Source organism: Thiobacillus sp. SCUT-2 (assembly GCF_035621355.1).
GTDB classification, from domain to species: Bacteria; Pseudomonadota; Gammaproteobacteria; order Burkholderiales; family Thiobacillaceae; genus Thiobacillus; species Thiobacillus sedimenti.
In genome coordinates, this window is record NZ_CP141769.1 from 732,924 (window position 1) to 788,357 (window position 55,434).

Sequence of the window (55,434 nt, forward strand, 5' to 3'; positions counted from 1 at the left end):
GCGGATGTAGATGTCGCGCCCCATCAGCTGCAGTGCCGAGTAGTGCTTGAGGCCCTCCACCGGCGTGGTGGTCGAGGTCTGGAAGAACAGCGGCACGATCTGCACCAGGCCGCCGACGCTGACGATGAGGATGGTCAGGACGATCAGGAGACCGAGGTTCTTTTCGATGCTTTCATGCGTAATCATAGAGGGCTCCTTAACGTGAGCTCGCGCAGCGAGGCTGCGTCCCCCTCTCCCGCGTGCGGGGGAGGGCAGGGGTGGGGGAAACGGTCATGGCGAATTTCATGACCGTCAGGCGTGGACGGCTTGCGGGATGGGGGCGTCGTTGACGACGCGGCCTGCTCCGACGGTCTTCAGGACGTTGTAGGCCATCATCAGCATGCCGGTCAGGAACAGCAGCCCGCCTCCGAGACGGATCATGTAGAAGGGGTGCATCGTGGTGAGCACTTGGGCGAAGCTGTAGGTCAGCGTGCCGTCCGGGTTGGCCGCCCGCCACATCAGGCCCTGCGCGACCCCGGCGATCCACATCGAGGCGATGTACAGCACGACGCCGATGGTGGAGAGCCAGAAGTGCCATTCGATCAGCTTGGTGCTGTACATCGACTCGCGGCCGAACAGGCGCGGAATCAGGTAGTACATCGAGCCGATGGTGATCATCGCGACCCAGCCGAGCGCGCCGGAGTGCACGTGGCCGATGGTCCATTCGGTGTAGTGCGAGAGCGCGTTGACCGTCTTGATCGACATCATCGGGCCCTCGAAGGTCGACATGCCGTAGAACGACAGCGCCGTCACCATGAACTTGAGGATGGGGTCGGTGCGCAGTTTGTGCCAGGCGCCCGACAGGGTCATGATGCCGTTCATCATGCCGCCCCAGGACGGCGCCAGCAGCATCAGCGAGAACACCATGCCGAGGGACTGCGCCCAGTCGGGCAGCGCGGTGTATTGCAGGTGGTGCGGGCCGGCCCACATGTAGATGAAGTTGAGCGACCAGAAGTGCACCACCGAGAGGCGGTAGGAGTAGATCGGGCGGCCGGCCTGCTTGGGAATGAAGTAGTACATCATGCCGAGGAAGGCGGTGGTGAGGAAGAAGCCCACCGCGTTATGGCCGTACCACCACTGCACCATCGCGTCCTGCACGCCGGCGTAGGCGGAGTAGGACTTGTACCAGGCGCTGGCGTGGCCGCCGAGGATCCACGGCAGCTCGGCGCTGTTGACGATGTGCAGCAGCGCGATCACCAGGATGTAGGCACCGAAGAACCAGTTGGAAACGTAGATGTGCTTGGTCTTGCGCTTGACGATGGTGCCGAAGAACACCAGCGCGTAGGACACCCACACCACCGCGATCAGCAGGTCGATCGGCCATTCCAGTTCGGCGTATTCCTTGGAACTGGTGATGCCCATCGGCAGCGTGATCGCCGCCAGCACGATGACCGCGGTCCAGCCCCAGAAGGTGAACGCGGCGAGCTTCTCGGCCCACAGCCGCACCTGGCAGGTGCGCTGCACGATGTAGTAGGACACCGCGAACATCGCCGACCCGCCGAACGCGAAGATCACCGCATTGGTGTGCAGCGGTCGCAATCGCCCGTATGACAGCCACTCGATGCCGAAGGTCAGGTCCGGCCAGATCAGTTGCGAGGCCAGGATCACCCCGACCAGCATCCCGACGATCCCCCACACCACCGTCATGATGGCGAACTGGCGGACGACCTTGTAGTTATAGGTTGTCGCTTCCATGCACGTCTCCCAGGTTTGATAAGTCGATTAGTACATGCGAATCTGGTGATGCGTTTCGCATATGAAGATAAATATATCCGGTTAGTCGGGTGTGTCAAGTTGCCGCACGACGCAAGGCCGATGTCGCGCCGCCGGGTGTTGTTTGCACGCGAACGCTGACGGCTCCCCTTTTTTATGCCAGATTCAGACTTGGTATAGCTCAGGTCGTATGCAATTGAAATGCATCATGTTTCCAGCCTCGTCCGCACCCGCGTCTGCCTCATCCGCCACGGCGAGACGGATTGGAACGTCGAGAAGCGCATTCAGGGCCACACGGACGTGCCGCTGAACGAGACGGGGCGCGCGCAGGCGCTGGCGATGGCGTTCAACGCCGCGCACCAGCGGTTCGACGCGATCTACAGCAGCGATCTCGCGCGTGCGGTCGAAACCGCGCAGGCCCTCGCGCAGCGCGAGGGCCAGGCGGTCCGGCTGCTGCCCACGTTGCGCGAACGACATTTCGGCCTCTTCCAGGGGTTGACCGCGGCGGAGGCCGCCTCGCGCCATCCGGCGGCGCATGCGCACTATGTCGCGCGCGACCTCGACTACGACTTCGGGACGGGCGAGTCGCTGCGCCGTTTTGCCGCCCGCGTTGGCGAGGCGATCGACTGGCTGCTGCGGCATCACGCCGGACAGACCGTTGCCGCGGTGAGCCACAGCGGCGTGCTCGACATCGTGTATCGCCGCGCGACCGGACGGCCGCTCTCCGCGCCGCGCGATTTCAAGATTCCCAACTGCGCGCTCAACTGGTTCCATTTCGACAGCCAGGGCTGGCATCTCGAGGCGTGGGGCGACCGCCACCATTTGCACGAGGTGCTGATGGAGCCGCCGGAATGAGCGAAGCGGGCCGCTGGATCGTGCTGCTGCGTCATGGCCACAGCGAATGGAACCTGTCCGACCGATTCACCGGCTGGACCGACATTTCCTTGACGGAGATCGGGGTTGCCGAGGCGGTCGCGGCGGGGCGCCGGCTGGCGCAGGCCGGCTACGCGTTCGACGAGGTGCATGGCTCGGTGCTGCGGCGCGTCCGCCAGACCGCCGACGCGCTGCTCGCCGCGATGGGGACACCGGACGTTCCCTTGTTCACGACCTGGCGCCTCAACGAGCGTCACTACGGCGCGCTGCAGGGCCTGAACAAGCGCGAGATCTTCGCCACGTGGGGCGAGCAAGCCTCGCGCCGCTGGTGGCGCGGCTACTATGCGCCGCCGCCGCCGCTCGCCGACGACGATCCGCGCCATCCGCGCTTCGATCCGCTGTTCGCCGGGATCGACCGGGCCGACCTGCCGGCAAGCGAGAGCCTGCGCGACTGCCAGCAGCGCATGCTGCCCTACTGGAACGAGGTGCTGCGGCCGCGGCTGATGGCCGGGCGGCGGCTGCTGGTCATCAGCCACGGCAACACCTTGCGCGGCCTCGTGATGCATCTCGACGGGCTGTCGGCCGAGGCGATGGAGAAGGTGGAGATCGCCTCCGGGGTGCCGCTGGTCTACCGCTTCGACGCGGCGGGTCGCGTGATCGGCCACGCGTGGCTCGAAGGCGACGCCGCGCGCGTCTCCTGATCAGCCGAAGCCGAGGTCCTGCGCCAGTCCGGCGTGGAGGATGCGGCCGCCCTGGACGTGCAGCCCGGCCTTGAGCCCGGGGTCGGCATCGAGCGCGCCGAGCCCCTGCGCGGCCAGCGCCTGCACGTAGGGCAGCGTGGCGTGGGTGAGCGCCTTGGTCGACGTGCGCGCGACGGCGCCGGGCATGTTGGTGACGCAGTAGTGCACGATGCCGTCGGCGACGAAGAAGGGATCGCTGTGGGTGGTGGGGCGCGAGGTCTCGGCGACGCCGCCCTGGTCGATGGCGACGTCGACCAGCACGGCGCCCTGCGGCATGCGCGCGAGCGCGGCGCGGCTGATCAGGCGCGGTGCGTGGCGGCCGGGAATCTGGGCGGCGCCGATCACGATGTCGGCGTGTTCGAGGCTGTCGCCGATCGCGTCGGGCGAGGAGAAGCGGGTTTCCACCCGCGCCCCGAACAGCGCCTCGGCGCGGGCGAGCGTGTCGGGCTGGCGATCGATCAGCGTCACGCGGGCGCCCAGCCCGACCGCGGTGCGCGCGGCGCTCATCCCGACCGTGCCCGCACCGATGATGAGCACGCGCCCCGGCGGCACGCCGGGCAGGCCGGTGATCAACTTGCCGCTGCCGCCGTGCGAGGTGTGCAGGCCGAGCGCGCCCATCTGCGGCGCCAGCCGGCCGGCGATGTCCGACATCGGCTGCAGCAGCGGCAGGCCGCCGCCCGCCCGGGTGACGGTTTCGTAGGCGATCGCGGTGACGCCGCGCGCCATCAGCTCGCGCGCGAGATCCGGCGCGGCGGCAAGGTGCAGGTAGCAGAACAGCAGCTGGCCTTCGCGCAGCCAGCCGAGTTCGACCGGTTGCGGTTCCTTGACCTTGACCACGAGGTCCGCGGCCCATGCCTCGGCCGACGTGGCGACGACGGTGGCGCCCGCTGCACGGTAGGCGTCGTCGCTGAATCCGGATGCGGCGCCGGCCCCGCTTTCGACGCTGACGCGCTGCCCGGCTGCGGTGAGGATGTGCGCGCCCTCGGGCGTGAGTGCGACGCGGTATTCGTGGTTCTTGATTTCCCGGGGGATGCCGATGTGCATGGAGGCCTCGCGGAGGTGGGGACGCGTGCAGCATACCCCAGGCCCGCGGCCCGCTTGAAGGGGCGCGCTATCGCGGCGGCGCGGTGCGGCGCTCGAAGCGGTAGTAGGCGGGCAGGACGTGTTCGAGGCGGACCTCGCGCATGCCCCAGCGGATCGCGAGGCGGCCGACGGTGCGGTAGGGACCGATCATGGTCGGCGCCGCCTGCACGTCGTAGAGGCCGGGCGCGAGCAGGCGGGCCGCGACCGTCAGGCCGCCGTCGCGGGCCTGCGTGGCGACGCCGGCGAACGGGCGCGCCAGCGGCTCGCCGATGAAGAGGCCCTGCCCGGGCATCTGGACGCTCTTCCAGTAGGCCTCGATCAGGGTTTCGCCCTGCAGGTAGTGCGCCATGACGACGGCGGGAACCGGAAACTTGGCGGGGAAGTTGCACGGCTCGACCACCGCGCCGTAGCTGCCGGTGGCGCCGGCCTCCAGCCAGGCGAGGCTGCTCATCTGACTACCGCCGAAGAGTTCGCCGCCGGCCGAGGTGAGGTGGTCGCCAATGGCGCCCGGCAGGAAGCCGTCGCTGTCGAGCGCGGGCACCCGGGCCAGCCCGGTGAAATAGAACATCACGTCGTGGCGGTCGCGCAGTGCCTCGCCTTCGACGATTTCGACGGGGATCGCGCGCTGCAGCTGCGTGCGCGCCGCAGCGTAGCCGGCGGCGCGCACGTTGCGATTCTTGTCGGGGGTGCTGACGAGGTAGGCGGTGCCGGTGGGGTTGCTGCCGTCGGACGCGACGCCGCGGTCGATGAGCTGCTTCGCCTCTGCCACGCTCGCCGCGGCGAGGCTCATGGTCGGCCGCATCCCGTATCTGGCGTAGGGCCGCGCGGCGCTGCTGTCGAAGTAGGGGCTCGCCTGCGTCGGCTGGCAGGTGCTGGCGCAATAGGCGGGGCTGAAGCCGAACGCGAAGGCGGAGGTGATCGACATGCAGTCGACGCGCCAGGGGCGCGCCCAGGTCAGGGCATAGGCCTGGACGGCCTTGGGCGTGACGCGGTCCACGCGCCGCTTGAGCGCGGCGAATTCCTCGCGCGCGAGCGCGCTCTGGCCGGGCTTGAAGCGGACGTGGATCAGGTTCTCCGCCGGGATGCCGCGCTTCTGCATGTAGTAGGCGGCAATCGCCACGCTGTCGGGATCGTCGTCGTTGACGATGACGCCGAGCTGCGTCGCGTCGAGAGCGGGCTGCGGAAAACCGGTGACGACCGGCGCGGTCGGCGCGGCCAGCGCCGCCGCCTGCAGCAGCAGGCACGCCAGCGCGGCCGCGATGCGGCGCACGGTCAGCGCGCGAGGCGGCGCACGCATTCGCGCACCAGCGCCGGCCCGCGGTATATGAGCCCGGAATACAGCTGCACCAGGGAGGCGCCCGCGTCGATCTTTTCCTGCGCGTCGTCTGCGGACAGGATGCCGCCGACGCCGATGATCGGCACCTCGCCCTTGAGGTGGCGCGCCAGTTCGCGGATCACCCGCGTGGAGGCCGCGCGCACCGGTGCGCCGGACAGGCCGCCGGTCTCTTCCGCGTGCGGCAGGCCGGCGACGGCGTCGCGCGCGATCGTGGTGTTGGTCGCGATCACCGCGTCGATGCGGTGCATCATCAAGAGCGCCGCGATCGCCGCGATCTGCGCGTCGTCGAGGTCGGGCGCGATCTTCAGCGCGACCGGCACGTAGCGGCCATGCCGCTGCGCGAGTTCGGATTGCCGCAGCTTGATCGCGGACAGCAGCGCGTCGAGCGCCTCGTCGCGCTGCAGTTCGCGCAGGTTCTGCGTGTTGGGCGAGGAGATGTTCACCGTGACGTAGCTCGCGTGCGCGTAGACCTTGTCCAGGCAGGCGAGGTAGTCGTCGACCGCGTGCTCGTTGGGCGTGTCCTTGTTCTTGCCGATGTTGATGCCGAGCACGCCCTTGAATGCGCTCGCCTCGACGTTGCGCACGAGATTGTCGACGCCGCGGTTGTTGAAGCCCATGCGGTTGATGATGGCCTCGGCCCGCGGCAGGCGGAACAGGCGCGGGCGCGGATTGCCGGGCTGCGCGCGCGGCGTCACGGTGCCGATCTCGAGGAAACCGAAGCCGAGCGCCGCCAGGGCGTCGATGTGGGCGCCGTCCTTGTCGAGGCCGGCCGCCAGCCCGACGGCGTTGGGGAAGTCGATGCCCATCACGCGTGCCGGCCGGCCTTGCGTTCGCGGCAGCAGCGCAAGCAGGCCCAGGCGCCGCGCGAGATCGAGCCCCGAAAGCGTGAGGCCATGCGCTGTCTCGGGGTCGAGGCTGAAGAGGGCGGGGCGGAGCAGCGGATAAAGCATGGCGCGAGACGGGGCGGAAACTGCCCGGGAGTTTAACAGGGGATGGACGCAGGACTGCCGTCCGGCGGCCGCTCGATGTTATCCTGAACCTCTGCGCAGGATAGCTGTCTCTTCGCTTCGATCGACCCGTGTTCTTTCAATCGCCAACTTGCCCATGACTACACCGCACTTCCTGCAACGCCTCGCCCTGTCCTTCACCGTGCTGATCGCGTCGGTCGCCTGGAGTGCGCCGCTCGTCCCGCCGCCCCCGGAAATCGCGGCCAAGTCCTACGTCCTGATGGACGCGGCGAGCGGCGACGTCCTGGCCCAGCATGACGGCGACACGCGCCTGCCGCCGGCCAGCCTGACCAAGATGATGACCGCCTACATCGCGACGCTGGAGATGCAGCGTGGACGGATCCATCCGGGCGACATGGTCACGATCAGCGAAAAGGCCTGGCGTACCGGCGGCTCGAAGATGTTCGTCGAGGTCGGCAAGCAGGTCTCGGTCGACGACCTGTTCCACGGCATCATCATCCAGTCGGGCAACGACGCCAGCATCGCGATGGCCGAACACATCGCCGGCAGCGAGGACGCCTTCGTTTCGCTGATGAACGCCGAGGCGCAGCGCCTCGGAATGCGCAATACCCATTTCACCGACGCGACCGGCCTGCCCCATCCGGATCATTACTCCAGCGCCCACGACATGGCGATCCTGGCGCGCGCGATCATCAACGCGGACCCGGCGCACTACGCGATCTACAAACAGAAGTACTTCCTGTGGAACGGCATCAACCAGCCCAACCGCAACCTGCTGCTGTGGCGTGACGATGCCGTCGACGGGCTGAAGACCGGCCACACCGAAGAGGCCGGTTACTGCCTCGTCGCCTCCGCGAAGCGCGGGAACGAGCGCCTGATCGCCGCCGTGTTCGGCACCGACAGCGAAGCGGCGCGCGCCGCCGAAACGGCCAAGCTGCTGACCTACGGCTTTCGTTTCTTCGACAGCCGGACGTTCTACAACAAGGGTGCCGTGGTGACCGACGTGCCCGTATGGAAGGGCGCAGCGCGCAGCGTCAAGGCCGGCGTCAACGATGTCGTGGCCGTCAGCGTGGCCGCGGGCGAGGCCGACAAGCTCGTCGCCCTGGCGATTCCCAAGCCCACGTTGATCGCGCCGGTGAAGCAGGGCGACGTGATCGGCAAGGTGGAGATCCGCGCGGGCGACAAGGTGATCAAGCAGGTCGATCTCGTCGCGACGGAAAGCGTCGAGCAGGGCGGCTTCTTCCGCCGCATATGGGACAGCATCCGGCTGTTCTTCAGGGGGCTGTTCGGCTGACCGACGCGTGCATGTACGAAGGGCGACCGCCCGGATGAGGGGTCGCCTTTCGTGTGGCCCGTGCATGGCCCCTTGGCCTGCAATCGACCGGTGAAACCAGTCGTCGGGCCGGTCATCACAGGGGAGCCTTCAGCTTGCGGCCGCCCGTGATGGAAAACCCTTCGCGCTCATAAAACAGCAGCGTCCGGTCGAATTGCGGCAGCGGCGGAGTCGTGACCTCCAGACGGCTCCAGCCGCGGGTCGAGCCAAAATCCCTGGCTTGACGGACCAGGCGTCGGCCCAGTTCCTGCGAGCGGAATCCAGGACGAACATAGAGTTCGGGGATCGTGCCGAATGCCCCTTCAGCGTATAGCGCATAGCTCTCGATCAGGGTGATGAACCCGACGGGCCCGTCGTTTTCCCCACAGGCGACGAAGACGAAGTACTTCTCCCGACTGATGAAATCAGCGAGTCTCTCCGTCGTCGCGGCCAGATCAAAGTTGAACGCCTGAATGCCGGTGCTCGCCATGATCTCGGACAGCAATTCGCCGACCATTGCAGCGACCTGCGAAGCATCGCGGGTGCAGGCCCGTCTGATCGTGAATTCGGTGTGCATCTTCATGTGGCCCAAGGTTGCCGGTAACCGGCGCGCGAAAGGAAGCGAGGCCGACCGAATCATGTTCGGCGGGGCCACGCGCAGGCGCGACCGCGCGGGATGGCAGGCCTGAGCCTACGCTTGCCTGACGATGTCGACCGAGATCTCCACAGCCGGGATCGATCCGCGGTTCTCGAGCCAGTGCAGGGTGTTCCTGTCCTCGGGCCAGCCCACGCCCGGGCCATAGTCGGTCGCGACGCCATCTCGATGGTCGGTGATCGTACCTTGCAGGATGTAGACCACACCGGGTCTGTCCTTATGGTCGTGAATCGGGCCGAAGACGCCTCCAGGCTCGATGGTCACCATACGCATCCGAAGCTGGCGCCCGGCCATGCCCTCGATCTCCGAACCGAGATCAACCGTCGCAAGCAGGTTCACCGTCACCCCCCTCGTCTCCGGTGCCGCCTGTTCGTTGCTCATCATGCCCTCCTCTCCATGGTCCAGCGTCTGACGTCATTCATGTAGCCCCTGAGGGCCGGACGTTCTTCAATATAGAGGCAGGCCATCCCCGCCACCAGCCGATCGATTGATAAAAGGCGATTATCGCGCCAGGCTTCGATCGTGCGCCATGAAGAAGGAGACCGCGCCGGGTCGGCGCTGTCCCCGCCACGATGGGCCGCTCAGGCCGGGAAGCTTGGTCTCATGCGTAGCAGGCGGGCTGTGCGAGGCCGGGCGCAGGCCTCGCGAGCCGTCACGGAAACGACAAGGGCCGCAATTGCGGCCCTTGTCGTGGCGATGCCCTGATGCTTACTTCTTCGCCGTCCGCCGCAGGCGGTTCAGCAAGCGCCGCGCCAGTTCGCCGAACAGCTCGGTCTGCGTCGGATGCGGGAAGATGGCCTTGGCGACCTGCGTGAGCGTCATTTCGCCCGCGACCATCATGACGCCGATGCCGATCAGGGTGTCGGTGTGGTCGGCGAGGAAGTGCACGCCGATGATGCGGCCGGTCGCCTTGTCGGCGACGAGCTTGATCATGCCCTCGGTCTCGCCGGTGATCATCGCCTTGGCGTCGATGCTCATCGGCATCTTGGCTTCCACCGCGTCGATGCCCTTGGCCTTGGCCTGCGCGACCGAGAGGCCGACGAAGCCGGCCTGCGGACGCGAGAAGGTGACGCCGCAGTCCTTGTCCTGGTCGTAGATGCTGCCATGGCCGAGCAGGTTGTCGGCGGCGACGCGGCCCTGCGTCGCGGCGGTGTGGGCGAGCATGTAGCCGCCGATGACGTCGCCGACCGCGTAGACGTGCGGGGCGCTCGTCTGGCAGCGCGCATTGACCTTGATTGCCGCACCGTCGAGCTCGACGCCGACCTTGTCGAGGTTGAGGCGGCTGGTGTCGGGGCGCTTGCCGGTGGCCATCAGGACGACGTCGCAGTCGAACACCGACTCGACGCCTTCCTTGTTCGCATAGCGCAGCTTCATCGCGCCCGGCGTGCCGGAGACTTCGTTGATCGCGGCATGGGTGACGACGGTGATTTCCTTCTCAAGCGAGGCGATCAGCGTCTTGGCGATTTCCTCTTCGACCTCGGCAAGGATGCGCTCGTTGCGCTCGAGCATCAGCACCTCGGCGCCGAAGTCGCGGAAGATCTGCGCCATCTCGACGCCGATCACGCCGCCGCCGACGATGCCGAGCTTCTTCGGCGGGGAGGCGAGGTTCCAGATCGTGTCGGAGGTGACCACGCCGCCCGTCGCCAGGTTCTCGCGCGCGCCGGGGATCGGCGGCACGAAGGCGGGTGCACCCGTGGCGATGACGGCCGCGCCGAAGCTCAGCTGACTGACGACGCCGTCGGGGGCGGTGATCTTCAGCGTGTGGGCGTCGATGAACTCGCCGAAGCCTTCGATCACGTTGATCTTCATGCCCTTGTCGGCCTTGAGCGCCATTTCGCCGCGCGCCTGCTGCACCCAGCGGCGGTGCTTCTCGACCTGTCCCCAATTGAGCTTGGGCGCGTTCGTGCCGTCCACGCCCATCTCGGCGTCGTGCGCGCGGTTGCGGATGTTGTCCGCCGCCGCACGCCAGGCCTTCGAGGGGATGCAGCCGCGCCACAGGCATTCGCCGCCGGGGAAGGGCTCGTTGTGCACCATCGCGACCTTGATGCCATGGTCGGCCAGGTCGCGCGCGCAGTCCTCGCCGCCGGGGCCGCCGCCGACCACCACGACCGGGTAATCCCAGTTGCCTTCGGGGATGGGCGAAACGGGCGCGCTCGTGGTTGCAGCGGTGCCGACGGATTCAGCCGCCGCCGCGCCGCCCGCCATCCAGGCGTCGGGCGCCTCGATGGTCTGCTTCAGCGTGGTGAGATATAACGCCACGTCGGCGCCATTGAGCACGCGGTGGTCGCCGGTGATCGTGAAGGGCGTGCCCTGCGGGCCGTTCGCGGCGATCGCCAGGATCGCGGCGATGCCGGGTGTGGGGATCGCGGTGAAGTGCGCCACGCCCAGCATGCCCATGTTGGAGATCGTGAAGGTCGGGTTGGCGTACTCGGCCGGCGCGAGCTTGCGCACGCGTGCACGCTCGACGAGGCCGGTCCAGTCGCCCTGCAGCGCTTCCAGCGAGCGCTTTTCGATGCCATGCAGGATAGGCACCACCAGCCCGCCATCGTTCGACATCACGGCGACGCCGAAGTCGTGGTTCGTGCGCTCGACCAGCTTGTCGACCGGCTGGTAGGCCCAGTTCATGCGCGGGAATTTCGCCATCGCGACCGAACAGGCCTTGGCGATCGCCACCGTCACCGAGACCTTCTTGGCCTTGGCGGCGGCAGTGAGCTTGGCGGTGTCGATGTTCACCGTGACGTTGAAGGTCGGCAGCGTGAGCGAGGCGGTCATCGCGTGGCTGACGGCCTTTTCCATCGAGGTCATGGCGCGGCCCTGACCGGGCACGTCGACCTGCGGCAGCGAGTGCGCGACTTCGGCCATCGACGGGCGCGCGCGCGCCACGTCGGCGGCGACGATCACACCCGACGGCCCGCTGCCGGCGAGACCGGCGAGGTTGACGCCAAGCTGCGCGGCGACCTTGCGGGCGTAGGGCGAAGCCGGGCGGCCCGGCACGCGCGCCACCGGCGGCTGGCTGCCGCCGATGGCGACCGGCGCCGGCGCGGCCTTGGGCACGGGAATGGTGGGCTGTTTGTCGGCGGGGTGCGGCGCGACCTTGTGGGTGTCCTTGACCTTGTGCTCGGCGGAGATCGTCACGCCGGTGTCGTTCGCTTTCGACGCGTCGTCGACGATGAAGGCCATCGGGTGGCCGACCTCGACCACGCTGCCGACGTCGGCGATCGGGCCGGAGAGGAAGCCTTCCTGGAACACCTCGACGTCCATGATGGCCTTGTCGGTCTCGACCGTGGCGACGATGTCGCCGCGGCGGATGCTGTCGCCGGGCTGCTTCTCCCAGGTCACGACGACGCCTTCGGTCATGGTGTCCGACAGTTGCGGCATCACGATCGGCGTGCCGGCGTGATGCGGGATCATCTCGGTCTGCGCCTTCTCGGCGACCACCTCGCCGGCTGCGATCGCGACGTCGCCCGGGGTATCGGAGATGTAGCCGAGCGCACCGCCGACCGGGATCGTCGCGCCGACGTCGGCGATCGGGCCCGCCAGATAGCCGGCCTTGAACACCTCGACGTCCATGATGGCCTTGTCGGTCTCGACCGTGGCGACGATGTCGCCGCGCTCGACCTTGTCGCCCGGCTGCTTCTCCCAGGTGACGACGACGCCCTCGGTCATGGTGTCCGAGAGCTGGGGCATCGTGATGGCGTAATGTTGGGACATGCTTGGATCCTAAATTCTTTGCTTATCCGCGAAGGACGCGAAGGAACGCGAAGTCATTCTCTTCGGGTTTCCTTCGCGCCTCTTCGCGTCCTTCGCGGACCAAAAAAGGTTTTTACGCCTTGCCGAACATCTTCAGCACGGCCTTCACCACGTCCTCGTGATCGGGGATCGTCGCCTTTTCCAGCGTGTGGTTGTAGGGCTGCGGCACCAGGGCGGAGTGCACGCGCACCGGCGCGGCATCGAGCTCGAAGAAGCATTCCTCGTTGATGATCGCGATCACCTCGGAGCCGACGCCGACCGGGGCTTCGTCTTCCTCGGCGATGACGGCGCGGTGGGTCTTGCTGACCGACGCCTTGATGCCGGCGCGGTCGAGCGGGGCCAGCGAGTAGAGGTCGACGACCTCGGCCGAGATGCCGTACTGCTTGTCGAGGATCTCGGCGGCCTTGAGACACCAGTGCACCGAGATGTTGTAGCCGAACAGCGTGACGTCGGTGCCGGCGCGCGCGACTTCCGAGCCTTCCAGCGGATGGAAGTATTCGCCGTCCGGGACCTCGCCCTTCATGTTGTACATCAGCTCGTGCTCGTTGATGAACACGGGGTCGTCGCAGCGGATCGCCGACTTCAAGAGGCCGTAGGCCTGCTTCGGGTTCGACGGGGTGACCACGCGCAGGCCGGCGATGCCCATGAACACCTTCTCCATGCGCGCCGAGTGCTGGGCGCCGAGCTGGTGAGCGGCGCCGCCGGCGGAGCGGAACACGCACGGCGCGGCGAGCTGGCCACCCGACATGTAGCGCACCTTGGCGGCCGAGTTGAACATCTGGTCCATCGCCAGCCAGGCGAAGTTGACCGACATGATCTCGACGATCGGGCGCACGCCGAGGAAGGAGGCGCCGACCGCCAAGCCGGTGAAGCCGTTCTCGGAGATCGGGGTGTCCATCACGCGCAGCGGGCCGTATTTCTCGTACAGGCCCTTGGTCGCCTTGTAGGTGCCACCGGCGACGCCGATGTCCTCGCCCATGCAGATGACGAGCGGATCGCGTGCCATTTCTTCGTCGTGGGCGCGCTGGATCGCTTCCCAGTACATGATGTTTGCCATGCTGTATTCCTTAGATTGCAGCGTCGCGGAGCGACGGCGTCGTCCCCCTCGCCCGCGGGCGGGAGAGGGATGGGGAGAGGGTGATGGTCATGGCGATGACCATCAGGCAGCCTTGCCCGTGAGCCACGGGAGCTGGGATTCGCGGTCGGCGAAAACGTACTTTTCGAGATCCTCGACGCGGGGTTCGGGCGATTCCTCGGCGAACTTGATCACTTCGTTCTCGATGTAGGCGTCGGTTTCCTTTTCCAGCGCTTCGAAGTCCGCCATCGTCATCGCGCCCTCCTTGATCAGGCGGTCGCGCACGATGAAAATGGGGTCGCGCTGCTTCCACAGTTCCTCTTCCTCGCGGGTGCGGTAGCCGCGCGAGTCGGACATCGAATGGCCCCGATAGCGATAGGTCATCAGCTCGAGGAAGAAGGGGCCGTTGCCGGCGCGCACGTGGTCGACCGCCTTGCGGGCGTGCTCGTAGACCACCTCGATGTCCTGGCCGTCGCATTCGTCGGCCGGGATGTTGTAGGCGGCGACGCGCTTGTGCTGGTGGATCACGGCGGTCGAACGCTCGATCGAGGTGCCGATGCCGTAGAGGTTGTTTTCGCAGACGAACAGCACCGGCAGCTTCCACAGCGCGGCCATGTTCATGGTCTCGTGGAAGGTGCCCTGGTTGTTGGCGGCGTCGCCGAGGAAGCAGATCGCGATCTCGTCGCCGCCCTTCATCTGGATCGCCTTGGCGATGCCGGCGGCGAGCGGGAAGGGGCCGCCGACCAGCGCGTAGCCGCCCATGAAGCGCTTGGCCGCGTCGAAGATGTGCATCGAGCCGCCGCGGCCCTTGGAGGAACCGGTCTCCTTGCCGTAGAGCTCGGCCATCACTTCCTTCGGGTCCGCGCCGCACTTGATCGCGTGCACGTGGTCGCGGTAGCCGGTGATCACGTAGTCGTGGCCGGGACGCGCGGCTTCCATCACGCCGTTGCAGCAGGCTTCCTGGCCGGGATAGAGGTGGAGGAAGCCGCCGATCTTGCGCTCGATGTAGGCCTGGTAGCAGCGCTCCTCAAAACGGCGGTGCAGCACCATTTCGCGCAGCACACGTTTCTTGTCTTCAATCTTCATTCGGTTACCCTTGTTGGATGGGGCGGAAAACGCGCTGGAAAAAAATCAAACGCGCGATTATCCGGCAAACCCTGCCGCCCATCAAGAAAACGCCTCGTTGAAAGACTCGACATGTTGCCAAAACTGACTGAAAACAAACAGGAAATCACTGCAAGAACGCTGGAAGCCGCAGGCCATGCGCTGGTCCTGCTGCCGCATTCGAAAACCCTGCCCGACGTGCCGGGCGGCGAGATGCTGAAGGCCGTCATGAAGCGGCGCGAACTCAAGGTCGACGCGCTCGCCAAGGCGCCCGTCGCGGTGCAGCTTGCCGGCGGCACGCTGGCGGTGTTCGCGATGCTGAAGGCCGGCGCCCCCACGTTCGAGATACACGAGCAGGTGCGCAAGGCCATCGCACTGCTGATGGCCGAGCATCCGAAATCTCTGGTGCTGGCGGTGCTCGGCGAGTCGGACTTCCGAGCACGCGCCGCCGAAGCGGCGGTGTATGTCGCGCTGGTCAACGCGGTGCCGCTGCCCTCGCGCAAGTCCAAGCCCGATCCGGTACTGAAAGGCATCCAGCTTCATGGCCACAAATCGGCCGACGGCTTCGCGCGCATGCAGGCGCTCGCCGAAGGCAACCTGCTGACGCGCAGCCTCACCGTGCAGGGCCCGGACGAACTCACGCCCGGCGTCTACCGCAAGCGCATCAAGGCGCTCGCCAGGCAATACGGCTGGAGCGTCGAGGAGTATCCCTTCGACAAGCTGAAGAAGATGGGAGCGGGCGCCTTCTGCGCGGTGGCGCAGGGCTCGCCGGCGAAGGATGCGGCGGTCGTGCGCGTCAGCTACAAGGGCCCCAAGGCCAAGTCGAAGCCGGTGGCCTTCGTCGGCAAGGGCATCTGCTTCGACACGGGCGGCCACAACCTCAAGCCCGCCAAGTACATGCAGGGCATGCACGAGGACATGAACGGCTCGGCGGTGGTGCTCGGCATCCTCGCCGCGGCGTCGCGGATGAAGCTGCCGGTCGCGCTCGACGGCTGGGTCGCGCTCGCCGAGAACCACATCAGCCCCGCGGCCTACCGGCAGAACGAGGTGGTGACGGCGCTCAACGGGACGACGATCGAGATCGTCCACACCGATGCCGAGGGCCGCATGGTGCTGGCCGACACGCTGACGCTGGCCGCGAAGGCCAAGCCCGGCCTCATCGCCGACTTCGCCACGCTGACCGGCTCGATGCACTACGCGCTCGGCAGCCGGATGTCCGGGCTGTTCGCCTCCTCCAGCGCGCTGGCGCACCAGGCCTCGCGCGCCGCCACCGCGAGCGGCGAGCGCATCGTCGTCTTCCCCTATCCCGACGACTACGACGCGAGCCTCGATTCGACCGTGGCCGACGTCAAGCAGTGCAGCATGGAAGGCGAGGCCGACCACATCCTCGCGACGCGCTTCCTCTCGCGCTTCGTCGGCGACACGCCCTGGCTGCACATGGACCTGTCGGGCCACAGCTGCAAGGGCGGGCTCGGCGCGGTGATGAGCGATGCGAACGGCTTCGGCGTGGCGTGGGGGATCGCGCTGCTGGATCAACTGAAGCCGGCCTGATGCGTCGCGCCGTCGGGATCGCCCGCAGTCTGGAAAGACGCCGGAGGTGAGAGGAGGACCCGGCGCCCCCTGAGGATGCCGGGCCCGACCGGCAGCCGTCGCGCGGCCGGGCCGCGCAGGCGCCTGGAAGCGGGCGTATCAGTCGTCGTCGCGACCGTGGCGCCCCTTGTGATGGCCGCGGTGCAGACCGTTGTCGTGATGGCCGCGACCCTCCTCGTAGACGACTTCCCGTTCGACGACGGAGCGCTTGGAATCCTTGGATCCAACCGCGGCTCCCGTGGCGCCGCCGATCGCGCCGCCGATGATCGCACCGTCGCGGCCGCCGATCGCCGAACCGACCGCCGCGCCGGCACCACCGCCGATCGCGCCGCCCAGAACGGCTCCCCCGTCGATGCCGCCCGCGAAAGCGGGGGTCGCGCAGGTTGCCAGGGCCAGAATGACGAGAGTGTGCTTGCGTACCATGTTGATCCTTTCCCGTGAAAAAAAGCGAGCGACCCATGCGGGGCAGGCAGCGTGCCGGCGGGGCAAGCGCTTGAGCTGCGACATAAGCGTGCGGGGCGCCCGGAACAAATGTGCTGTATCCCGGCGGAAACCGACGAGAGACGACATATTACCGCGACGCAATGCACGTGCGGGGCGCTACGCCGGTGTGCGCGCATGAAGGCGGAACGTCTGTCGTCGGGCACGCTTTGGCGGAACCCTGGTTGCGAAGGAAAATGGCGGCCATGACGGCCGCCCCCACCGATACCCTCGCGCCTCACGCGATCGACGTTCGCTACCTCGACGAGGCGCTGCTCGTGCTCGACAAGCCCGCCGGCCTGCTCTCCGTGCCGGGACGCGGGGCCGACAAGCAGGACTGTCTTGCCGCGCGCGTCCAGGCACGCTACCCCGACGCGCTCGTCGTGCATCGGCTCGACATGGATACCTCCGGCCTGATGCTGATGGCGCGCGGCACGGCGGCGCAGCGCGCGCTGTCGAAGGCCTTTGCCGCGCGGGCGGTGAGCAAGCGCTACATCGCCGTCGTGGCGGGCACGCTCTCCCCGCCGCAGGATGAATGGGGCACGATCGACCTGCCGCTCATCTGCGACTGGTCCAACCGGCCGCGCCAGGTCGTCGATTTCGCCAACGGGAAGCCCAGCCTCACCCGCTGGCGCGTGCTGGCGCATGACGAAGCCGGCGTTTCCACGCGCGTCGAACTGGAGCCGGTGACCGGGCGTTCGCATCAACTGCGCGTGCATCTCGCGGCCCTTGGCCATCCGATACTCGGTGATCCCCTCTACGCGCCGCCTCAGGCATGCGCCCAGGCGGGCCGTCTGCTGCTGCATGCGTGGCATCTGCGCATCCCCCATCCGCTCGGCGGGCGTGAGCTCGCATTCGAGCGGCCCGCACCGTTCTGATTCGTAGCGGCCGCCTCGCCCGGCCGGCCCATCCGGTGCCGCGTGCCACACCAGCGGCGCCGGCCATCGCGCGGTCACGCGCATGTCATATTGCGCTGCGACACTGCCGTCGTTGGAAGGTCGGAGCGTCGGACGCGCGCCGCTGCGCGAGGCGTCCGCTTCGGCCCGCCGTCGTGGCACGGCGTCCGCTCCTCGCTGCACCGGGGTCTCGGGCCGGCGCAGCCATCCGAATGATCAGGCCGAAGAGGGAGACGAACGTGGCAATCGCAGAAATGAAAATTGGCACCCGGATGGGACTGGCGGGTGGCCTGATCCTGGGTTTGATGCTGCTGGTGGCGATCATGGGGCTCACGCGCATGGCGCAGACCCATGGCTACCTGGAAACGTTCGCGCACGAGCGCATGGTCAAGCTGCGGCTGATCGGCGACATGCGCAACGCCCTTCAGACCGAGGCCGTCGCGATGCGCAACCTGGTGCTTCTGACCGACGACGCGGCGATGGAGGCCGAGGTGAAGCGGATCCGCCAGCAGCGGCAGGCTTACGTCGAGACGAGCCGGAAGCTTGCCGGCATGCTGAGGAATCCGTCTGAAAAGGCGCTCCTTGCCAGGCTGACCGAGGCGCGTGCGCGGACGGAACCGCTGCTCGACAAGGCGATGCAATTCGCGCTCGGCAATCCGATCGAGGCGACCAGGGTTCTGGTGCAGGAAGTACAGCCGGCGCAGCAGCAGGGGCTGCAGGCGCTCGAAGGCCTGACGGCCTTCCAGGAAAGCGAAACCGCAAAGGCTGTCGAGGCGGCGGGCGCGGCCTATGCCGACGCACGCATGCTGATGCTTGCGATGACGGCGATCGCCCTGCTTCTCGGGGCCCTCGTCGCCTGGCGCATCGCCCATTCCGTCACGAACGGGATCAGGCGGGCCGTGAGCGTTGCGCAAGCCGTCGCGGCCGGCGACCTGACGGGAGACATCGAAATCGCTTCCCGCGACGAATTCGGCCAGCTGATGACGGCCTTGCGCGAGATGAACACCGCCCTCGTCGGCATCGTCGGCCAGGTGCGGACCGGCACCGACACCATTGCCGTGGCCTCGCGCGAGATCGCCTCCGGCAACGCCGACCTGTCGAGCCGCACCGAATCGCAGGCCTCCAGCCTCGAGGAGACCGCCTCCTCGATGGAGGAGCTGACCAGCACCGTCAAGCAGAACGCCGAGAACGCGCGGCAGGCGAACCAGCTGGTGGTCTCCACCGCCGACGTCGCGGCCAAGGGCGGCGCCGTCGTCGGCCAGGTCGTCGACACCATGGCCTCGATCAAGGACAGCTCGCGCAAGATCGCCGACATCATCGGCGTCATCGACGGCATCGCCTTCCAGACCAACATCCTCGCGCTCAACGCCGCGGTCGAGGCCGCGCGCGCCGGCGAGCAGGGGCGCGGCTTCGCCGTCGTCGCCAGCGAGGTGCGCAGCCTCGCGCAGCGCAGCGCGAGTGCGGCCAAGGAGATCAAGACCCTGATCGAGGACTCCGTCGGCAAGGTCGACGCCGGCAGCGAACTCGTCGACGAAGCCGGCAAGACCATGGACGAGATCGTCACCTCGGTGAAGCGGGTGACCGACATCATGAGCGAGATTGCGGCGGCGAGCCAGGAGCAGAGCGCCGGGATCGAGCAGGTCAACCAGGCGGTGGGCCAGATGGACGAGATGACGCAGCAGAACGCTGCGCTGGTCGAGGAGGCGGCGGCTGCGGCCGAGAGCCTGCAGGACCAGGCGGCCAAGCTGGCCGAGGCGGTCAGCGTGTTCAGGCTCGGGCCGCCAGCCATCCCGGTTCCGGCCGCTGGGCCAGTGGCGACGCCGGCACCGCCGGCGGGGGCACGCCGGCGGCCGGCGCTGATCGTCATGCCGGCGCCGAAACCGATTGCTGCCGCGAGCTAGGGGGCTGGCACCTTGAAAGCCCTCTAACGCGCCGACAGGTAGCGCGGGAAGGCCTGCTTGTCGAGCAGGATCTCGATCAGGTTGATCGCGCCGGTGAGGTCCGCGTTCGCGAACAGCGCATCGAGGTCCTCCTCGGTTTCGACGCGGTAGTGCGTGACGCCGAACGACTGCGCGAGCAGGCCGAAGTCGGGGTTGACGAAATCGCAGTCGATGTAGCGGCCGTCGTAGAGCTGGAACTGGTTCTTGCGGATCAGCGACAGCGTGCCGTTGTTGATCACCACGACGTTGAGCGGGATGCGGTGGTTCACCGCGGTCATCATCTCGAAGCCGCACATCTGGAAGCCGCCGTCGCCGAGGATGGCGAAGGTCGGGCTGTCCTTGGCGAAGCAGCGTGCGCCGATCGCCGCGGGAATCGCGTAGCCGAGCGAGGAGATGCCGGTGTTCGGGAAGTAGTGGTTGCGCTCGGAGACGTCGAAGTAGCTCTGCGCGAACACGATGTTGTCGTCGAACACCAGCGCGTCCTGCGGGAAGCGCGCGGCGAGGCGCTCGAAGAAGCCGCGTGCCAGCTGGAACGCCGATTCGTCGGCGGGCTCGGGTTCCGGCGCGCGCATCGCGCGATGCCGCGCCAGCGCGGCGGTGTCCTTGGGCGGCATGCCGGCGGCGTCGAGCGCGGCGAGCAGGTCCTCGGTCACGGCGCGGAGGTCGCCGCACAGCGCGAGGTCGGGGTTGAACACGCGGCCGAGCTGGGTGGCGTCGCGATCGACCTGGGCGAGCTTCTTGCCGTGCGTGAGCTTGGAATCCCACAGGTAGCTGGTGCGCTCGTTGAATCCGGCACCGAGAAAAATCAGCAGGTCGGCGTGGTCGACGAGGTAGCGGCGGGCGTTGCCGTTCGAGGTGACCCCGAGGCAGCCGAGCGAAAGCGGCGTGCCCTCGGCGATCACGCCCTTCGCCTTGAGGCTGGTGGTGACCGGAATGTTGTAGCGGGCGGCCAGCGCAGCGACGGCGTCGCGCGCGCCGGCGCGGATGCAGCCATAGCCGGCGACGATCACCGGCGCGCGGGCGTCGCGGATCAGCGCGGCGAGCGCGTCCACCGGCGTGGTGTGGCGGACCACCGTCGGGCGCGGAATGTGCACCTGGTCGAGCACGGCGTCGTCCACCCTCTCCTTCTGCACGTTGTACGGAATCGACAGCAGCACCGGTCCCCGCTCCCGCCCGAGCAGCGCCTGGGTGGCCTGGTTCAGCACCTGCCCGAGGTAGTCGGTGCGCTCGATCAGGCGGTGGTAGCGCGTGATGCTGGCGAACAGCGCGCCCTGATTGATGGCGCCGCCTTCGCCCGCGCTTTCCTGCAGGCCGCCGCGGCCGAAGATGTAGGTCGACGTCTCGCCGGTGATCGCCAGCACCGGCAGGCGTTCGGCCCAGGCGTTGGCGATGCCGGTGATGAGGTTCGTCGCGCCGGGGCCGGCGGTGGCGATGCAGGCCGACGGCCGGTTCGACGCGCGCGCGTAGCCGCCAGCCATGAAGGCCGCGCCCTGCTCGTGCTTGACGAGGATGCTCTTCACCTGCGAATCGTTCAGGCGGTCGTAGATCGGCAGCACGTGCGCGCCGGGCATGCCGAACAGGGTGTCGATCCCGAGGCGCTCCAGATACCGGACGATCAGTTCGCTGACGGAGATGTTCATGCGCTTGTTATGGTGTTCTGCAGTCTCGCTCCCGTCCGGCGCGTTCCAGCGGCGCGCGGGGCAGGGGAGATTTGAGCACAAGACGCCGTGGCGGAAAACCGCGCCGATGGCGTGGGATCGCGGCGAGGGAGGAGGGGAGGGCGGCAGCGGGCACGCCACAGCGCGTGCCCGCTGCCCCGGTGAGGGCGAGGCTCAGGCGTGCGCCAGCTGCTGCTCGATTTCGATGAAGGTGTTGGCCAGTTCGGTGGTCTCGACCGTGACACCGAGCTGCTTGCACAGCTGCGACAGCGAGAGCAGGCCGCGCACCATCTGCCGGCCTTCGGTGTGCTCGACCACCAGCGCGTGCTGGCGGCCGCGTGCCTTCAGCGTTTCGAGCACATGCCCGACGCGCGCGTGGGCGATGTCGTCGTAGTCGACCGCCTCGAGCCGCTCGACCGGCGTCATGATGTCGGCGACGACGACCTCTTCACGCCGGATGCCGCGGCTCTGCACGATCTGCATGGGCTTTTCGCCATGGATGTCGGTGCTGGTGATCAGGCCGGCGACGCGGTCGAGGCTGTCCATCACGAACAGCAGGCGCACCTTGCGGCGGAACATGCGCTCCTCGGCCTGCTTGATGGTGTCGCCGGGGGTGGCGATGAAGGCGGTCAGACGGCGGAAGTCCGTCATGACGTCGAGGGCCGGGTTATCGAGGGCGACGCGCTCGGGCAGGATGCAGGCAGGGCGCAGCAGGCCGGCATCTTTCTCCACGTTGCGGGCAGGCAGGCGGGTGTAGGTCATTGTCATGGCGTGTCTCCTTCATCGGTTGCTGGATCCCGTCCGCCATGTGGCACGGGCGGTGCGGGAAGCGGTCATCCTGTTCCTCGGCGTCCGGCCTGTCCATTCAAGATTTTTTACCCCTACATAAAGAGATGTTTTTCGGACCGGGCAGGCTTATCCCGCCTGCAGCAGCTTCTGGTAGGCCTCCTCGAACAGCCTGACGCCGTCCGCCTGCAGGCGCTGGCCGACCTGATCCATGTCGATGCCGAGGCGCGCCAGTGTGTCGAGCTGCGTGGCCGCCTCCGCCGCGCCTTCCTCCAGCCGCGCCGCCGGCTGGCCGTGGTCGCGCAAGGCGGCGAGCGTCTTGTCGGGCAGGGTGTTGATCGTTTCGGCGCCGATGAGCGGCTCGACGTAGAGGAGGTCGGGGTAGGCGGGGTTCTTCACGCCCGTGCTCGCCCACAGGAGGAACTGCGGCGAGGCCCCCTGCCGGGCCAGCTCGGCGAAGGGGGCGCCGTGGAACGTGTCGCGATAGCGCCGGTAGGCGATCCTGGCCATGGCAACCGCCGCCTTGCCGCGCAGCGCCAGCGCCTCCTCGGTGCCGATCGCGGTGAGGTGCGTATCGACCAGCGTGTCGACGCGGGAGAGGAACAGGCTCGCCACCGCCTTGCTGCGGCGCACGTCGGCGCCCGCGCGCGTGCGCGCCGCGAGGCCGCGGAGATAGGCGTCGAAAACGGCCTGCGTCTGCGCGACCGAGAACAGCAGGGTCACGTTGACGTTGACGCCGAGCGTGGTCAGGGCCTCGAAGGCGCTCAGCCCCTCCGGCGTGCCCGGCACCTTGATCAGCAGGTTGCGCCGGTCGACCGCCGCCGCCAGTCGCTGGGCCTCCGCCACCGTGCGCGGTGCGTCGTAGGCCCAGCGCGGCGCGACCTCGAGGCTGACGTAGCCGTCGCGTCCGCCGCTCGCTTCATGAACGGGATGCAGCAGATCGCACGCCGCCTGCACGTCGGCGACGATCAGCGCCTCGTAGCGCCGCTCGGCGTCCGGCTCGGCGGCCTTGAGCCGCGCCAGGTCGTCGGCGTAGTAGGGGCTGGTCTGCAGGGCCTGGTGGAAGATGGTCGGGTTCGACGTCACGCCCGATACGCCGTCCTCGGCGATGTAGCGGGCCAGCGTGCCGTCGCGGATCAGGCTGCGCGACAGGTTGTCCAGCCAGAGGCTCTGGCCGAGGGTGGTAACGTGCTGCGTGGCAAGCATGGGCGCTCCTCTCTCGCGTTGTCTTCAGGATAGGACAAGCTGCCGGCGGCAAGTTCAGCGGACGCCGCGTTCCCGGGGCAAAGCCGCGCCTGTGCTAGACTTCGGCGCAATTTCCGCGTTCCGTTTCCGGTATTCCCATGTCAGGCAGCACCCTCGGCAAACTGTTCTGTGTCACCGTGTTCGGCGAATCGCACGGCCCGGCGATCGGCTGCGTGGTCGACGGCTGCCCGCCCGGCATGGCGCTTGCCGAGTCCGACATCCAGCACGACCTCGACCGCCGCAAGCCGGGCACCTCGCGCCACGTCACGCAGCGGCGCGAGTCCGACACCGTCGAGATTCTCTCCGGCCTGTATGAAGGGAAGACGACCGGCACGCCGATCGCGCTGCTGATCCGCAACGAGGACCAGCGCAGCAAGGACTACGGCAACATCGCCGAGACCTTCCGCCCCGGCCACGCCGACTACACTTACACGCAGAAATACGGCTTCCGCGATCCGCGCGGCGGCGGCCGCTCGTCGGCCCGGCTGACCGCGCCCATCGTCGGCGCCGGCGCCATCGCGAAGAAGTGGCTCAAGGAAAAGTACGGCATCACGGTGCGCGGCTGCATGAGCGCGCTGGGGCCGATCGACATTCCCTTCGAGTCGTGGGACGAAGTGGAGGCCAACGCCTTCTTCGCGCCGAGCGCCGCGATCGTGCCGCAGCTCGAGGCCTACATGGACGCGCTGCGGAAATCGGGCGACTCGGTCGGGGCCAAGGTCACGGTGGTGGCCGAGAACGTGCCGCCCGGCTGGGGCGAGCCGCTCTACGACAAGCTCGACGCCGACCTCGCGCACGCGCTGATGGGATTGAATGCGGTCAAGGGCGTCGAGATCGGCGACGGCATGCAGGCGGCGCGGCAGAAGGGCACCGAGCATCGCGACGAGATCACGCCCGAAGGTTTCCTCTCCAATCACGCCGGCGGCGTGCTGGGCGGCATTTCGTCGGGACAGGCCATCGTGGCCCATGTCGCCATCAAGCCGACCTCGTCGATGCGCCTGCCCGGGCGCTCGGTCGACCTGCACGGGCAGCCGATCGAAGTGGTGACCCACGGCCGCCACGACCCCTGCGTCGGCATCCGCGCCACCCCGATCGTCGAGGCGCTCACCGCGATCGTGCTGATGGACCACGCGCTGCGCCACCGCGCGCAGTGCGGCGACGTCGCGAGCGGCACGCCGGTGGTCCCGGGCAACGCGGCGTAACGCCTGGCCAGCGTCAGTTCAACGCCAGACTGAAGCCTACGGACATGGCGTAGGCGTGCGTCAGCTGCAGGCCGTTCACGCGCTGATACAGCGGCAGCTCGACCTGTCCGTAGACGCTCAGATTGCGCGACCAGGCGTAGGCCAGTCCCGGCACGAACGCCACCTCGGTGTGCCCGCTGTCGGCGGGCTCGGCGTTGACGCCGCGATCGTGGTTCACGTACAGCGCATTCCCCTGCAGGATCAGGTCGAGCCTGCCGTGCACCGGCAGCAGCCAGCCCGCCTGCACGCTGGTGCGCCAGCCCGGCTGGTAGCCGTCGCGGGCATCGAGCGGCGCCTGCAGCGACAGGTTGGCGAACAGGCTGCCCGGCATCGTCAGCGGCGAGTAGGCGAGGCCGCCGCCCAGCAGCAGGTCGGTCGTGCCGCTGCCCGGCTGCACGCTGCGTTCCGCGACCTCGCCCGCCGCATTGCGCACGTCGGTGCGGCCGGTGGGCAGCTTCAGCCCGCCCTGCAGGCTGCCGGTGAGGCCGCCCGCCGTGCGGACCGGCGGCTGGTAGCGCAGCGTCATGCGCATGTCGCCGATGTTGTCGAACTGCCAGGCCTCCAGGTCCGGCGCCCCGGCGGCCTGGTGAACGTGCTCGCGGTTGGAGTAGGGCAGCATCAGCCCGGCGCTCCAGCCGGGCGCGAAGCCGTAGTCGAGCCCGAGCAGCGCGTTGCGGTTGAGCGTCTTGATTTCCTCGTGGTCGGCGGCGACGGTGCCGGGGGAGACCTTGTCCGAGCCGTGCCGCAGCTGGTCCATCTTCAGGTACTCCAGCTGGCCCCAGACGCGCCAGCCCTGCGCCGCGCCCTGGGTGATCGACAGCCAGTCGTTGGAGGTGGAACAGAAGGCGGCGCCGCAGCTTGCGTGGGCGTTGACCGCTAGCAGGCAGCCGGCGAACGCCAGCCCGAGTCGTGCTTTCATGCCAAGGTCTCCCTTTGTGAGTGCGGCAGATTGTAGAGAATGGCGCGGCACTGGCGCTGCGACAAATTGACGCAGGCGCCGGGGGGTTTGACGAATCGTCGGCGTGCGCTAGGGTTCAGAGTCCTGTGCGGGGGGAAACCACCGATGCGACTACCCATCAGCCTGAAAATCTTCAGCATCACCATGGCGCTGCTGGCGCTGATGGTGATCGTCACCTGGCTGTCGGTCCTCAATTTCCGGCATCTCAACAACCAGGTTCGCGCCTTGTCCGATTACTACCTGCCGCTGCAGCAGCAGGTGGCCAGCGTGGAAATCCTGATCCGCGACCAGATGGTCCACATGGAGCGGGTGATGGCCGGCATGGAGGTCGCGAAGCCCGATCCGGCATACCTGGCGAAGGAGTCGAACGCGTTCGACATGCGCGGGATCAACGCCGACCAGATCGTCGATTCGTCGCTGCGCATGCTGGGCGAAGCCGAAGCGGAGAAGGGGATCGCGCTCGACCGCGTGACGCTCGCCGTCCTGGCGCGGGAGCTGCCGGCGATCCAGACGACGCGCCAGCAGTTCCATGCGACGTTCCGCCAGTTCCAGATCGAGGCGCAGGAGGGCACGCCGCGCTCGGAGAAGATCGTGCGCGAAGCCCTGCTGCAAGCGAAGGATGCCGTCGACGTCGAGATCGGCAAGACCACCGACATCCTCAACAAGCTGACCCAGGACACGGCCAGCCAGGCCAAGGCCGAGGAGGCGCGCGCGACCACGCTCAACTGGAGCGTGACCGGCATCGCCACCGCGCTCGGGCTGATCTTCGCCACCTTTGTCACGCGCGCGCTGGTCGACCCGGTCAAGCGCCTGCTGGGCGGTACGCGCGCGGTCGAGGCGGGCGACCTGGACGTCGAAATCCTGGTGCGCACCCACGACGAACTGGCCACGCTCGCCACGTCGTTCAACCACATGGTCGTCGGCCTGCGCGAGAAGGAGCGCATCCGCGAGACCTTCGGCCAGTACGTCGACCCGCGCATCGTCAAGAGCCTGCTGGACAACCGCATCGCCGCCGACCGCGGCGAGCGCCAGGTGATGAGCGTGTTCTTCTCCGACCTCGAAGGCTTCACCCGCATGTGCGAGGGCCTCACGCCGGACGCGGCGGTGCGCTTCCTCAACCGCTATTTCGCCATGATGGCCGAGGTCATCCGCGGGCGGCAGGGCATCGTCGACAAGTATATCGGCGACTCGGTCATGGCCTTCTGGGGGCCGCCCTTCACCGACCCGGCCGACCACGCGCGGCTCGGCTGCCTCGCCGCGCTCGAGCAGACGAAGAAGATGGACGACTTCCGCGCCGGCCTGCCCGAGCTGTTCGGCATGAAGCACGGCCTGCCCGAGGTCAACGTGCGCATGGGGATCGCCAGCGGCGAAGTCACCGTCGGCAACATCGGCTCCGAAACCTCGCGCGGCTACACCGTCATCGGCGACACCGTGAACCTCGCGTCACGGCTGGAGCAGGCCAACAAGTTCTACGGCACGCGCATCCTCGTCAGCGAGGGCACGCGCGACCTCGCGGGCGACACCCTGGCGTTCCGCGAAATCGACAGCCTGCGCGTCGTCGGCAAGCTGGAGCCGGTCAAGGTGTACGAGCTGATCGGGCTTGCCGCCGAGGCGGGGGACGCCGCGCGCAAGGCGGTACAGGCGTACGAAGAGGGACTCGCGCGCTACCGCGCGCAGGACTGGGAGGCCGCTGATGCCGCGTTCCGTGAATGTCTGGCAGGCGCGCCGGGAGACAGGCCCAGCCAGGTCATGCTCGAGCGGATTGCGGCGTTCCGGCAGACGCCGCCGGAGGCGGGATGGGACGGGGTTTGGGTGGCGGCGAGCAAGTGAGTCGCGTGGCTCCCTGACAGGGGCGTGGCGCATCGTGCCGGTGGACCGCTATCCCGGAATATCGGCCTCGACAAGCTGGGCGAGCAGCGCGAGCGATTCCTGCCAGCCCAGATAACAAGCCTCGGGCGGAATGGTACCCGGTATGCCTTCCTGCGCCACGTTGAGCTCGGTCCCGCAGTCCACCGGGGCCAGGGATACCGTCGTATGCATTTCACCCGCCAGATTCGGGTCATCGAATGTGTCCGAGTGAACAATACGTTCGTGTGGGATCAGTTCGAGGTAGGTGCCGCCAAACGAATGGCTCTGACCGGTGCCGAAATTCTTGAACGACATCTTGTAACTGCCGCCGACACGCGCGTCAAGATGATGCACCTTGCCGGTAAATCCGGCCGGTGGCAGCCACTTGACCATGGCGTCGGCGTCGAGAAAGGCCCGATAGACTCTCTCGGGCGGGGCGCGCAAGACGCGGTGAAGGCGCACGGTGTTTGTGGGCATGAGGGATCCTCCGTTCGACGTGTTTGCAGTGCAGGATGCAATGTCTGCCGTGAAGCTGGCCGCGTGTCTATTCGGTGATGGCCTCATCCCCGTGACATGTGCACCCCGGCTCGGTGCTCGCGCTGCCGTCGCAGCAGATGATCTTGCCGGCACGGCAGCCGCATACACCCTTGTGACCGGAGCAGCAGTTGATCTGGGCGAGCTGGTCGCCTTTGGCGCGGGCGAGGCAGGCCTGGGTCGCGGCCGCGTCGTGCCGGGCGGCGGCGAGCAGGGCGGCCGCGCTCGAATCGGCTGCAGCAGGGAATGAGACCCTGGCGCTCGAAAGCGCGAACAGGACAAGCAGAGTGCGAAGGCGCATGGCGGTCTCCTCGGGCAAGGCGGGCTGACTCACTATAGCCGATCGCCCGCGGGCTTACGCGTCGCGCGGCAGCAGCGCCAGCAAGGCCGTGGCGGCGACCAGGACCGCCGCCAGCAGCGTGAAGGCGCTGGCGTAGCCTGCGGTGCCGACCATCCAGCCGGTCAGCACCGGGCCGATCGACTGACCGACGTCCATCACCGTGCGCAGCACGCCCATCGAGGCGCCGTAGCGGCCGTTGCGGGTGAGATCGGCGACCAGCGCGGAGGTGGACGAGGTGACGGTGGCGAAGCCGAGGCCGAAAGTCAGGCTCAGCGCCGCCAGCGTGAGGAAGCCGGGCGCGATGGGCACGAGCGCGACGCTCGCCGCGCCGAGCAGCAGGCCCGGCAGGATGACGCGCCGGCGGCCGATGCGGTCCGACACGCGCCCCATCAGCGGCTTGGATAAGACGATGCTGACGAGCTGCACGCCGAGGATGATGCCGATCTCCCAGGCGGGAATGCCGAGCGATGCGGCGTACAGGGCGAGGAAGGCCTCGACCGCGCCGAAGACCAGGTACTGGGCCGCCTCGATGAGGCTCACCAGCATGATGCCGCGGTCGCGCAGCACGGTCGCCAGGCTCGCCCAGAAGTGCGGCAGCGCAAGTTCCGCCTTCGGCCTCGGCGCGTGGTCGCGCAGGAGGAGGCCTGCCGCCAGCGCCAGAACGCCGCTGACGGCGCAGGCGACGTAGACGGCGTGGAAGCTCGCGAGCGAGATCAGCGTGCCGCCGAGGAAGGGTGCGATCGAGCGCCCGACGATGGTGGCCGACGAATAGGTGGAGAGCCGCGCCGCGCGATCGGCGGTGTAGCGCTCGGCGATCGCCGCGGTGGCGACGGTGCCGAAGATCGCGGTCGCGAAGCCGTGGTAGAAGCGCACGGCCATCAGCTGCCAGGGTGTGCTGACGCCCAGGTACAGAAGCGGCGCGGTGGCGAAGACGACGAGCGAGGCGAGCAGCACGCGCCGATGCCCGAGATGGTCGGAGAGGGCGCCCGCTGGGAAGCTGATGAGGATGCCGGGAATCGTCGACGCCATGACGATCCAGCCGATCTCGGCCGGTGTCGCGTGGAGCGCGTGGGCGAAGAGCGGCAGCACGGGCGTCTTCGACAGCGTCGAGCTGAAGATGGCGAGTCCGCCGATGACGGCGACGAGGACGAAGAAGGAGGGACGGGCGGACGGCATCGGGTGCGGCGGGTCGTGATATCCGGAATGTAGTGCGAAATTCTGCCGCATGCGAAACAATCGCTGGCAGAAATCGCCCTCGAGCCCCAGACGATGTCTTCCCAGCCTGCCACGGTCCTGTTCGGCGCCTTCGACCGCCACAACTTCGGCGACCTGCTGTTCCCGCATCTGCTCGAGGCGCTGCTGCCCGGGCGGCGCTTCGATCTTCGCGGGCTGGCCGCCCGCGACCTCCGGCCCTTCGGCGGCCACCGCGTAGCGCCGCTGGCGGGCGCGGCGACGCATCTGGTCCACGCCGGCGGCGAACTGCTGACCTGCACCGCGTGGCAGGCGGCGGTGATGCTGCGCGATCCCGCCGAAGTGCCGGCACTCGTCGCGCGCTACGACGCCGACCCCGACGCGGCGGCGGCATGGGCGGCCGCCGCGCTCGGCACCGCCCGCCGCCTGCCCTACGTGGTCGGCCGCGAAGCGCTGATGGCGGGCGGGCGGCTGATCTTCCACGCCGTCGGCGGCGTCGAATGGCGCCTGCTGACGCCGGTGCAGCGTGCCGAGGCGACGAGGGCACTACGCGCCGCCGACTGGGTCAGCGTGCGCGACCGTGTCACCCAGGCGGCGCTGGGGGGCGACGGCATCGACGCGGCACTCTGCCCGGACCCGGCGGTGATGGTGGCGGAATGCTTCGGCGAGACGATCCGGCGCCACCAGCAAATGGGCGCGGTGCAGGTGATGCGCGAGACGTTCCCGCGCGGGTGGATCGCATGCCAGTTCAGCGCCGATTTCGCGGATGACGCCAGCCTCGACGCGCTTGCCCGTGGGCTCGCGGCGACGAGTCGGGAGACCCGCTGGGGCATCGCGCTGTTCCGCGCCGGCGCGGCGCCGTGGCACGACGACCCTGTGCTCTACGAACGCCTTCGGCTGCGCCTGCCGGCCGGCATGGCGGGCGTCTTCCCGTCGCTGCATCTGTGGGACATCTGCGCGCTCATCGCGGCCAGCCGCGCCGTGGTGTCGAGCGGCCTGCACGGGCGGCTCGTCGCGCTCGCGCACGGCCTGCCGCGCGTCAGCCTGGCGCCGCCGCAGGACAGCGGGCGTCCCGGCAAGGTGGCGGCGTTCGCCGAGACCTGGGAGCCGGAAGACCTTCCGCGCAGCGTGCCGGTCGAAGCGGTCGAACCCGCGCTGCGGCAGGCGCTCGCTGTGCCTGCCGACGTGCTGCAGGACACGGCGGCGCACCTGCGCGCGCGCTACCGTGCCGGCCTGGCGCAGTGGGCCGGCCTGTTGCCGCGCGAGCGACATGCGCAATAATCCAAGCAGTCCTTTCCCTGAACCCCGACCATGCCGACCACGCCCCTGTCGCCCGCCGAACTGCGCCTGACCATCGATCCCGCCGCGCTCGGGTTTTCCGACACGTCGGAACTCGAGGACGAGCCGCTGCCCTGGATCGGCCAGGCGCGTGCCGAGGCGGCCGCGCGCTTCGGCCTGGCGATGGACCAGCCGAACTACAACCTGTTCGTGCTCGGCGAGGTCGGCAGCGGCCGCTCCTCGCTGCTGAAGCAGGCGATGGTCGAGGAAGCGGCGAAGCGGCGGGTACCGCCCGATCTTTGCTACCTCCACAATTTCGACGCGCCCGAGCGGCCGGCCGCGCTGCGCCTGCCGGCCGGCGAGGGCCGGCTGCTGCGGCAGCGGCTGGCGCAGGCGGTCAAGACGCTGCAGAGCGGGATCCCGAAGCGGCTCGAAGGCCAGGACTACAAGGCCGAGAGCGAGCATATCGAGCAGGCGTGGAAGGACCAGGTGGCGCGGCACTACGCGGAGCTGACCGCATTCGCCGAGGCGCGCAGCTTCTCGCTGCACCGCGAGGCCGGCCGCATGGTCTTCACGCTCACCGGCAAGAAGGGGCAGGCGCTCACCGAGGACGAGGTGCTGGCCCTGCCGAAGGCGCGTCGCGCCGAAGTCGAGCAGGCCGAACTGGAGCTGCGCGCCGAGATCACCCGCTACATCGACAAGACCCAGCCACTCGAGCGCGCGATGAACGATGCGCTGGCCGCGCTGCGGCGGCAGGTCGTGAAGCCGCTCGTCGAGCGTGAGCTGCAGGCGATCCGCGACGGCATGAAGAAGCAGATCAAGGACGCGACGAAGCTCAACGCCTGGCTCGACGCAATCGAGCAGGACGTGTTCGACAATCTGGAGCTGTTCAGCGGCGGCGAGGACGACGAGGACCGCCAGGCGGAACTGGCGGCGGTGCTGGCGCGCTACCGCGTCAACCTCGTCGTCGACAACGGCGGCCTCGCCGGGGCACCGGTGATCGTCGAGGAGAATCCGCTGTTCCGCGCGCTGTTCGGCAGCATCGAATACCAGTCCGAGAACGACGTGCTGGTCACCGACTTCACGCGCATCCGTGCCGGCAGCGTGCTGCAGGCGCACGGCGGCTTCCTGATGCTGCATCTGCGCGACGTGCTGGCCGATCCGCTGGTGTGGGAAAAACTCAGGCGTTTCCTGCGCAGCGGACGCCTGCAGATCGAGGAACCCGGCGTCTCGTTCTCGCCGATCGCGGCGGTTTCGCTGGTGCCGGAGGCGGTCGACGTCGAGGTCAAGCTGGTGCTGATCGGCTCGCGCGAGCAGTACTACGAGCTGCAGGAGGCCGCGCCCGAGATCGCGCGGCATTTCCGCGTCAAGGTCGATTTTGCCGACAGCTTTGTCGCCGGCCCGGCGACGCGCCGCGCCTCGGCGATTTTCGTGGCGCATGCCTGCCGCCAGTGCGGCCTGCCGCATTTTTCGGCGGCGGCGGTGGCGCGCCTGCTCGAGGAGTCGCACCGCGAGGCCGACGACCAGGCGCGCGAGAGCGCGATCTTCGCGCGCACCGAGGCGCTGGTGATGGAGAGCGCAGCGATCCGCCGCGCGCGCGGGCCCGGCCTGGTCGAGGCGGAAGACGTGGAGGCGGCGCTCACGGCCCACGCCGCGCGCCACGACTATCCCGAGCAGCGCCTGCGCGAGGCGATCGTCGACGGCGACGTGCTGATCGACGTGGCCGGCGCGCGGACGGGCCAGGTCAACGGCCTCACGCAGATCGACCTGGGCGACGCACGCTTCGGCCTGCCGGTGCGGTTGACGGCCCGCACCTATGCCGGTGAGGACGGGTTGCTCAACATCGAGCGCGAGGTCGAGCTCTCGGGGCCGATCCACGACAAGGGTGTCTTCATCCTGCAGAACTACCTCGCCGCGCTGTTCGCGCATCTGGCGCCGCTGACACTCAACGCATCGATCGCGTTCGAGCAGCAGTATCACGGCGTCGAGGGCGACTCCGCCTCGTGCGCCGAGCTTTTCGCCCTGCTGTCGGCGCTGTCCGGATTGCCGCTGCGGCAGGGGATCGCGGTCACCGGCGCGCTCAACCAGCACGGCGAGGTGCTGCCGGTCGGCGGCATCAACGAGAAGATCGAGGGCTGGTTCCGTGTCTGCGAGGCGGCCGGGCTGGACGGCAGCCAGGGCGTGCTGATCCCGGCGCGCAACCGCCGCCACCTGATGCTGGCGCCGCGTGTCGTCGACGCCGTTGCGGCAGGGCGCTTCCATGTTTACGCGGTGAGCCACGCGACCGAGGGCCTCGCCCTCGTGACGGGCATGGCGGCCGGCGAGCCGAATTCGGTGGGGCACTACCCGCACGGCAGCGTGCTGGGACAGGCGCAGGAAACCCTGCTCGCATACCGTCGCGCCGTGCAGCACCAGGAGCACGCGCGGGCACCGCGGCGGCCGTTCCGCGCCGGCGAGCGCCCGCAGCGCCGCTAGCCGGCCTGCGACCGGGCGGGCGGTGAACTATAGTGAAACAGGTCAATCGCACTGGAGGACCTGATCATGAACGCACTGCATCGCATGGAGCGTTTTCTCGACCGGCACATGATTCCCTTCGACATCGTCGCCCACCCGCATACGCACACCAGCGCCGAAACTGCGCGCGCGGCCGGACTCGATCCGGGCCGGGTGGCCAAGGGCGTGCTGCTCGACGGCGTCGGCTGCCAGATGGTGGCAATGATTCCCGCTGACAAGGAAATTCACCTGGGCAGGCTGGGCCAGGATCACGGCGTCGATTTCCGGCTCGCCGACGAGACCAGCGTGAGCCGCCTGTTCGGAGAATGCGAGCCGGGCGTCGTGCCGGGGCTGCCGAATGCCTGGGGGGTGGAGATCGTCTGGGACGACGACCTCCTGGCGAAGCCCGACGTCTACCTGGAGGCCGGCGACCACGAGCGCCTGCTGCACATCGAGACGCGCTACCTGCGCGAGGCCTTTGGCGACGCGCCGCACTGCCACTTCAGCCAGCCGCGCATGCAGCACCTGTCGTGATGCCCGCGCGACGCGGATATCCGGATCGGCGAGGGGTGCCGGCCGCAGGGGCGTTTTGGCCGTGCCGGCAGGCGCGCGCAGCCACGACCGTTTCGGCCCGGATGGTGTGACGGAAAAAGCGCTTGGCGATCCCGTGCTTCTGTGTTATCAATACGCCGTCTGTTGGTTTCAAGCTTTGAATTGCGGTACCTCTGGTAAGGCTTTTTCCTTGAAATTCGATTGATGGGGCATGTTGCCCAATTTTTTTTAGATGGATAGGAAACAAGATGGAAACGGGTACCGTTAAGTGGTTCAACGATGCAAAAGGCTTTGGCTTCATCACCCCGGATAACGGCGGCGAAGACCTTTTCGCGCATTTCTCCGCAATCAACGCCAGCGGCTTCAAGTCCCTGCAGGAAAACCAGCGCGTCAGCTTCGAAGTGACGACCGGCCCCAAGGGCAAGCAGGCCGCCAACATCCAGGTCATCGCGTAAGCGCCCCGACCCGATGTGAAAAACCCCGGTTCGCCGGGGTTTTTTTATGTTCCAACCATCCGAGCATCGTCATGGCCCTGCGCGCGACCATCTACAAAGCCGACCTGCAGATCGCCGACATGGACCGCCATGTCTACGCGGATCATGCGCTGACCATCGCCCTGCATCCCTCGGAAACCGTCGAACGCATGATGGTGCGCGTGCTGGCGTACGCGCTCCATGCCGAGGACGGCATCGCCTTCACCCGGGGGCTGTCCGAGGTCGACGAGCCGGACGTGTGGGCGAAGAACCTCGCCGGCGAGATCACGCTGTGGATCGACCTCGGGCAGCCGGACGAGGCGCGCATCCGCCGTGCCTGCAGCCGCGCCGACCGGGTCGTGGTGATCTGCTACGCAAGCAGCTGCGACGTCTGGTGGAAGCAGATCGCGAGCAAACTGACGCGCTTCGCCAATCTGACCGTCCTGCAGCTGCCGGCCGCGACGGCGCAGGCGCTTGCCACGTTGGCCGAGCGCAGCATGCGCCTGCAATGCCTGGTCCAGGATGGCGAAATCTGGGTCAACAGCGAAAGTGCCAGCGTGCCGGTGAAACTGGCCACGCTGCAGCCGGCTGCCTGAAGCCCGCGGCGTTGCCGTCTCCGCGGCCGTTCACTTGCCCGGCGGACAGTTCCGGACGCACACCGTCTCGCTGACACGCTGCCCGCCGCAGCCGACGAAGCAGGTGTCCCAGGCCGGCAGGCAACCGCAATCGGCCTGGCATTGGGTCTTTTCCAGCTTTGCCCGCACGCCCTCCCGCGTCGGCATCACGGGTTCGGGATAGGGAAACGGGTAGGTCGGCATCGGCCACGGATCCCACCAGTAGGGATAGCCGAATGGGTAGGTGTTCATCCACTGGAAGCGCAATTCCATCTCGTAGCGGCGCAACTCGGCGGCGTAGCGCTTGAGGTCGAGCTCGTATTGCCTGAGTGCCTCGGCGTAGCGCGCTTCCACCTGCGGCTCGAGTGCCTTCGTGCACGCCTGGTAGCGCGCCTGGCAGTCGCCTTGGCACGCCGCGCGGGCCGTGTCGCAACGCTGAACGCAGGCACGCCCCTGGGCGTCCGCCGGCGGAATCAGGCGGATGGTCGTCTGGTATTGCGGCGTGGCGCAGCCGGCCACGAGCGCGAAAATGACTGCGGCGGCAAGCGACGGAGCGAGAGAAGGCAGGCGCATCGTGCAACCCGGAGAAAACGCACGCTCATCCCAGCATAGGCGCTTTTCGCGATTAGTCAGCGCCGAGAAAGCGTCCTTCGAGCTCCTGGAGATTGAGCGCCTGCAGGATCTGCTGCAGGCGCTCGCGCGCATTGCGGCGCGGCTTGCCGGTCTGGGTGGCGACGATGAGCTCGTTCTTCAGCGAATGTTCCCAGCCGACCAGCTCGGTGACCGTGACCGCGTAGCCGTGCGACTCCAGCTGCAGGCAGCGCAGCACGTTGGTCACCTGGCTGCCGAATTCGCGCGTGTGGATGGGGTGGCGCCAGAGCTCGGACAAGGGCGTCAGCCCGAAGGATTCGTTCTTGTGTTTCCGGAGAATGGCGGCCACCTCCGCCTGGCAGCAGGGCACCAGCACGATGTGGCGCGCCTTCTTCGCCAGCGCGAAGCGGATCGCGTCGTCGGTCGCCGTGTTGCAGGCGTGCAGTGCGGTGACGATGTCGATCGTCGGCGGCATTTCGTCCGACGCGATCGATTCGGCCACCGTCGCGTCGAGGAAGGACATGCGCGGGAAGCCCAGCCGTGCCGCCAGCGCACGCGATTTCTCCACCAGCTCGGCGCGCGTCTCGATGCCGAAGATGTGTGCCGGGCGCTCCTTCAGGTAAAGGTCGTAGAGGATGAAGCCCAAGTAGGACTTGCCCGCACCGTGGTCGGCGAGCGTCAGCGTGTCCTGCCGGCCCAGCACCTCGTCGATCAGCGGCTCGATGAAATGGCACAGGTGATAGACCTGCTTGAGCTTGCGGCGGCTGTCCTGGTTGAGTTTGCCGTCGCGCGTGAGGATGTGCAGCTCCTTCAGGAGCTCGACCGACTGGCCGGGACGCAGCACGTCGGCGAGCGGATCGGCGAAGCGGCTCTTGGCGGCCGAATGGGGGGCGGATTTTTTCATGTCGGGCCGAGCAGGCGCACCTCGCGCTGCGGGAGGGGAATCTGGATGCCGCGCGCGCGGAAGGTTTCGAGAACCGCCTGCGTGACCTCGCCGCGGGTTGCATGGAAGTCCGCCACGGCGGTCCACGGGCGGATCGCGAGTTGCACGCTCGAGTCGGCCAGCGTCTGCACGTGGATCATCGGCGCCGGCTCCGCCAGGATCTTGGGGTGGGCGGCAAGCAGCTCGCGCACCGTGGCCAGCGCCTGCTTGAGGTCGGTGTCGTAGGCGACGCCGACGGCGATGTCGAGCTGGCGCAGCGTGCCGAAGTTGTGCAGGATCTCGCCGACGATCTTGCGGTTGGGAATGACGATGCGCGAACGATCGGGGTGGCTCAGCACCGTATTGAAGAGCTTGATTTCCTCGACCTCGCCTTCGACATCGATGATCGCGACGTATTCGCCGACCTTGAACGGGCGGGTGAAGATGATCGTCAGCCCGGCGGCCAGGTTGCCGAGCACGCCCTGCATCGCCAGCGCGACGCCGGCGCCGGCCACGCCAAGGCCGGCGATCAGCGGCAGCAGCTGCACGCCGAGGTTCTGCAGGGCCATGATGAGGAACAGCACGAGCACGAGGATGCGTGCGATGCGGACCAGCAGCAGGCGCAGCGTCGCGTCGAGGCCGAGCCGCTCCAGCGTCGTGTCGGCCAGGCGACCGACCCAGCGCCCGACGAAATAGCCGGCCGCCAGGATCAGCAGGGCGACCAGCAGGCGGGGGCCGAACTGGATGGCGAGGTCGATCGCGGTCTGCTGGGCGTGCTGCAGTGTCTGCAACTGGTCGTTCATGGTCGGGGCCGGGCATGGGAAGGCTGAAGGGTAGCAAAATCCCCGGCCGGATAGGTCCCCCGGGGCGATGCTTGGTGCCGGTTTCCGGGATAATGCCGGATTGCCGAAAGGGTCTTGCCGTGTCTGTCGTCAACATCTCCTGCTACAAATTCATCACCCTCACCGACCGCGAGGCGCTCAAGGCCGATCTTGCCGCGCGCTGCCAGGCACTCGGCCTCAAGGGCACGATCCTGCTCGCCCCCGAGGGGATCAACGTGTTTCTCGCCGGCTCGCGCGCGGCGATCGACGCCATCGTCGCCCATCTGCGCAGCGACCCGCGCTTCGCCGATCTCGCGCCGAAGGAAAGCCTGTCGGCCGAGCCGCCGTTCGGAAAGATGCGCGTCCGGCTGAAGAAGGAGATCATCACCATGAAGATGCCGCTGATCCGCCCCGAGGCGGGCCGTGCGCCGTCGGTTGCCGCGGCGACGCTCAAGCGCTGGCTCGACCGCGGCTGCGACGACGAAGGGCGCCCGGTCGTGATGCTCGACACGCGCAACGACTACGAGGTCGCCGCCGGCACCTTCGAAGACGCCGTCGATTATGGGATCGGCATCTTCAGCGAATTTCCGCCGCGGCTGGCCGAGCGCCTCGGTGACTACGCCGGCAAGACGGTGGTGTCGTTCTGCACCGGCGGCATCCGCTGCGAGAAGGCCGCGATCCACATGCAGGGGATCGGCGTCGAGCGCGTCTACCAGCTCGAGGGCGGCATCCTGAAGTACTTCGAGGAGGTGGGCGGCGCCCACTACCGTGGCGACTGCTTCGTCTTCGACGCGCGCGAGGCGGTCGGCGCGGACCTGCAGCCGGCGGCTGGCCGCGTGCATCGCTGAACGGCGTGACGCGAACAGCCGCCTGGCTGGTCAGCCGGCTTCGACGCGCCCCGCCAGGGTCAGGTAGCCGACGGCTGCGCTGAACTTGCCGTTGTAGTTGGCCGCTTCGAGCGGTTCCAGCGTGCCCCTCACCTTGTCGTGCAGCGGCGACTCCCAGTCGCCGGGATGCTGGAAGTTGCTCATGATGTAGCTGAAGCCGTTGACGTCGTCGACGGCGTGCAGGCCCGTCGACTCGGCGCCCGCCGGGCACGACAGGATGCGGCTCAGTTCCCCGCTGTCCACGTTGTAGGCCCACAGGAAATTGTTGACGTGGCGGCTGCTGTCCTCGCCGATGAAGAGCGTGCGCATCGCCTCCGAGAACTTCAGGTTGTCCGGGTTGGCGATCCGGTCCGGATTCGACAGGTTGCCGAGCGTGTCCGGCACGGCGAGATCCTCGCCGAGCAGCAGCGGCCTGCCGCTGACCGGGACCCATTCGCTGCGGATGGGCGCGCCGGCATCGTCCGACTGGCCGCTGTCGAGCTTCCACGCGTAGACCATGCCGGCCGCCGGGCCCTCGATGGCGATGCCGCCCGAGCCGTTCTTCATCGCCGATTGCACGTAGCTGATCGCGGAATAGGCGATCTTGTCGCGCGCGTTGACCGTCGTGCCTTCCATCTTGGTGAAGCCGAGGCTGCCGCCCTTGTACGCGGCGTAGCGGTGCGTCTCGAGAAAGGCTGCCGCCTTTTCCTGGCCAGCGACGAACTTCACCCATTGCGTCTTGCCGCTGAACGGAATCTTCGTGTAGGCAGGGTCGGACGGATCGGAGGCCTTGACGTCGACGATGTCGGCCGCCGTCAGGCGGTCGGCGAGCGCCTCGACTTCGTCGCTGGTGGCGTGGCCCAGGCGGATCCAGCGGAGGTCCGCCGACCCGCCGTCGGCGGCGCTTTTCTGCAGCCATTTCGCCACGTAGAGCGTGCCGGCCGAGAGATCGCGCGGACGGTCGGCGACGAACAGGAACAGCCCGCCGTTGGTCGCGTCGTCGCCCATCAGCACCGTGCGTTCGTCGGGCATGACCTGCACCAGCTCGTGCGAGATGCGGCCGAGGCAGTAGTGCTTCCGGATGCTGCCGGTGCCGTCCGCATGCACGCTCACCTCGGGCAGGTGGCCGTAGTGATAGGGGTTCGCGGTGTCCGGGTTGCCGTAGAAATGCTGGCTGAACGCCTTGAAGCGCGCATTGCGTGCAATCGTCACGGCGTCGGGCTCGTATTCCTCGCTCGACAGGTGGGTGTTCCACGGCGAGCGGCTCGCGCCGCAGGTCGTCCACAGGCCGTGCACGGCGCGCGTGTCGACGTTCGAATAGCTCGCCAGCGTGAGCCTGCCGCTGCGCTCGTCCTGGTCGAGCGCCAGCACCGCGATCGGCGAGGGCAGCTTGCCGTAGACCGGTGCGCCGGCGGCGTTCCGGCTCGTGTATTCGAACTGCACCACGGCAAAGATGCGCCGGAAACCGGGCCGCTGCGAGCGCGCGTGCGGCAGGGCGATCAGCGACATGCCGTCGGGGCAGTCGGAGAAGAACTGGCGCTGGTCGGGCGCCGTCGGGTCGATGATGGGGGCATTGTCGATGTCGAAGCACCCGCCGGCGATGACGGTGCGTCCGTCCACGCCCGGCACGGCGTCCCCGGTCAGGAACAAGGTTTCATAAGCCAGCGCGTAGGTTTCGGCATGGTCGCCGACGCGCTTCGTCAGCGTCGACGAAACGCAGGTTTCCGCCATCCGGGCCGGGTCGGCGAGCGAGGGCGCCGCCATCGATCCGAAGCGGTAGCGGACGGCGCCCGTCATCGGGCGGGCGGTGGCGTCGGGTGCAATGCCTGCCAGCGACGCCGCCAGCGGCAGCATCGGCAGGCCGGAAAGCAGCTGCAGCGCGCGGCGGCGGCGAAGCGAAACGGATTCGGTCACGACGGGACTCCTCGAGGGATGACGGATGCCGGAAGCCATGCCGGTTCCGGGAACGCGCACACGCTAGCAGGTCGAGATGGCATTTCTTTTAACGCGCCGCGGCGTGTTCCTCATCAGGGCGCATTTTGGCGCGGGTCTGCACGTCCTGTGATCGGGCATGTTCAGTCCAGCGAGCGAAGCAGCTGCATCGGCGGCACGCGGGTGATGTGGCGCGCGGTCAGCCATCCGCTCGCGCCGACCAGCAGCGCACCGGCCGCCGGCAGGGCGAGCCATAGCCAGGGGTGAAGGCTGGGCGGCAGGTCGAACAGGCGGGCACCGATCAGGGCCATGGCGATTTCGGCGCAGGCGCTCGCGAGCAGGCCGGCGAGCGCGCCCAGGGCGAGAAACTCGCTCCACAGTGCCTGCGCCAGGTAGGCGCGCTGCGCCCCCAGCGTGCGCAGCAGCACGGCTTCCTGCTGCCGCGCGTCGAGGCTCGCCAGCAGGGTGGCGACGACGACAGCCATGCCGGCGGCGAGCAGGAAGCCGAGCAGCAGCTGGATCGCGCCGACGATCTGCGCGAGCACCGCCTGGACGCCGGCGATCAGCTTGTCGAGCGCGAGCAGCGTGATGCCGGGGAAGGCCTTGACGAAGCCCGGCATGGCGTCGGTCGACGTGGGCGGAACGTAGACGCTGGCGATGAAGCTGGCAGGCAGGCCGTCGAGCTGCCCGGGCGCGAAGATGACGAAGAAGTTCGGCTGCATCGACGCCCATTTCACGGTGCGGAGGCTGGTGACGCGCGCGCTGAGCGTCTGGTCGCCGACGCGGAAGCCGAGGCGGTCGCCGAGGGCAAGATGCAGGCGTTCGGCCATGCCCGACTCGACCGAGATTTCGGCGTCGCGCCGCGCGCCATGCCAGTGCCCCGCCACGACGGCGTTGTTGGCCGGCAGCGTCGCGGTCCAGGTGAGGTTGAGTTCGCGCCGCAGGGCGTTGTCGTCGCGCGCCTCCGCGGGCAGGGTGTCGGCGATCGGGAGGCCGTTCCGGCTCACCAGGCGCCCGCGCACCATCGGATACAGGGCGGACGACTTGAGGTGGTGCTGTGCGAGGTAGGCGGCGACGGCGGCCTGCTGCTGCGGCGCGATGTTGACGAGGAAGGTATTGGGCGCCTGCGCCGGCAGCTGCTGGCGCCAGCCCGCGACCAGGTCGGCGCGGACCAGGGCCAGCAGGGCGACGAGGAACAAGGCCAGCGTGAACGCACCGAGCTGGAGCGTGCTGTCGAGGCGGTGGCGCAGCAGCTGCGCCAGGCCGAAGCGCAGCGGGCCGTGCGCCATGCGCTGCACGCCGCGGCTGGCCGCCAGCGCCAGGCGCGCGAGCAGCAGCAGCACCGCGGCCAGCGCGGCGAGGGCGCCGACGAAAAGCGCGACCAGCCTGGCGTCACCCGCATACCAGGCGATCAAGCCCAGCAGCGCCGAGCCGCTGAGCGCCGCGCCGACCCAGGCACCGACGGGCAGCGGCGGCAGCTCGCGCCGCAGCACGCGCAGCGGCGGCACCCGCACGAGCCGCATCAGCGCGGGCAGGCTGGCGCCCGCCATGCCGACGAGACCGCTGGCGATCGCCGCGCCGACCGGCGCGAGGCCGAGCGAGGGCAGGCGCGCCGCGACGCCGGGCAGGACCAACGCCGCGAGCGCATGCTGCACGAGGGCGCCGATCGCCACGCCGAGCGTGCTGCCGATGAGGCCCAGCGCCAGCAGCTGGGTGGCATAAAGCCCCCTCAGCTGCGCAGTGGTCGCGCCGAAGCAGCGCAGCAGCGCCGCCTGGTCGTAGTGCCTGAGGGCATGGCGATGCGCGGCGATCGCGATGGCGGCGACCGACAGCAGCAGGCTCACGAGCGCGGTGAGCTGGATGTAGCGGTCGGCGTTGGCGAACGCGCCGTGCAGGGTCTCGACGCCCTCGCGCGCGCCGATCAGCCTTTGCGTGCCGTCGAGAAGCGGCTTCAGCGCGGCGCCGAACGCCGCGACCTGGTCCGGTGCGCCGGCAAACTGATACAGATACGTCACGCGGCTGCCGGGCTGGAGGATGCCGGTTCGCGCGACCTCGCCGGCGCGCAGGAAGACCCGCGGCGCCAGGCCGAAGACGCCGCCGAGCTGGCCCGGTTCCTCGACGATGACGCCGGCGATGCGGAAGCGCGCCTCGCCGATCTGCACCGATTCGCCGACCTGCGCGCCCAGCAGCGGAAGCAGCGCCGGATCGACGTAGATGCTGCCGGGCGGCGGCTCGGCCGCGCGCGGCGTGCCGGCCTCGAACGGGCGCGGCGCGATGCGCACCGTGCCGCGCAGCGGGTAGGCGGCGTCGACCGCCCGCAGGCTGGCGAGCTGGAACGCATCGCCCTTGCTCACCATGCTGGAGAATTCGAGCGCCTGGCTGATTGCGAGCGGAGGGCGGGTTTCACGTCCCTTCGCCCGCGGCAGGGCGGGCCAGCCGGCGATCGGGCGCGGGCTGGTCACGAGCAGGTCGGCACCGAGGAAGCGGGCGCCCTGTTCGCTCATCGCGCGCTTGAGCCGGTCGCCGAGAAAGCCGGTCGTGCTGACGCTGCCGACGCCGATCAGCAGCGCCAGCAGCAGCACGCGCCATTCGCCGCTCCGGCGCTCGCGCCGCAGCAGCCACAGGCCGAGCCGCAGGACGTTCACGCGAGGCTGGCCTCATGGATGCGGCCGGCGACGAGATGCAGCCGGCGCCGGCAGCGCGCCGCCAGCGCATCGTCGTGGGTGACGAGGATCAGCGTGGTGCGGGCGGAGGCGTTGAGGTCGAACAGGAGGTCGATGATGCGCGCGCCGGTGTCGGCGTCGAGATTGCCGGTGGGCTCGTCGGCGAACACGATCTCAGGCTCGGTGGCGAAGGCGCGCGCGATGGCGACGCGCTGCTGCTCGCCGCCGGAGAGCTGGCGCGGCGTGTGCCCGGCGCGGCTGGCGAGGCCGACGCGTTCGAGCCAGTCGGCCGCGCGCGCGCGCGGGCTCGCGTCGGTTGCGGCCGGCGGCGCGAGCTCCAGCGGCAGCAGGATGTTCTCCAGCGCAGTCAGCGCGGGCAACAGCTGGAAGGACTGGAACACGAAGCCGACGCGTCCGGCGCGCAGGCGCGCGCGGGCGTCCTCGTCGAGATCGTTGAGGCGCTGGCCGAGCAGCAAGACCTCGCCCGCGGACGGCCGGTCGAGGCCGGCCAGCAGGCCGAGCAGGGTGGATTTTCCGGAGCCCGAGGCGCCCGTGATCGCGAGCGTTTCGCCGGCTTTGACGGCGAGCTCCACTTCGCTGAGGATGTCGAGCATGCCGTCCGCCGTGGCGACGCGTTGTGACAGGCCGTGCGCCTCGACGATCGGGGGCGGGGACGGGGCGCGGTCGGATGGCGTCATCGAAGTGGACTCGGACGAAGGAATTGCATGAATTATCGCGCGTGCCTGCTGTTACTGCTGTGGCTGCCGGGTTGGGCGCTCGCCAGCTCGTGTTCCCTGTTGATTCTGGGCGACAGCCTGAGTTCCGGCTACGGGCTCGCGCCGGGGCAAAGCTGGGTCGACCGGCTCGGCGCACGGCTGCAGCAGCGCGCACCGGACTGGCAGGTCGTCAACGCCAGCATCAGCGGCGACACCACCCAGAACGGCCTGCAGCGCCTGCCGCCCGCGCTCGGACGCGAGCGGCCGCAGGGGGTGCTGATCGAGCTCGGCGGCAACGACGCGCTGCGCGGCACGCCACCCGAGGCGATCCGGCAGAACCTGCTTGCGCTGATCCGCCAGGCCAGGGCCGCGGGCGCGTGGGTCGTCCTGCTGGAGGCGCCGGTGCTGCCGAACTACGGCAAGGCGTATGCCGACGCCGTCGCGCGCACCTACGTCGAGGTTGCGCGGGCGGAGCGGATCGTCCGCGTGCCGTGCTTCGTCTGCGAGGTGGCGCTGATGCCGGGCATGATGCAGGCGGACGGCATCCATCCGAACGAAAAGGCGCAGGGCAGGATGCTCGACGCGGTGTGGCCGCATATCCGGCCGAAATTGCGCTGCAAGGCGAAGCGGCCATGACGGCGACGAACTGCCCGTGCGGCTCGGGCCGGCCGCTGGCGCAGTGCTGCGGGCGCTTTCACGCCGGCGAGCCGGCGCCGGATGCCGAAAGCCTGATGCGCTCGCGCTATAGCGCGTACGTGCTGGGGCTGGAAGACTATCTGCTCACGACCTGGCATCCGGCCACCCGCCCGCCTGCGCTCGAACTCGATGCCCCGCCGCGCCCGCAGTGGCTGGGGCTTGCGGTGAAGAGCCACGTGCCGCTCGACGCGGACCATGCGACGGTCGAATTCGTCGCGCGCTACAAGCTCAACGGGCGCGCGTTCAGGTTGCACGAGACCAGCCGCTTCGAGCGGGTGGCCGGCCGCTGGCTGTATGTCGGCGGCGACATCCGCGAATGAAGGGCGGCGACCCGGGGGCGCAATGAACAAAGCCCGCTTGCGCGGGCTTTGTGATGTTTGGGGTGGATGATGGGACTCGAACCCACGACGACAGGAATCACAATCCTGGACTCTACCAACTGAGCTACATCCACCATTGTCGTCGTCAGCGGCGCTGGCGACGGAACCTTGGCCTGCCCGACAGGAATCGAACCTGTAACCCCCAGCTTAGAAGGCTGGTGCTCTATCCAGTTGAGCTACGGGCAGAGACTCTATCCTTGCTCGGGCGTGCACTCTTACTTGCCGGATTGGGGTGGTCGGGGTGAGAGGATTCGAACCTCCGACATCCTGCTCCCAAAGCAGGCGCGCTACCGGGCTGCGCTACACCCCGAAATCCTCGCGTCTGGAAACCAGGGCGCATTTCGGAGAGGCGAGACTATACCGTGGCGCTTGCGCGGGGTCAATTTTCGCTTGAGTCGGAAGGGGGGTTTCCGGGAAAATCGCCCTTTTGCTTCAGGGTTACTCGATGAGCGCACGCATTCTCGACGGCAAGGCGATGGCCGACACCATTCTCGCCGTGATCCACGACAAGGTCGCCGAGCGCGAGGCGCAGGGCAAGCGTCGCCCGGGGCTCGCGGTGATCCTGGTCGGCAACGACGCCGCTTCCGCCGTCTACGTGCGCAACAAGAAGCGCGCCTGCGAACGCGGCGGCGTCACCAGCGTGTCGCACGACCTGCCTGCAACCACGACGCAGGACGAACTGCTGGCGCTGATCGACACGCTGAACGCCGATCCCGCGATCGACGGCATCCTGGTGCAGCTGCCGCTGCCGCCGCACATCGACGCCGAGACGGTGATCGAGCGCATCCGGCCGGACAAGGACGTCGACGGCTTCCATCCCTACAACATCGGCCGCCTCGCGGTGAAGATGCCGACGCTGCGGCCCTCGACCCCGCGCGGCATCATGACGCTGCTGCGCGCGACCGGCGAGGAACTGCGCGGCAAGAACGCGGTGATGGTCGGCGCGTCGAACATCGTCGGCCGGCCGATGAGCCTGGAGCTGCTGCTGGCCGGCTGCACCATCACCGTGTGCCACAGCGCCACCCGCGACCTCGAGAGCTTCGTGCGTTCGGCCGAAATCCTGGTGGTGGGGGTGGGGCGCCCGCGCATGATTCCGGGCGAGTGGATCCGCGAAGGCGCGATCGTGATCGACGTCGGCATCAACCGTCTGGCGGACGGCAAGCTCTGCGGTGACGTCGAATACGAGGGTGCCGTGCAGCGTGCCAGCTGGATCACCCCGGTGCCGGGCGGCGTGGGGCCGATGACCGTGGCGACACTGCTCGAGAACACGCTCGAAGCCGCGCTGATGCACAATCCCTGAGGGGGCAGGGGCAATTGGCGCGGCCTCCGGCCGCCCATTCCCTAGATCCTAATCGCTAGCCCCGATGCAGCGTGCGGAGATATCCGACATCCACGAACGGCTGCCCGAAGTCCGGACCGGCGATGACGCGGTTGGGCGCACCCGGCTCGCCGAGGTCGGACAGGACCACGGCGGCGCCGCTGAAGTCATGGTCGAGCGTGTAGTCGTTGACCGTCACCAGCGTCTTCAGTCCGGCGCCGAGAGATGCGCGCAGGCCGTTCTCGGAATCCTCGAACGCGAGGCAGTCGGCGGGATCGAGGCCCATTTTCTCCAGTGCGTAATGATAGATATCGGGCGCGGGCTTCTTGGCCGGCACGATGTCGCCCGCCGCGATGACCTCGAACCAGGCCTCGGTGCCGGGGCCGAGGCTGTGTTCGAGCAGCACGGTCACGTTTTCCGGGGTGGTCGTGGTGGCGATCGCCAGGCGCAGGCCGGCGGCGCGGGCTTCGATCAGCAGCCGCTTGACGCCGGGGCGCATCGGGATGCCGCCGCGCGCCGCGAGCGCGCTGTAGTGGCGGGTCTTCGCCTTGTGCAGGTCGGCAACCAGTTCGTCGAAGTGCTCGGGCTTCCTATAGTCCGGACGGAACTGGTCGATATAGTGTTTCATCCGCTCCTTGCCGCCGGTGACGGCGAGCAGCTTGCCGTACAGGGCGACGTCCCAGTGCCAGTCGAGGCCGGCGTCCTGGAAGGCCTGGTTGAAGGCGGGACGGTGACCGTCGCGCTCGGTGTCGGCAAGGGTGCCGTCGACGTCGAAAAGAAGGGCTTGGAGTGTCATGCGGGTTGCGGTAAGTGAAGGATTCTGTTAAAAAATCGCGTTTGGGCCGAGCCCTGAGAACGACTGACTTTCGAAGAGAAAAAAGATGGCTGAAACTTTGATGCGCTTCGAGCCCTACAAGGCCAAGAAGGGCGAAGAATACATGAACGCGAAGCAGCTCGCGCATTTTCGCAAGATGCTCGAGGCCTGGAAAGCCGAGCTGTCGCAGGACATCGATACCACGCTGCATTCGATGCAGGACGAGCAGACCGTGTTTGCCGATCCCAACGACCGCGCCACGCAGGAATCCGACATGGCGCTGGAACTCAGGAACCGCGACCGCGAGCGCAAGCTGATCAAGAAGATCAACGAGACCATCGCGAAGATCGACAGCGGCGACTACGGCTACTGCGAATCCTGCGGCGTCGAGATCGGCCTGGAGCGCCTGCAGGCGCGCCCGACGGCGACGCTGTGCATCGACTGCAAGACGCTCGAGGAAATCCGCGAACGTCAGGTCGCCAAGTAAACCCACCGGGCCCGCACGCCATGACCGACACCAGCGAATTCGACCGCTACTACAACGGGCTGCTCTACAGCGTGATGCGCTGGGACCAGCTGACGGCGTTCTGGGAGAAGGTCGATGCCGGCGCCGGCTGGTATCTGTACGCGGTCGGGCAGGATGTGCCGCAGGCGCCGTCTGCGGCCGACAAGGTGCAGCAGTTCATGCGTGAACTGGACGAACTGCTGCGGCGCGAGCATCACGAGGACTACTGCGCGATCGTCTACGCGGACGACCTCGACGCGCCCAACTTCGTCAAGATCTACGACCCCAACCATCTCGGCAGTTCGTGCGGCTCCAGCTCCATGAAATCCTCGGTGCTGCCGGGCTGGACGATGAGCAAGACGCCGCCGCGCGAGCTCGAAATGAAAGGTGTGGTGACCGGCCAGCGCAAGCGCTGGTGGCAATCCTTCCTCGCCGGAACGGCATAAAAAAACCGCGCCCGAGGGCGCGGTTTTTTGTGCCGGGAAGAATTACTTCTTGGCGGGTTCGGCAGCGGCGTCGCCTGCCTTCTCTTCGGCCTTCTTGGCAGCGGCCTTCTTGTGCTTCTTGACGCGCTTGTGGGCCTTTTTCGGGGCAGCGGCGGGCTTCTCGACCGCGGCACCGCCGTTGGCCGGCGCGGCGGGCGCATCGGCGGCCATCGCGGCCAGGCTGAAGGTACCGGCAATGGTGGCGGCAATCAGGGAGGACATCAGTTTGCTCATTTATATCTCCAATATCATCAAGTAGGGAAGAAACATGCGGTCGCGGAGTGCAACTGCATGCGAGGTACTATGCGGGGCGAGGCTTACACGAACCTTACGACTTCCGCCCCGCAGCAATTTTTCTTGCCGCGGACGATTACTTCTTGGCCGCCTCGTCCTTCTTCGCTTCCGCCTTCTTGGCCATGTGCTTCGCGGCGTGCGCCTTGGCGGCAGGCTTCGCGGCGGCGGCGGGGGCCGCAGGCGCGTCGGCGGCCATCGCGGCCAGGCTGAAGGTGCCGGCAAGGGTGGCGGCGATCAGGGAAGTCGTCAGTTTGCTCATCAATCTCTCCTGTGGGTTCGAGGGGGTTGGCATGCAGTCGACCGTCGACTGCACGCCGCCACTATGCGAGCGCATCCTTACACGAACCTTACGCAGCCGGCCGCGGCGGATGGTGGTGCGTTGAAGTCGGCCGGCGGAGTTTGTGTCAGACTTCGCGCATGAAGATTCTGCTCGTGGAAGACGACCCGACGCTGGGCGAGGCCGTCGTGCTCGCGGTCCAGCAGGCGGGCTTTGCCGTCGACTGGACGCGCGATGGCGTGCAGGCGGAAAGTGCGCTCAAAGGCTACGCCTACGATGCCATGCTTCTGGATCTGGGGCTGCCTCGCCGCGAAGGCCTCGAGGTGCTGCGCAACCTGCGCAAGCGCGGCGGCGTGCTCCCCGTCATGGTCCTGACAGCCCGGGACACGGTCGAGGATCGTGTGCGCGGACTCGATGCGGGGGCGGACGACTATCTGCTGAAGCCGTTCGCCCTGGACGAGCTTCTGGCGCGCCTGCGTGCGCTGCTGCGGCGGGCGCACGGCGTCGCCGACACCCGCATTCGCATCGGGCGCCTGGTGTTCGACAGCGTGAAGCGGCAGGCGAGCGTCGCCGACCGCGCGCTGGTGTTGTCGGCGCGCGAGGTCGAGGTGCTGGAGATCCTGCTCAACCACGCCGGCCGCGTGACGGCGAAGGAAGCGATCGCCGACCGCCTCACAGGCTGGGACGAAGGGGTAGGGGACAACGCGGTGGAGGTCTACGTCCATCGCCTGCGGCGCAAGCTGGAGGGGTCCGGCGTGGCGATCCGCACCCTGCGTGGCCTCGGCTACCTGCTGGAAGCGGAACGTTGAGCGCGGGCAAGCAGGCGAGCCTGCGGCGTCAGCTGATCGTCCGCATGCTGGCGATGATGCTGCCGCTCTTCATTCTGCTGTGGGTGATCGCCTATTTCTCGAGCCAGTATTTCATCAATGCCGCCTTCGATCGCTCGCTGATCCGGCGCACCTATGCGCTGGCCGACCGTGTCGAGGTCCTGCAGGGTCAGGTACAGGTGGACCTGCCGGTCGCCGCCCGCGAACTGCTGGTGTTCGACCAGGAGGACCTGCTCTTTCACAGCGTCGTCAATCCGGCCGGGCAGGTGATTGACGGCGAGCAGGACATGCCGCCCTTGCCTGCGTACCAGCGTATCCGGCCGGGGCAGCTCATCCTCTACGATGGCGTGAAGGACGGCGAAAGGGTGCGGGTTGCCGTATTCGCGCTTTCGCTCAAGGGGACGAGCGCGCGCGGGACCGCCCTGGTCGAGGTGGGAGAAACGCTTTCGCACCGTTCCGCCATGGCCGACCGCGCCACGCTGGCGATCGTGGCTCCCATGCTGCTGATGACCCTGACCGCCGCCCTTGCCATCGCCTATGGCGTGGGACGGGGCCTCGAGCCGCTGAGCCGGTTGCGTGACCGGCTGTCCGCGCGCAAGGCCTTCGATCTCAGCCCCGTGCCGCTGGAGGAGACGCCCGCCGAGCTGCGGCCCTTTCTCGACGAAATCAACTCGCTGCTGCAGCGCCTGTCGGAGGCGGTCGAGTCGCAGTCGCGCTTCGTCGCCGACGCCGCGCACCAGCTGCGCACGCCCATCGCCGGCATACGCGCGCAGGCCGAGGCGGCCCTGGCGAGCGCGCGCCAGGAGGATGCCCGGCATGCGCTGGAGCGCATCGCCCAGTCGAGCGAGACCATGGGCACGCTGGTGCAGAAGCTGCTCATCCTTGCGCGGGTCGACGCGGCCGAGAACACCCTGCGCCTCGTTCGCCTCGACGGTGTGGAGGTGGTGCGGGAGGTCGCGCGCGAATGGGTGCCACAGGCGCTGGCGAAAGGCGTGGAGATCGGCTTCGAGACGCGGGATAGCGAAGCCTGGGTGATGGGTGACGCGCAATTGCTGCACGAGATGCTGTCCAACCTGATCGACAACGCCCTGCGTTATGGCGGCACGCGCATCGGCCTGATGGTGCATCGTTCGGGGCATGAGGTCGCGTGGCGGGTCGTCGACAATGGACCGGGCATTCCGGAGGCGCAGCGCACGGCGGTGTTCGCGCCCTTTCATCGCCTGTCGGGCAGCGTCGATGGCGCGGGCCTGGGGCTCACCATCGTTCAGCGCATCGCCCAACTCCACGGTGCGCAGGTGCGCCTTCAGGCCGGCGAAGGGGGCGTGGGACTGGCGGTGGACGTGATCTTTCCCGCAGCGCCGGCATAAAAAAAACCGCGCCCGGAGGCGCGGTTTCCTGTCGCGGTCGCGACGCGGTCAGCCCGCGTTTTCCGGCGTTTCGCTCGGAGTGGCGGCCGGCGCGTCGAGCAGCGCTTTCATGGACAAGCGCAGGCGGCCCTTCTCGTCGGCCTCGAGGATCTTCACGCGCACGACCTGACCTTCCTTCAGGTAGTCGCCGATGGTGTTGACGCGCTCGTGGGCGATCTGCGAGATGTGCAGCAGGCCATCGCGGCCAGGCAGCACGTTGACGATGGCGCCGAAGTCGAGCAGCTTGATCACCGGGCCTTCGTAGACCTTGCCGACTTCGACCTCGGCGGTGATCTCCTCGATGCGCTTCTTCGCCAGTTCGCCGGCTTCCATGCTGGTGCAGGCGATCTTCACCGTGCCGTCTTCCTGGATGTCGATCTGCGTGCCGGTTTCCTCGGTCAGCGCGCGGATGACGGCACCGCCCTTGCCGATGACGTCGCGGATCTTCTCCGGGTTGATCTTCATCGCGATGATGCGCGGCGCATAGGCCGACATCTCGTGGCTGCCGGACACCGATTCCTTCATGATGCCGAGGATGTGCATGCGGCCTTCCTTCGCCTGCGACAGGGCAGCCTGCATGATTTCCTTGGTGATGCCGTTGATCTTGATGTCCATCTGCAGCGCGGTCACGCCCTTGTCGGTGCCCGCGACCTTGAAGTCCATGTCGCCGAGGTGGTCCTCGTCGCCGAGGATGTCGGTCAGCACCGCGAAGCGGTTGCCTTCCTTGATCAGGCCCATGGCGATGCCGGCGACGTGCGCCTTGACCGGCACGCCGGCGTCCATCAGCGACAGGCAGCCACCGCACACCGATGCCATCGACGAGGAGCCGTTGGATTCGGTGATCTCGGATACCACGCGCATGGTGTAGCCGAATTCCTCCTTGGACGGCAGCACCGCCAGCAGCGCCCGCTTGGCCAGGCGGCCGTGGCCGATCTCGCGGCGCTTCGGCGAGCCGACGCGGCCGGTTTCGCCGGTGGCGAAGGGCGGCATGTTGTAGTGCAGCATGAAGCGGTCGGAGTAGGAGCCTTCGAGCGCGTCGATGGTCTGCTCGTCGCGGCCGGTGCCGAGCGTGGTGACGACCAGCGCCTGGGTCTCGCCGCGGGTGAACAGGGCGGAGCCATGGGTGCGCGGCAGCACGCCGGTGCGGATGGTGATCGGGCGCACGGTACGGGTGTCGCGGCCGTCGATGCGCGGCTGGCCGGAAAGGATGCGGTTGCGCACCACGCCGGCTTCGAGCGCGTGGAAGGCGTCCTTCACGGCGTTGACGGCGACCGTGTCCATCTCGGCGGTGATCAGTTCGGCGAAGGCCTTGCTGCGCACTTCGTCGACGGCGGCCATGCGCGCCCGCTTCTGCTTGATGTTGTAGGCCTGCTGCAGGCCGTCCTCGGCCAGCGTCTTGAGGCGTGCCACCATCGCGGTGTCCTCGGCGGGCGGCTCCCAGTCCCAGGCGTCGTTGCCGGCCTCGTCGGCCAGTTCGTTGATCGCATTGATCGCGGCCTGCATCTGGGTGTGGCCGAACACGACCGCGCCCAGCATGATGTCCTCGGGCAGTTCCATCGCCTCGGACTCGACCATCAGCACGGCGGTCTCGGTGCCGGCGACGACGAGGTCGAGCGCGGAGTCCTTGAGCTCGGAGCTGGTCGGGTTGAGCACGTATTCGCCGTTGATGAAGCCGACGCGCGCGGCGCCGATCGGGCCGTCGAACGGCAGGCCCGACAGCGCCAGCGCGGCGGAGGCGCCGAGCATGGCGGGGATGTCGGCGTCGACTTCGGGGTTCGACGACACCACCGTGGCGATGACCTGCACTTCGTTGAAGAAGCCTTCGGGGAAGAGCGGGCGGATCGGACGATCGATCAGGCGCGAGGTCAGGGTTTCCTTTTCCGAGGGCTTGCCTTCGCGCTTGAAGAAGCCGCCCGGGATGCGGCCTGCGGCGTAGGTCTTTTCCTGGTAGTCGACGGTCAGCGGGAAGAAGTCCTGGCCGGGCTTGACCTCGTTCTTGGCGACGACGGTGACCAGCACCACGGTGTCGTCGATGTTGACGATGACGGCGCCGGTCGCCTGGCGGGCGATCTCGCCCGTTTCCAGGGTGACCTGATGACGGCCGTAGGTAAACGTTTTCTTGATAGCGCTCACACGAGTTCCTTTCGAAGCAAAAACGCCCCGCAAGTGCGGGGCGTGCGAAATTCAGGGGGCGACCTGCCCCATCCACTGTGCCGGCGCCGCAGGGTGTCGGGTCATCACAGTGGCCCTGTCGCGATTACTTGCGCAGACCGAGGCGATCGATCAGGGTCTTGTAGCCGTCGAGGTTGGTGCGCTTCAGGTAGTCGAGCAGCTTGCGGCGGCGGCTCACCATCTTCAGCAGACCACGACGAGAGTGGTGATCCTTCATGTTGGCCTTGAAATGGCCGGTGAGGTCGTTGATGCGGGCCGTCAGCAGGGCAACCTGCACTTCGGGGGAGCCGGTGTCGGCGGCGGCGCGTTGGTAATCCTGGACGATTTGCGCTTTCTGCGCGGTGGTGACAGCCATGGTGCACTCCTTGTGAAATCGCGTGGCCTGCGGCTGAGCGGGACACGTTCTGGGAAACGTCGAATTTTACCTGCAAACGGGCCCCCGGCTCAAGCCTGCGGGGTGGCGGTCAGGCGGCGCGGGCTCAGGCGGCCCGCGGCGGCGTCGGCGAGCCCGATGAAGGCCCGGGTTCTCGTGTAGACGCGCACGAGTCCCGCTGGCGAGGACGCATCGGGCACCTCGCGGCCCTGCCGCAGCGCCGCCGCGGCGGCATCGTCGAGTTCGCGCGCCGGCAGATGCGCGACCAGCGCGTCCGGCGGCAGAAGCAGGGCGCGACGCCGGGCGGCATCCAGTGCTTCGAGCTCGGCGAGGGTGTGGGCCAGGGCGAGCCGGAAGCCGCCGGCGGCGGTGCGCGTCAGGGCGGTCAGGTGGGCGCCGCAGCCCAGCGCCGCGCCGATGTCCTGCGCCAGGGTGCGGATGTAGGTGCCGGCGCTGCATTGCACGTCGATCACGACGCGGGGCAGGTCGCATTCGATCAGCTCGAGGGCGCGAATGTGAACGCTGCGCGGCGGGCGCTCGATATCGATTCCGGCGCGCGCGTACTCGTAAAGCGGGCGCCCTTGGTGCTTGAGCGCCGAATGCATGGGCGGAATCTGCTCGATCGTCCCGCTGAAGCGCGGCAGGACGGCCTCGATCGCGGCGCGGTCGACCTGCACGTCGCGCGTTGCGGTGACCTCGCCCTCGGGATCGCCGGTGGTCGTGGTGACGCCCAGCTGCAGCACGGCACGATAGCGCTTGTCGGCGTCCAGCAGGTAGGCGGAGAACTTGGTCGCCTCGCCGAAGCAGAGCGGCAGCAGGCCGTCGGCGAACGGGTCGAGGGTGCCGGTGTGGCCGGCCTTCCTGGCGTTCAGCAGCCACTTGGCTTTCTGCAGGGCAGCGTTGGAACTGATGCCGGCCGGCTTGTTCAGCAGCAGCACGCCGTTGATCGGTTCGCGCGGGGGGCGCCCGGCTTTGGCACCCTCACCCGTTTGCGGGAGAGGATTGGGGGGAGCGGGCGAAGCCACGAACTGGAGGGCAGCTTTCACTCGTCCTTCGGATGCCTGGCGTCCTCGGCGACCGCGGTCTCGATCAGCTGGGTGAGTTCGATGCCGCGCTCGACCGAGCGATCGTAGACGAAGGTGAGCTTGGGCACCGTGCGCAGTTGCATGCGGTGCGACAGCTGCGAGCGCAGGAAGCCGCTGGCGCGCTGCAGGCCCTGCAGGCAGGCCGCGTGCTCGGCGTCGCCGCCCAGCGTGGTGAAGTAGACCTTGGCGAACTCCATGTCGCGGTTTACTTCGACCTCGGTGATGGTCAGCATGCCGACGCGCGGATCCTTGACCTCCTGCCGGATCAGTTCCGGGAGTTCGCGCTGGATCTGGTCGGCGACGCGGCGGGCGCGGGGGAAGTCTTTGGGCATGGTTGTTAGGGGTTAGGAATCAGGGGCTAGGGAAGGGTGCGCGGCTCACCGCGCACAGTCCCTAAATCCTAGTCCCTAGATCCTGGTTCCTCGGGCCTCACAGCGAACGCGCCACCTCGACCACCTCGAATACCTCGAGGAGGTCGCCTTCCTGGATGTCGTTGAAGTTCTTCAGCGACAGGCCGCACTCGAAGTTGGCCTTGACTTCCTTGACGTCGTCCTTGAAGCGCTTGAGTGAATCGAGCTCGCCCTGGTGGACGACGACGTTGTTGCGGATCAGGCGCACGCCGGCGCCGCGCTTGACCACGCCGTCGGTGACGTAGCAGCCCGCGATGGTCCCGACCTTGGAGATGTGGAACACCTGGCGGACCTCGACGCTGCCGATGACGGTCTCCCGCTTCTCGGGCGCGAGCATGCCGGACAGCGCCGCCTTCACCTCATCCACCGCCTCGTAGATGATGTTGTAGTAGCGGATGTCGACGCCGTTGGTCTCGGCCAGCTTGCGTGCCGAGGCGTCGGCGCGCACGTTGAAGCCGATCAGCACCGCCTTGGAGGCGAGCGCGAGGTTGACGTCGGATTCGGTGATCGCGCCGACCGCGCTGTGGATGATGTTGACCTTGACTTCGTCGGTCGACAGCTTGCCCAGCGCGTGCGCGAGGCCTTCGTACGAACCCTGCATGTCCGCCTTGAGGATGACCGGCAGCTGCTTGACCTCGCCTTCTCCCATCTGCTCGAACATCGATTCGAGCTTGGCAGCCTGCTTCTTCGCGAGCTGGACGTCGCGGAACTTGCCCTGGCGGAACAGCGCGATCTCCCGCGCCTTGCGCTCGTCGGGCAGCACCATCATGTCCTCGCCCGCCTGCGGCACGTCGGACAGGCCCTGGATCTCGACCGGGATCGACGGGCCGGCTTCGCCGACGGTCATGCCGGCCTCGTCGAGCATCGCGCGCACGCGGCCGTAGACCTGGCCGGCGAGCACCATGTCGCCGCGCTTGAGCGTGCCGGATTGCACCAGCATGGTGGCGACCGGACCCTTGCCCTTGTCGAGGCGCGCTTCGATCACGATACCTTTGGCGGGGCCTTCGGCCGCGGCCTGCAGTTCGAGGACTTCGGCCTGCAGCAGGATGGCGTCGAGCAGGCCGTCGATGTTGGTGTTGGCCTTGGCCGACACTTCGACGAACTGGGTGTCGCCGCCCC

At 68.1% G+C, this 55,434-nt stretch carries 53 protein-coding genes and 3 tRNA genes (2 of these 56 running past the window's edge); 21 read left to right on the forward strand and 35 right to left on the reverse strand.

Annotated features, from left to right (window positions below):
- Positions 1-186 carry the start of a cytochrome-c oxidase, cbb3-type subunit II gene (gene ccoO, locus VA613_RS03555; protein ID WP_324780488.1) on the reverse strand. It extends 420 nt beyond the left edge of the window, so only the first 186 of its 606 coding nucleotides appear in the window; the start codon lies at positions 184-186; the stop codon falls past the left edge of the window.
- Between the two features lie 105 nt (positions 187-291).
- Positions 292-1,734 (reverse strand): cytochrome-c oxidase, cbb3-type subunit I, encoded by a 1,443-nt coding sequence (ccoN, locus tag VA613_RS03560; RefSeq protein WP_324780489.1) that lies wholly within the window; start codon positions 1,732-1,734, stop codon positions 292-294.
- A gap of 219 nt (positions 1,735-1,953) precedes the next feature.
- Between ccoN and VA613_RS03565 the strand changes: the two genes are divergently transcribed.
- Positions 1,954-2,607 (forward strand): histidine phosphatase family protein, encoded by a 654-nt coding sequence (locus VA613_RS03565; protein WP_324780490.1) that lies wholly within the window; start codon positions 1,954-1,956, stop codon positions 2,605-2,607.
- Positions 2,604-3,326: a 2,3-bisphosphoglycerate-dependent phosphoglycerate mutase gene (locus VA613_RS03570; protein ID WP_324780491.1), complete on the forward strand. Its 723-nt coding sequence runs from the start codon at positions 2,604-2,606 to the stop codon at positions 3,324-3,326. The genes VA613_RS03565 and VA613_RS03570 overlap by 4 nt, the downstream gene beginning before the upstream one ends.
- Here VA613_RS03570 and ald read toward each other — a convergent pair whose 3' ends face one another.
- The 3 genes from ald to VA613_RS03585 form a co-directional block, all read right to left on the reverse strand.
- Positions 3,327-4,409, reverse strand: a complete 1,083-nt coding sequence (gene ald, locus VA613_RS03575) for an alanine dehydrogenase (protein WP_324780492.1) — start codon at positions 4,407-4,409, stop codon at positions 3,327-3,329.
- Between the two features lie 67 nt (positions 4,410-4,476).
- Positions 4,477-5,745 carry a TIGR03790 family protein gene (locus VA613_RS03580; protein WP_324780493.1) on the reverse strand — a complete coding sequence of 423 codons (1,269 nt, stop codon included), beginning with the start codon at positions 5,743-5,745 and terminating at the stop codon, positions 4,477-4,479.
- Positions 5,721-6,734 carry a quinone-dependent dihydroorotate dehydrogenase gene (locus tag VA613_RS03585; RefSeq protein ID WP_324780494.1) on the reverse strand — a complete coding sequence of 338 codons (1,014 nt, stop codon included), beginning with the start codon at positions 6,732-6,734 and terminating at the stop codon, positions 5,721-5,723. The genes VA613_RS03580 and VA613_RS03585 overlap by 25 nt, the downstream gene beginning before the upstream one ends.
- A gap of 154 nt (positions 6,735-6,888) precedes the next feature.
- Between VA613_RS03585 and VA613_RS03590 the strand changes: the two genes are divergently transcribed.
- Positions 6,889-8,046 carry a D-alanyl-D-alanine carboxypeptidase family protein gene (locus VA613_RS03590; RefSeq protein WP_324780495.1) on the forward strand — a complete coding sequence of 386 codons (1,158 nt, stop codon included), beginning with the start codon at positions 6,889-6,891 and terminating at the stop codon, positions 8,044-8,046.
- Between the two features lie 115 nt (positions 8,047-8,161).
- On the opposite strand, the gene VA613_RS03595 is transcribed toward VA613_RS03590, so the two are convergent.
- The 5 genes from VA613_RS03595 to pdhA form a co-directional block, all read right to left on the reverse strand.
- A complete protein-coding gene (locus VA613_RS03595) occupies positions 8,162-8,647 on the reverse strand; it encodes a GNAT family N-acetyltransferase (protein ID WP_324780496.1) in 486 nt (161 codons plus the stop codon).
- Between the two features lie 108 nt (positions 8,648-8,755).
- Entirely contained in the window at positions 8,756-9,103 is a 348-nt protein-coding gene (locus tag VA613_RS03600; RefSeq protein WP_324780497.1) for a cupin domain-containing protein, read from the reverse strand.
- Positions 9,104-9,427: 324 nt separating this feature from the next.
- Positions 9,428-12,430 (reverse strand): FAD-dependent oxidoreductase, encoded by a 3,003-nt coding sequence (locus VA613_RS03605; protein WP_324780498.1) that lies wholly within the window; start codon positions 12,428-12,430, stop codon positions 9,428-9,430.
- Between the two features lie 112 nt (positions 12,431-12,542).
- Positions 12,543-13,526, reverse strand: a complete 984-nt coding sequence (locus VA613_RS03610; protein WP_324780499.1) for an alpha-ketoacid dehydrogenase subunit beta — start codon at positions 13,524-13,526, stop codon at positions 12,543-12,545.
- Positions 13,527-13,628: 102 nt separating this feature from the next.
- Positions 13,629-14,630, reverse strand: coding sequence for a pyruvate dehydrogenase (acetyl-transferring) E1 component subunit alpha (gene pdhA, locus VA613_RS03615; protein ID WP_324780500.1), 1,002 nt, complete (start codon positions 14,628-14,630; stop codon positions 13,629-13,631).
- Positions 14,631-14,741: 111 nt separating this feature from the next.
- Here pdhA and VA613_RS03620 point away from each other — a divergent pair, with 111 nt between their 5' ends.
- Positions 14,742-16,199, forward strand: a complete 1,458-nt coding sequence (locus VA613_RS03620; protein WP_324780501.1) for a M17 family metallopeptidase — start codon at positions 14,742-14,744, stop codon at positions 16,197-16,199.
- A 138-nt stretch (positions 16,200-16,337) separates the two neighbouring features.
- Here VA613_RS03620 and VA613_RS03625 read toward each other — a convergent pair whose 3' ends face one another.
- On the reverse strand, positions 16,338-16,661 hold the full coding sequence (locus VA613_RS03625; protein WP_324780502.1) for a hypothetical protein: 324 nt from the start codon (positions 16,659-16,661) through the stop codon (positions 16,338-16,340).
- Positions 16,662-16,924: 263 nt separating this feature from the next.
- On the opposite strand from VA613_RS03625, the gene VA613_RS03630 reads away from it, so the two are divergent.
- Together VA613_RS03630 and VA613_RS03635 are read left to right on the forward strand one after the other, a co-directional pair.
- Positions 16,925-17,596 (forward strand): RluA family pseudouridine synthase, encoded by a 672-nt coding sequence (locus tag VA613_RS03630; protein ID WP_324780503.1) that lies wholly within the window; start codon positions 16,925-16,927, stop codon positions 17,594-17,596.
- Positions 17,597-17,868: 272 nt separating this feature from the next.
- On the forward strand, positions 17,869-19,515 hold the full coding sequence (locus VA613_RS03635; RefSeq protein WP_324780504.1) for a methyl-accepting chemotaxis protein: 1,647 nt from the start codon (positions 17,869-17,871) through the stop codon (positions 19,513-19,515).
- 23 nt (positions 19,516-19,538) lie between these two features.
- Here the strand turns inward: VA613_RS03635 and VA613_RS03640 are convergent, their stop codons facing one another.
- The 3 genes from VA613_RS03640 to tal form a co-directional block, all read right to left on the reverse strand.
- Positions 19,539-21,194: a thiamine pyrophosphate-binding protein gene (locus tag VA613_RS03640; protein ID WP_324780505.1), complete on the reverse strand. Its 1,656-nt coding sequence runs from the start codon at positions 21,192-21,194 to the stop codon at positions 19,539-19,541.
- A 192-nt stretch (positions 21,195-21,386) separates the two neighbouring features.
- On the reverse strand, positions 21,387-21,980 hold the full coding sequence (locus VA613_RS03645; RefSeq protein WP_324780506.1) for a CBS domain-containing protein: 594 nt from the start codon (positions 21,978-21,980) through the stop codon (positions 21,387-21,389).
- Between the two features lie 147 nt (positions 21,981-22,127).
- Positions 22,128-23,204, reverse strand: coding sequence for a transaldolase (gene tal, locus VA613_RS03650; RefSeq protein ID WP_324780507.1), 1,077 nt, complete (start codon positions 23,202-23,204; stop codon positions 22,128-22,130).
- A 137-nt stretch (positions 23,205-23,341) separates the two neighbouring features.
- On the opposite strand from tal, the gene aroC reads away from it, so the two are divergent.
- On the forward strand, positions 23,342-24,442 hold the full coding sequence (aroC, locus tag VA613_RS03655) for a chorismate synthase (RefSeq protein ID WP_324780508.1): 1,101 nt from the start codon (positions 23,342-23,344) through the stop codon (positions 24,440-24,442).
- Positions 24,443-24,455: 13 nt separating this feature from the next.
- Here aroC and VA613_RS03660 read toward each other — a convergent pair whose 3' ends face one another.
- Positions 24,456-25,400: a hypothetical protein gene (locus VA613_RS03660; RefSeq protein WP_324780509.1), complete on the reverse strand. Its 945-nt coding sequence runs from the start codon at positions 25,398-25,400 to the stop codon at positions 24,456-24,458.
- Between the two features lie 144 nt (positions 25,401-25,544).
- Here VA613_RS03660 and VA613_RS03665 point away from each other — a divergent pair, with 144 nt between their 5' ends.
- Complete coding sequence (locus tag VA613_RS03665) at positions 25,545-27,269, forward strand: adenylate/guanylate cyclase domain-containing protein (protein ID WP_324780510.1); 1,725 nt, start codon at positions 25,545-25,547, stop codon at positions 27,267-27,269.
- Between the two features lie 48 nt (positions 27,270-27,317).
- On the opposite strand, the gene VA613_RS03670 is transcribed toward VA613_RS03665, so the two are convergent.
- The 3 genes from VA613_RS03670 to VA613_RS03680 form a co-directional block, all read right to left on the reverse strand.
- On the reverse strand, positions 27,318-27,764 hold the full coding sequence (locus tag VA613_RS03670) for an SRPBCC family protein (protein WP_324780511.1): 447 nt from the start codon (positions 27,762-27,764) through the stop codon (positions 27,318-27,320).
- A gap of 67 nt (positions 27,765-27,831) precedes the next feature.
- Positions 27,832-28,122, reverse strand: coding sequence for a hypothetical protein (locus tag VA613_RS03675; RefSeq protein WP_324780512.1), 291 nt, complete (start codon positions 28,120-28,122; stop codon positions 27,832-27,834).
- Between the two features lie 54 nt (positions 28,123-28,176).
- Positions 28,177-29,337 (reverse strand): MFS transporter, encoded by a 1,161-nt coding sequence (locus VA613_RS03680; RefSeq protein WP_324780513.1) that lies wholly within the window; start codon positions 29,335-29,337, stop codon positions 28,177-28,179.
- A gap of 93 nt (positions 29,338-29,430) precedes the next feature.
- Between VA613_RS03680 and VA613_RS03685 the strand changes: the two genes are divergently transcribed.
- The 5 genes from VA613_RS03685 (at position 29,431) to VA613_RS03705 (ending at position 34,744) form a co-directional block, all read left to right on the forward strand.
- Positions 29,431-30,633 carry a polysaccharide pyruvyl transferase family protein gene (locus VA613_RS03685; protein WP_324780514.1) on the forward strand — a complete coding sequence of 401 codons (1,203 nt, stop codon included), beginning with the start codon at positions 29,431-29,433 and terminating at the stop codon, positions 30,631-30,633.
- A gap of 30 nt (positions 30,634-30,663) precedes the next feature.
- Complete coding sequence (locus VA613_RS03690) at positions 30,664-33,105, forward strand: Lon protease family protein (RefSeq protein WP_324780515.1); 2,442 nt, start codon at positions 30,664-30,666, stop codon at positions 33,103-33,105.
- A 66-nt stretch (positions 33,106-33,171) separates the two neighbouring features.
- Positions 33,172-33,657: an aminoacyl-tRNA deacylase gene (locus VA613_RS03695; RefSeq protein WP_324780516.1), complete on the forward strand. Its 486-nt coding sequence runs from the start codon at positions 33,172-33,174 to the stop codon at positions 33,655-33,657.
- Positions 33,658-33,923: 266 nt separating this feature from the next.
- The gene (locus VA613_RS03700; protein ID WP_324780517.1) at positions 33,924-34,130 is read left to right on the forward strand and encodes a cold-shock protein; all 207 of its coding nucleotides are present in this window, start codon (positions 33,924-33,926) and stop codon (positions 34,128-34,130) included.
- A gap of 71 nt (positions 34,131-34,201) precedes the next feature.
- Positions 34,202-34,744, forward strand: coding sequence for a YaeQ family protein (locus tag VA613_RS03705; RefSeq protein ID WP_324780518.1), 543 nt, complete (start codon positions 34,202-34,204; stop codon positions 34,742-34,744).
- Positions 34,745-34,774: 30 nt separating this feature from the next.
- On the opposite strand, the gene VA613_RS03710 is transcribed toward VA613_RS03705, so the two are convergent.
- The 3 genes from VA613_RS03710 to VA613_RS03720 are packed head-to-tail and all read right to left on the reverse strand — an operon-like array spanning position 34,775 to position 37,078.
- Entirely contained in the window at positions 34,775-35,335 is a 561-nt protein-coding gene (locus tag VA613_RS03710; RefSeq protein ID WP_324780519.1) for a hypothetical protein, read from the reverse strand.
- Between the two features lie 52 nt (positions 35,336-35,387).
- Positions 35,388-36,257 (reverse strand): class I SAM-dependent methyltransferase, encoded by an 870-nt coding sequence (locus VA613_RS03715; RefSeq protein ID WP_324780520.1) that lies wholly within the window; start codon positions 36,255-36,257, stop codon positions 35,388-35,390.
- Positions 36,254-37,078, reverse strand: a complete 825-nt coding sequence (locus VA613_RS03720; protein WP_324780521.1) for a mechanosensitive ion channel family protein — start codon at positions 37,076-37,078, stop codon at positions 36,254-36,256. Before VA613_RS03720 ends, VA613_RS03715 begins: the two co-directional genes overlap by 4 nt.
- A 119-nt stretch (positions 37,079-37,197) precedes the next feature.
- Here VA613_RS03720 and VA613_RS03725 point away from each other — a divergent pair, with 119 nt between their 5' ends.
- Positions 37,198-37,944 carry a sulfurtransferase gene (locus VA613_RS03725; RefSeq protein ID WP_324780522.1) on the forward strand — a complete coding sequence of 249 codons (747 nt, stop codon included), beginning with the start codon at positions 37,198-37,200 and terminating at the stop codon, positions 37,942-37,944.
- 30 nt (positions 37,945-37,974) lie between these two features.
- On the opposite strand, the gene VA613_RS03730 is transcribed toward VA613_RS03725, so the two are convergent.
- The 3 genes from VA613_RS03730 to VA613_RS03740 form a co-directional block, all read right to left on the reverse strand.
- A complete protein-coding gene (locus VA613_RS03730; protein WP_324780523.1) occupies positions 37,975-39,876 on the reverse strand; it encodes a PhoX family protein in 1,902 nt (633 codons plus the stop codon).
- A gap of 161 nt (positions 39,877-40,037) precedes the next feature.
- On the reverse strand, positions 40,038-42,539 hold the full coding sequence (locus VA613_RS03735; RefSeq protein ID WP_324780524.1) for an ABC transporter permease: 2,502 nt from the start codon (positions 42,537-42,539) through the stop codon (positions 40,038-40,040).
- Entirely contained in the window at positions 42,536-43,255 is a 720-nt protein-coding gene (locus VA613_RS03740; RefSeq protein WP_324780525.1) for an ABC transporter ATP-binding protein, read from the reverse strand. The genes VA613_RS03735 and VA613_RS03740 overlap by 4 nt, the downstream gene beginning before the upstream one ends.
- Positions 43,256-43,282: 27 nt before the next feature.
- Here VA613_RS03740 and VA613_RS03745 point away from each other — a divergent pair, with 27 nt between their 5' ends.
- Together VA613_RS03745 and VA613_RS03750 are read left to right on the forward strand one after the other, a co-directional pair.
- On the forward strand, positions 43,283-43,909 hold the full coding sequence (locus VA613_RS03745) for an arylesterase (RefSeq protein WP_324780526.1): 627 nt from the start codon (positions 43,283-43,285) through the stop codon (positions 43,907-43,909).
- A complete protein-coding gene (locus tag VA613_RS03750) occupies positions 43,906-44,289 on the forward strand; it encodes a YchJ family protein (RefSeq protein WP_324780527.1) in 384 nt (127 codons plus the stop codon). The genes VA613_RS03745 and VA613_RS03750 overlap by 4 nt, the downstream gene beginning before the upstream one ends.
- A 58-nt stretch (positions 44,290-44,347) precedes the next feature.
- Here VA613_RS03750 and VA613_RS03755 read toward each other — a convergent pair.
- The 3 genes from VA613_RS03755 to VA613_RS03765 form a co-directional block, all read right to left on the reverse strand.
- Positions 44,348-44,423 (reverse strand) — tRNA-His (locus VA613_RS03755).
- A 35-nt stretch (positions 44,424-44,458) separates the two neighbouring features.
- Positions 44,459-44,535: transfer RNA gene (locus VA613_RS03760), tRNA-Arg, on the reverse strand.
- A gap of 47 nt (positions 44,536-44,582) precedes the next feature.
- Positions 44,583-44,659, reverse strand: a tRNA-Pro gene (locus VA613_RS03765).
- 135 nt (positions 44,660-44,794) lie between these two features.
- Here VA613_RS03765 and folD point away from each other — a divergent pair.
- Positions 44,795-45,649: a bifunctional methylenetetrahydrofolate dehydrogenase/methenyltetrahydrofolate cyclohydrolase FolD gene (gene folD / locus VA613_RS03770; RefSeq protein ID WP_324780528.1), complete on the forward strand. Its 855-nt coding sequence runs from the start codon at positions 44,795-44,797 to the stop codon at positions 45,647-45,649.
- Between the two features lie 55 nt (positions 45,650-45,704).
- Here folD and VA613_RS03775 read toward each other — a convergent pair whose 3' ends face one another.
- Positions 45,705-46,463, reverse strand: a complete 759-nt coding sequence (locus VA613_RS03775; protein ID WP_324780529.1) for an HAD family hydrolase — start codon at positions 46,461-46,463, stop codon at positions 45,705-45,707.
- Positions 46,464-46,548: 85 nt separating this feature from the next.
- On the opposite strand from VA613_RS03775, the gene dksA reads away from it, so the two are divergent.
- Positions 46,549-46,968, forward strand: coding sequence for an RNA polymerase-binding protein DksA (gene dksA / locus VA613_RS03780; RefSeq protein WP_324780530.1), 420 nt, complete (start codon positions 46,549-46,551; stop codon positions 46,966-46,968).
- A gap of 20 nt (positions 46,969-46,988) precedes the next feature.
- A complete protein-coding gene (locus tag VA613_RS03785; protein WP_324780531.1) occupies positions 46,989-47,432 on the forward strand; it encodes a hypothetical protein in 444 nt (147 codons plus the stop codon).
- Positions 47,433-47,474: 42 nt separating this feature from the next.
- Here the strand turns inward: VA613_RS03785 and VA613_RS03790 are convergent, their stop codons facing one another.
- Together VA613_RS03790 and VA613_RS03795 are read right to left on the reverse strand one after the other, a co-directional pair.
- The gene (locus VA613_RS03790; RefSeq protein ID WP_324780532.1) at positions 47,475-47,705 is read right to left on the reverse strand and encodes a hypothetical protein; all 231 of its coding nucleotides are present in this window, start codon (positions 47,703-47,705) and stop codon (positions 47,475-47,477) included.
- A 136-nt stretch (positions 47,706-47,841) separates the two neighbouring features.
- On the reverse strand, positions 47,842-48,024 hold the full coding sequence (locus tag VA613_RS03795; protein WP_324780533.1) for a hypothetical protein: 183 nt from the start codon (positions 48,022-48,024) through the stop codon (positions 47,842-47,844).
- 158 nt (positions 48,025-48,182) lie between these two features.
- Between VA613_RS03795 and VA613_RS03800 the strand changes: the two genes are divergently transcribed.
- Together VA613_RS03800 and VA613_RS03805 are read left to right on the forward strand one after the other, a co-directional pair.
- On the forward strand, positions 48,183-48,851 hold the full coding sequence (locus tag VA613_RS03800) for a response regulator transcription factor (RefSeq protein ID WP_324780534.1): 669 nt from the start codon (positions 48,183-48,185) through the stop codon (positions 48,849-48,851).
- On the forward strand, positions 48,848-50,236 hold the full coding sequence (locus VA613_RS03805; protein ID WP_324780535.1) for a sensor histidine kinase: 1,389 nt from the start codon (positions 48,848-48,850) through the stop codon (positions 50,234-50,236). Before VA613_RS03800 ends, VA613_RS03805 begins: the two co-directional genes overlap by 4 nt.
- A gap of 48 nt (positions 50,237-50,284) precedes the next feature.
- Here the strand turns inward: VA613_RS03805 and pnp are convergent, their stop codons facing one another.
- The 5 genes from pnp to infB all read right to left on the reverse strand — a co-directional run.
- Positions 50,285-52,408, reverse strand: a complete 2,124-nt coding sequence (pnp, locus tag VA613_RS03810; protein WP_324780536.1) for a polyribonucleotide nucleotidyltransferase — start codon at positions 52,406-52,408, stop codon at positions 50,285-50,287.
- Between the two features lie 124 nt (positions 52,409-52,532).
- Entirely contained in the window at positions 52,533-52,802 is a 270-nt protein-coding gene (gene rpsO, locus VA613_RS03815) for a 30S ribosomal protein S15 (RefSeq protein ID WP_324780537.1), read from the reverse strand.
- A gap of 89 nt (positions 52,803-52,891) precedes the next feature.
- Positions 52,892-53,767, reverse strand: a complete 876-nt coding sequence (gene truB / locus VA613_RS03820; RefSeq protein WP_324781215.1) for a tRNA pseudouridine(55) synthase TruB — start codon at positions 53,765-53,767, stop codon at positions 52,892-52,894.
- 95 nt (positions 53,768-53,862) lie between these two features.
- A complete protein-coding gene (gene rbfA / locus VA613_RS03825; RefSeq protein ID WP_324780538.1) occupies positions 53,863-54,237 on the reverse strand; it encodes a 30S ribosome-binding factor RbfA in 375 nt (124 codons plus the stop codon).
- Between the two features lie 97 nt (positions 54,238-54,334).
- Positions 54,335-55,434, reverse strand: partial view of a translation initiation factor IF-2 gene (gene infB / locus VA613_RS03830; RefSeq protein WP_324780539.1) — the end only. It continues 1,636 nt past the right edge of the window; only the last 1,100 of its 2,736 coding nucleotides appear in the window; the start codon falls outside the window, past its right edge — the gene reads right to left on this strand; its stop codon occupies positions 54,335-54,337.

Excerpts from the sequence above, each read along its gene's own strand:
- ccoN (WP_324780489.1), bottom strand. The coding sequence starts at position 1,734 with ATGGAAGCGACAACCTATAACTACAAGGTCGTCCGCCAGTTCGCCATC.
- VA613_RS03565 (WP_324780490.1), top strand. The coding sequence starts at position 1,954 with ATGCATCATGTTTCCAGCCTCGTCCGCACCCGCGTCTGCCTCATCCGC.
- VA613_RS03570 (WP_324780491.1), top strand. The coding sequence starts at position 2,604 with ATGAGCGAAGCGGGCCGCTGGATCGTGCTGCTGCGTCATGGCCACAGC.
- ald (WP_324780492.1), bottom strand. The coding sequence starts at position 4,409 with ATGCACATCGGCATCCCCCGGGAAATCAAGAACCACGAATACCGCGTC.
- VA613_RS03580 (WP_324780493.1), bottom strand. The coding sequence starts at position 5,745 with ATGCGTGCGCCGCCTCGCGCGCTGACCGTGCGCCGCATCGCGGCCGCG.
- VA613_RS03585 (WP_324780494.1), bottom strand. The coding sequence starts at position 6,734 with ATGCTTTATCCGCTGCTCCGCCCCGCCCTCTTCAGCCTCGACCCCGAG.
- VA613_RS03590 (WP_324780495.1), top strand. The coding sequence starts at position 6,889 with ATGACTACACCGCACTTCCTGCAACGCCTCGCCCTGTCCTTCACCGTG.
- VA613_RS03595 (WP_324780496.1), bottom strand. The coding sequence starts at position 8,647 with ATGAAGATGCACACCGAATTCACGATCAGACGGGCCTGCACCCGCGAT.
- VA613_RS03600 (WP_324780497.1), bottom strand. The coding sequence starts at position 9,103 with ATGATGAGCAACGAACAGGCGGCACCGGAGACGAGGGGGGTGACGGTG.
- VA613_RS03605 (WP_324780498.1), bottom strand. The coding sequence starts at position 12,430 with ATGTCCCAACATTACGCCATCACGATGCCCCAGCTCTCGGACACCATG.
- VA613_RS03610 (WP_324780499.1), bottom strand. The coding sequence starts at position 13,526 with ATGGCAAACATCATGTACTGGGAAGCGATCCAGCGCGCCCACGACGAA.
- pdhA (WP_324780500.1), bottom strand. The coding sequence starts at position 14,630 with ATGAAGATTGAAGACAAGAAACGTGTGCTGCGCGAAATGGTGCTGCAC.
- VA613_RS03620 (WP_324780501.1), top strand. The coding sequence starts at position 14,742 with ATGTTGCCAAAACTGACTGAAAACAAACAGGAAATCACTGCAAGAACG.
- VA613_RS03625 (WP_324780502.1), bottom strand. The coding sequence starts at position 16,661 with ATGGTACGCAAGCACACTCTCGTCATTCTGGCCCTGGCAACCTGCGCG.
- VA613_RS03630 (WP_324780503.1), top strand. The coding sequence starts at position 16,925 with ATGACGGCCGCCCCCACCGATACCCTCGCGCCTCACGCGATCGACGTT.
- VA613_RS03635 (WP_324780504.1), top strand. The coding sequence starts at position 17,869 with ATGAAAATTGGCACCCGGATGGGACTGGCGGGTGGCCTGATCCTGGGT.
- VA613_RS03640 (WP_324780505.1), bottom strand. The coding sequence starts at position 21,194 with ATGAACATCTCCGTCAGCGAACTGATCGTCCGGTATCTGGAGCGCCTC.
- VA613_RS03645 (WP_324780506.1), bottom strand. The coding sequence starts at position 21,980 with ATGACAATGACCTACACCCGCCTGCCTGCCCGCAACGTGGAGAAAGAT.
- tal (WP_324780507.1), bottom strand. The coding sequence starts at position 23,204 with ATGCTTGCCACGCAGCACGTTACCACCCTCGGCCAGAGCCTCTGGCTG.
- aroC (WP_324780508.1), top strand. The coding sequence starts at position 23,342 with ATGTCAGGCAGCACCCTCGGCAAACTGTTCTGTGTCACCGTGTTCGGC.
- VA613_RS03660 (WP_324780509.1), bottom strand. The coding sequence starts at position 25,400 with ATGAAAGCACGACTCGGGCTGGCGTTCGCCGGCTGCCTGCTAGCGGTC.
- VA613_RS03665 (WP_324780510.1), top strand. The coding sequence starts at position 25,545 with ATGCGACTACCCATCAGCCTGAAAATCTTCAGCATCACCATGGCGCTG.
- VA613_RS03670 (WP_324780511.1), bottom strand. The coding sequence starts at position 27,764 with ATGCCCACAAACACCGTGCGCCTTCACCGCGTCTTGCGCGCCCCGCCC.
- VA613_RS03675 (WP_324780512.1), bottom strand. The coding sequence starts at position 28,122 with ATGCGCCTTCGCACTCTGCTTGTCCTGTTCGCGCTTTCGAGCGCCAGG.
- VA613_RS03680 (WP_324780513.1), bottom strand. The coding sequence starts at position 29,337 with ATGCCGTCCGCCCGTCCCTCCTTCTTCGTCCTCGTCGCCGTCATCGGC.
- VA613_RS03685 (WP_324780514.1), top strand. The coding sequence starts at position 29,431 with ATGTCTTCCCAGCCTGCCACGGTCCTGTTCGGCGCCTTCGACCGCCAC.
- VA613_RS03690 (WP_324780515.1), top strand. The coding sequence starts at position 30,664 with ATGCCGACCACGCCCCTGTCGCCCGCCGAACTGCGCCTGACCATCGAT.
- VA613_RS03695 (WP_324780516.1), top strand. The coding sequence starts at position 33,172 with ATGAACGCACTGCATCGCATGGAGCGTTTTCTCGACCGGCACATGATT.
- VA613_RS03700 (WP_324780517.1), top strand. The coding sequence starts at position 33,924 with ATGGAAACGGGTACCGTTAAGTGGTTCAACGATGCAAAAGGCTTTGGC.
- VA613_RS03705 (WP_324780518.1), top strand. The coding sequence starts at position 34,202 with ATGGCCCTGCGCGCGACCATCTACAAAGCCGACCTGCAGATCGCCGAC.
- VA613_RS03710 (WP_324780519.1), bottom strand. The coding sequence starts at position 35,335 with ATGCGCCTGCCTTCTCTCGCTCCGTCGCTTGCCGCCGCAGTCATTTTC.
- VA613_RS03715 (WP_324780520.1), bottom strand. The coding sequence starts at position 36,257 with ATGAAAAAATCCGCCCCCCATTCGGCCGCCAAGAGCCGCTTCGCCGAT.
- VA613_RS03720 (WP_324780521.1), bottom strand. The coding sequence starts at position 37,078 with ATGAACGACCAGTTGCAGACACTGCAGCACGCCCAGCAGACCGCGATC.
- VA613_RS03740 (WP_324780525.1), bottom strand. The coding sequence starts at position 43,255 with ATGACGCCATCCGACCGCGCCCCGTCCCCGCCCCCGATCGTCGAGGCG.
- VA613_RS03745 (WP_324780526.1), top strand. The coding sequence starts at position 43,283 with ATGAATTATCGCGCGTGCCTGCTGTTACTGCTGTGGCTGCCGGGTTGG.
- VA613_RS03750 (WP_324780527.1), top strand. The coding sequence starts at position 43,906 with ATGACGGCGACGAACTGCCCGTGCGGCTCGGGCCGGCCGCTGGCGCAG.
- folD (WP_324780528.1), top strand. The coding sequence starts at position 44,795 with ATGAGCGCACGCATTCTCGACGGCAAGGCGATGGCCGACACCATTCTC.
- VA613_RS03775 (WP_324780529.1), bottom strand. The coding sequence starts at position 46,463 with ATGACACTCCAAGCCCTTCTTTTCGACGTCGACGGCACCCTTGCCGAC.
- dksA (WP_324780530.1), top strand. The coding sequence starts at position 46,549 with ATGGCTGAAACTTTGATGCGCTTCGAGCCCTACAAGGCCAAGAAGGGC.
- VA613_RS03785 (WP_324780531.1), top strand. The coding sequence starts at position 46,989 with ATGACCGACACCAGCGAATTCGACCGCTACTACAACGGGCTGCTCTAC.
- VA613_RS03790 (WP_324780532.1), bottom strand. The coding sequence starts at position 47,705 with ATGAGCAAACTGATGTCCTCCCTGATTGCCGCCACCATTGCCGGTACC.
- VA613_RS03795 (WP_324780533.1), bottom strand. The coding sequence starts at position 48,024 with ATGAGCAAACTGACGACTTCCCTGATCGCCGCCACCCTTGCCGGCACC.
- VA613_RS03800 (WP_324780534.1), top strand. The coding sequence starts at position 48,183 with ATGAAGATTCTGCTCGTGGAAGACGACCCGACGCTGGGCGAGGCCGTC.
- rpsO (WP_324780537.1), bottom strand. The coding sequence starts at position 52,802 with ATGGCTGTCACCACCGCGCAGAAAGCGCAAATCGTCCAGGATTACCAA.
- rbfA (WP_324780538.1), bottom strand. The coding sequence starts at position 54,237 with ATGCCCAAAGACTTCCCCCGCGCCCGCCGCGTCGCCGACCAGATCCAG.